The sequence below is a fragment of the Pseudomonas sp. GM48 genome, assembly GCF_000282335.1.
In the GTDB taxonomy this organism is placed as follows: domain Bacteria; phylum Pseudomonadota; class Gammaproteobacteria; order Pseudomonadales; family Pseudomonadaceae; genus Aquipseudomonas.
Window position 1 is genome coordinate 1 of record NZ_AKJM01000105.1, and the last position, 57,671, is coordinate 57,671.

Annotated in this window: 44 protein-coding genes, 2 tRNA genes and 5 pseudogenes; 27 read left to right on the forward strand and 24 right to left on the reverse strand. The window is 56.3% G+C overall.

All coding sequences use genetic code 11. From position 1 onward, the window contains the following. The 4 genes and pseudogenes from PMI28_RS31160 to PMI28_RS11110 all read left to right on the forward strand — a co-directional run. Positions 1-188: pseudogene (locus PMI28_RS31160) on the forward strand (hypothetical protein); the annotation flags it as partial. A 132-nt stretch (positions 189-320) separates the two neighbouring features. Beyond that, complete coding sequence (locus PMI28_RS11120) at positions 321-1,163, forward strand: DUF6502 family protein (RefSeq protein ID WP_007988418.1); 843 nt, start codon at positions 321-323, stop codon at positions 1,161-1,163. After that, the gene (locus tag PMI28_RS30555; RefSeq protein WP_007988420.1) at positions 1,160-2,749 is read left to right on the forward strand and encodes a DUF5666 domain-containing protein; all 1,590 of its coding nucleotides are present in this window, start codon (positions 1,160-1,162) and stop codon (positions 2,747-2,749) included. Before PMI28_RS11120 ends, PMI28_RS30555 begins: the two co-directional genes overlap by 4 nt. Before the next feature lie 102 nt (positions 2,750-2,851). Continuing rightward, entirely contained in the window at positions 2,852-3,601 is a 750-nt protein-coding gene (locus PMI28_RS11110) for a hypothetical protein (protein ID WP_007988421.1), read from the forward strand. Between the two features lie 180 nt (positions 3,602-3,781). On the opposite strand, the gene PMI28_RS0128675 is transcribed toward PMI28_RS11110, so the two are convergent. Next, positions 3,782-4,069: a hypothetical protein gene (locus tag PMI28_RS0128675; protein WP_157395770.1), complete on the reverse strand. Its 288-nt coding sequence runs from the start codon at positions 4,067-4,069 to the stop codon at positions 3,782-3,784. A 92-nt stretch (positions 4,070-4,161) separates the two neighbouring features. Here PMI28_RS0128675 and PMI28_RS30370 point away from each other — a divergent pair. From PMI28_RS30370 to PMI28_RS11100, 3 genes and pseudogenes are all read left to right on the forward strand, one after another. After that, positions 4,162-4,248 (forward strand): annotated as a pseudogene (locus PMI28_RS30370) (tautomerase family protein); the annotation flags it as partial. 615 nt (positions 4,249-4,863) lie between these two features. Continuing rightward, on the forward strand, positions 4,864-5,508 hold the full coding sequence (locus tag PMI28_RS11105; RefSeq protein ID WP_007988424.1) for a hypothetical protein: 645 nt from the start codon (positions 4,864-4,866) through the stop codon (positions 5,506-5,508). Between the two features lie 507 nt (positions 5,509-6,015). Further along, a tRNA-Cys gene (locus PMI28_RS11100) sits at positions 6,016-6,089 on the forward strand. Between the two features lie 528 nt (positions 6,090-6,617). On the opposite strand, the gene PMI28_RS11095 is transcribed toward PMI28_RS11100, so the two are convergent. Beyond that, positions 6,618-7,421 carry a 2OG-Fe(II) oxygenase gene (locus PMI28_RS11095; RefSeq protein ID WP_007988428.1) on the reverse strand — a complete coding sequence of 268 codons (804 nt, stop codon included), beginning with the start codon at positions 7,419-7,421 and terminating at the stop codon, positions 6,618-6,620. A gap of 83 nt (positions 7,422-7,504) precedes the next feature. Next, positions 7,505-8,314, reverse strand: coding sequence for a glycosyltransferase (locus tag PMI28_RS11090; RefSeq protein WP_007988430.1), 810 nt, complete (start codon positions 8,312-8,314; stop codon positions 7,505-7,507). 1,253 nt (positions 8,315-9,567) lie between these two features. Here PMI28_RS11090 and PMI28_RS11085 point away from each other — a divergent pair. Then, positions 9,568-9,654, forward strand: a tRNA-Leu gene (locus PMI28_RS11085). 80 nt (positions 9,655-9,734) lie between these two features. Here PMI28_RS11085 and PMI28_RS0128680 read toward each other — a convergent pair. Both PMI28_RS0128680 and PMI28_RS0128685 read right to left on the reverse strand, forming a co-directional pair. Further along, positions 9,735-9,878: pseudogene (locus PMI28_RS0128680) on the reverse strand (integrase); the annotation flags it as partial. Between the two features lie 418 nt (positions 9,879-10,296). Then, the gene (locus PMI28_RS0128685; protein WP_033063455.1) at positions 10,297-10,527 is read right to left on the reverse strand and encodes a hypothetical protein; all 231 of its coding nucleotides are present in this window, start codon (positions 10,525-10,527) and stop codon (positions 10,297-10,299) included. A gap of 175 nt (positions 10,528-10,702) precedes the next feature. Here PMI28_RS0128685 and PMI28_RS11080 point away from each other — a divergent pair, with 175 nt between their 5' ends. Beyond that, positions 10,703-12,364 (forward strand): SulP family inorganic anion transporter, encoded by a 1,662-nt coding sequence (locus PMI28_RS11080; RefSeq protein WP_007988434.1) that lies wholly within the window; start codon positions 10,703-10,705, stop codon positions 12,362-12,364. A 21-nt stretch (positions 12,365-12,385) separates the two neighbouring features. Here PMI28_RS11080 and PMI28_RS11075 read toward each other — a convergent pair whose 3' ends face one another. Continuing rightward, positions 12,386-12,574 carry a ribbon-helix-helix protein, CopG family gene (locus PMI28_RS11075; RefSeq protein WP_007988436.1) on the reverse strand — a complete coding sequence of 63 codons (189 nt, stop codon included), beginning with the start codon at positions 12,572-12,574 and terminating at the stop codon, positions 12,386-12,388. 307 nt (positions 12,575-12,881) lie between these two features. Between PMI28_RS11075 and PMI28_RS31605 the strand changes: the two are divergent. After that, positions 12,882-13,046: pseudogene (locus tag PMI28_RS31605) on the forward strand (transposase); the annotation flags it as partial. 27 nt (positions 13,047-13,073) lie between these two features. Here PMI28_RS31605 and fabI read toward each other — a convergent pair. The 8 genes from fabI to gloB all read right to left on the reverse strand — a co-directional run bounded on the left by fabI (position 13,074) and on the right by gloB (position 23,857). After that, positions 13,074-13,868, reverse strand: a complete 795-nt coding sequence (gene fabI / locus PMI28_RS11070) for an enoyl-ACP reductase FabI (RefSeq protein WP_007988438.1) — start codon at positions 13,866-13,868, stop codon at positions 13,074-13,076. 19 nt (positions 13,869-13,887) lie between these two features. Continuing rightward, complete coding sequence (locus tag PMI28_RS11065) at positions 13,888-15,498, reverse strand: ABC transporter ATP-binding protein (RefSeq protein WP_007988440.1); 1,611 nt, start codon at positions 15,496-15,498, stop codon at positions 13,888-13,890. A 1-nt stretch (position 15,499) separates the two neighbouring features. Beyond that, positions 15,500-16,519: an ABC transporter permease gene (locus tag PMI28_RS11060; protein ID WP_007988441.1), complete on the reverse strand. Its 1,020-nt coding sequence runs from the start codon at positions 16,517-16,519 to the stop codon at positions 15,500-15,502. A 1-nt stretch (position 16,520) separates the two neighbouring features. Further along, the gene (locus PMI28_RS11055; RefSeq protein ID WP_007988443.1) at positions 16,521-17,594 is read right to left on the reverse strand and encodes a microcin C ABC transporter permease YejB; all 1,074 of its coding nucleotides are present in this window, start codon (positions 17,592-17,594) and stop codon (positions 16,521-16,523) included. A 4-nt stretch (positions 17,595-17,598) separates the two neighbouring features. Beyond that, entirely contained in the window at positions 17,599-19,440 is a 1,842-nt protein-coding gene (locus PMI28_RS11050) for an extracellular solute-binding protein (protein WP_007988445.1), read from the reverse strand. Beyond that, positions 19,437-21,257 carry an extracellular solute-binding protein gene (locus PMI28_RS11045; protein WP_443200729.1) on the reverse strand — a complete coding sequence of 607 codons (1,821 nt, stop codon included), beginning with the start codon at positions 21,255-21,257 and terminating at the stop codon, positions 19,437-19,439. Before PMI28_RS11045 ends, PMI28_RS11050 begins: the two co-directional genes overlap by 4 nt. A gap of 302 nt (positions 21,258-21,559) precedes the next feature. Continuing rightward, on the reverse strand, positions 21,560-22,990 hold the full coding sequence (locus tag PMI28_RS11040) for a transglycosylase SLT domain-containing protein (RefSeq protein WP_007988449.1): 1,431 nt from the start codon (positions 22,988-22,990) through the stop codon (positions 21,560-21,562). Positions 22,991-23,089: 99 nt separating this feature from the next. Then, positions 23,090-23,857, reverse strand: coding sequence for a hydroxyacylglutathione hydrolase (gloB, locus tag PMI28_RS11035; protein WP_007988451.1), 768 nt, complete (start codon positions 23,855-23,857; stop codon positions 23,090-23,092). Positions 23,858-23,922: 65 nt separating this feature from the next. Here gloB and PMI28_RS11030 point away from each other — a divergent pair, with 65 nt between their 5' ends. The 3 genes from PMI28_RS11030 to PMI28_RS0128695 all read left to right on the forward strand — a co-directional run bounded on the left by PMI28_RS11030 (position 23,923) and on the right by PMI28_RS0128695 (position 26,693). After that, positions 23,923-24,681 (forward strand): class I SAM-dependent methyltransferase, encoded by a 759-nt coding sequence (locus PMI28_RS11030; RefSeq protein WP_007988453.1) that lies wholly within the window; start codon positions 23,923-23,925, stop codon positions 24,679-24,681. Positions 24,682-24,774: 93 nt separating this feature from the next. Continuing rightward, positions 24,775-25,227, forward strand: coding sequence for a ribonuclease HI (rnhA, locus tag PMI28_RS11025; RefSeq protein WP_007988455.1), 453 nt, complete (start codon positions 24,775-24,777; stop codon positions 25,225-25,227). Between the two features lie 1,163 nt (positions 25,228-26,390). Beyond that, positions 26,391-26,693: a hypothetical protein gene (locus tag PMI28_RS0128695; RefSeq protein ID WP_033063447.1), complete on the forward strand. Its 303-nt coding sequence runs from the start codon at positions 26,391-26,393 to the stop codon at positions 26,691-26,693. A 228-nt stretch (positions 26,694-26,921) separates the two neighbouring features. On the opposite strand, the gene PMI28_RS0128700 is transcribed toward PMI28_RS0128695, so the two are convergent. The 3 genes and pseudogenes from PMI28_RS0128700 to PMI28_RS11020 form a co-directional block, all read right to left on the reverse strand. Next, positions 26,922-30,908 carry an ATP-binding protein gene (locus tag PMI28_RS0128700; RefSeq protein WP_007988457.1) on the reverse strand — a complete coding sequence of 1,329 codons (3,987 nt, stop codon included), beginning with the start codon at positions 30,906-30,908 and terminating at the stop codon, positions 26,922-26,924. A 216-nt stretch (positions 30,909-31,124) separates the two neighbouring features. Next, a pseudogene (locus PMI28_RS29775) lies at positions 31,125-31,319 on the reverse strand (tyrosine-type recombinase/integrase); the annotation flags it as partial. A 20-nt stretch (positions 31,320-31,339) separates the two neighbouring features. Further along, positions 31,340-32,254 (reverse strand): LysR family transcriptional regulator, encoded by a 915-nt coding sequence (locus PMI28_RS11020; RefSeq protein ID WP_007988461.1) that lies wholly within the window; start codon positions 32,252-32,254, stop codon positions 31,340-31,342. 178 nt (positions 32,255-32,432) lie between these two features. On the opposite strand from PMI28_RS11020, the gene PMI28_RS11015 reads away from it, so the two are divergent. Then, a complete protein-coding gene (locus tag PMI28_RS11015; RefSeq protein ID WP_007988463.1) occupies positions 32,433-33,443 on the forward strand; it encodes a zinc-dependent alcohol dehydrogenase family protein in 1,011 nt (336 codons plus the stop codon). 299 nt (positions 33,444-33,742) lie between these two features. On the opposite strand, the gene PMI28_RS11010 is transcribed toward PMI28_RS11015, so the two are convergent. The 5 genes from PMI28_RS11010 to glcD are packed head-to-tail and all read right to left on the reverse strand — an operon-like array spanning position 33,743 to position 40,191. Next, positions 33,743-35,929 carry a malate synthase G gene (locus PMI28_RS11010; RefSeq protein ID WP_007988465.1) on the reverse strand — a complete coding sequence of 729 codons (2,187 nt, stop codon included), beginning with the start codon at positions 35,927-35,929 and terminating at the stop codon, positions 33,743-33,745. Between the two features lie 55 nt (positions 35,930-35,984). Next, positions 35,985-36,386, reverse strand: coding sequence for a heme-binding protein (locus PMI28_RS11005; protein WP_007988467.1), 402 nt, complete (start codon positions 36,384-36,386; stop codon positions 35,985-35,987). Continuing rightward, positions 36,383-37,624, reverse strand: a complete 1,242-nt coding sequence (glcF, locus tag PMI28_RS11000; protein WP_007988469.1) for a glycolate oxidase subunit GlcF — start codon at positions 37,622-37,624, stop codon at positions 36,383-36,385. The genes PMI28_RS11005 and glcF overlap by 4 nt, the downstream gene beginning before the upstream one ends. A gap of 3 nt (positions 37,625-37,627) precedes the next feature. After that, positions 37,628-38,692: a glycolate oxidase subunit GlcE gene (gene glcE, locus PMI28_RS10995; RefSeq protein ID WP_007988471.1), complete on the reverse strand. Its 1,065-nt coding sequence runs from the start codon at positions 38,690-38,692 to the stop codon at positions 37,628-37,630. Further along, the gene (gene glcD, locus PMI28_RS10990; protein WP_007988472.1) at positions 38,692-40,191 is read right to left on the reverse strand and encodes a glycolate oxidase subunit GlcD; all 1,500 of its coding nucleotides are present in this window, start codon (positions 40,189-40,191) and stop codon (positions 38,692-38,694) included. Before glcD ends, glcE begins: the two co-directional genes overlap by 1 nt. Positions 40,192-40,395: 204 nt before the next feature. Between glcD and glcC the strand changes: the two genes are divergently transcribed. The 9 genes from glcC to hmgA all read left to right on the forward strand — a co-directional run bounded on the left by glcC (position 40,396) and on the right by hmgA (position 50,299). Further along, the gene (glcC, locus tag PMI28_RS10985) at positions 40,396-41,166 is read left to right on the forward strand and encodes a transcriptional regulator GlcC (RefSeq protein WP_007988474.1); all 771 of its coding nucleotides are present in this window, start codon (positions 40,396-40,398) and stop codon (positions 41,164-41,166) included. Continuing rightward, on the forward strand, positions 41,166-42,077 hold the full coding sequence (locus PMI28_RS10980) for a LysR substrate-binding domain-containing protein (protein WP_033063458.1): 912 nt from the start codon (positions 41,166-41,168) through the stop codon (positions 42,075-42,077). The genes glcC and PMI28_RS10980 overlap by 1 nt, the downstream gene beginning before the upstream one ends. Positions 42,078-42,183: 106 nt before the next feature. Beyond that, positions 42,184-43,113, forward strand: coding sequence for a hydroxymethylglutaryl-CoA lyase (locus PMI28_RS10975; RefSeq protein ID WP_007988479.1), 930 nt, complete (start codon positions 42,184-42,186; stop codon positions 43,111-43,113). 24 nt (positions 43,114-43,137) lie between these two features. Then, on the forward strand, positions 43,138-44,328 hold the full coding sequence (locus PMI28_RS10970; protein ID WP_007988481.1) for a CaiB/BaiF CoA transferase family protein: 1,191 nt from the start codon (positions 43,138-43,140) through the stop codon (positions 44,326-44,328). 12 nt (positions 44,329-44,340) lie between these two features. Further along, positions 44,341-44,865 (forward strand): gamma carbonic anhydrase family protein, encoded by a 525-nt coding sequence (locus PMI28_RS10965; protein ID WP_007988482.1) that lies wholly within the window; start codon positions 44,341-44,343, stop codon positions 44,863-44,865. A 67-nt stretch (positions 44,866-44,932) separates the two neighbouring features. Then, a complete protein-coding gene (locus PMI28_RS10960) occupies positions 44,933-46,249 on the forward strand; it encodes an MFS transporter (protein WP_007988484.1) in 1,317 nt (438 codons plus the stop codon). 54 nt (positions 46,250-46,303) lie between these two features. Beyond that, complete coding sequence (locus tag PMI28_RS10955) at positions 46,304-47,590, forward strand: OprD family porin (protein WP_007988486.1); 1,287 nt, start codon at positions 46,304-46,306, stop codon at positions 47,588-47,590. 155 nt (positions 47,591-47,745) lie between these two features. After that, the gene (gene hppD / locus PMI28_RS10950; protein ID WP_007988488.1) at positions 47,746-48,822 is read left to right on the forward strand and encodes a 4-hydroxyphenylpyruvate dioxygenase; all 1,077 of its coding nucleotides are present in this window, start codon (positions 47,746-47,748) and stop codon (positions 48,820-48,822) included. Positions 48,823-48,904: 82 nt separating this feature from the next. Beyond that, positions 48,905-50,299: a homogentisate 1,2-dioxygenase gene (gene hmgA, locus PMI28_RS10945; protein WP_007988490.1), complete on the forward strand. Its 1,395-nt coding sequence runs from the start codon at positions 48,905-48,907 to the stop codon at positions 50,297-50,299. A 283-nt stretch (positions 50,300-50,582) separates the two neighbouring features. Here the strand turns inward: hmgA and PMI28_RS10940 are convergent, their stop codons facing one another. Beyond that, positions 50,583-51,635, reverse strand: coding sequence for an NAD(P)-dependent alcohol dehydrogenase (locus PMI28_RS10940; RefSeq protein ID WP_007988492.1), 1,053 nt, complete (start codon positions 51,633-51,635; stop codon positions 50,583-50,585). Positions 51,636-51,743: 108 nt separating this feature from the next. Then, positions 51,744-52,397 (reverse strand): SDR family NAD(P)-dependent oxidoreductase, encoded by a 654-nt coding sequence (locus PMI28_RS10935; RefSeq protein WP_007988494.1) that lies wholly within the window; start codon positions 52,395-52,397, stop codon positions 51,744-51,746. Positions 52,398-52,483: 86 nt separating this feature from the next. Here PMI28_RS10935 and PMI28_RS10930 point away from each other — a divergent pair, with 86 nt between their 5' ends. The 4 genes from PMI28_RS10930 (at position 52,484) to ggt (ending at position 57,358) form a co-directional block, all read left to right on the forward strand. Next, complete coding sequence (locus tag PMI28_RS10930) at positions 52,484-53,410, forward strand: LysR family transcriptional regulator (RefSeq protein WP_007988496.1); 927 nt, start codon at positions 52,484-52,486, stop codon at positions 53,408-53,410. A 228-nt stretch (positions 53,411-53,638) separates the two neighbouring features. Then, complete coding sequence (locus tag PMI28_RS10925; protein WP_007988498.1) at positions 53,639-54,064, forward strand: VOC family protein; 426 nt, start codon at positions 53,639-53,641, stop codon at positions 54,062-54,064. Positions 54,065-54,176: 112 nt separating this feature from the next. Then, positions 54,177-55,436: a cation:dicarboxylate symporter family transporter gene (locus PMI28_RS10920; RefSeq protein WP_007988500.1), complete on the forward strand. Its 1,260-nt coding sequence runs from the start codon at positions 54,177-54,179 to the stop codon at positions 55,434-55,436. 185 nt (positions 55,437-55,621) lie between these two features. After that, on the forward strand, positions 55,622-57,358 hold the full coding sequence (ggt, locus tag PMI28_RS10915; protein ID WP_007988501.1) for a gamma-glutamyltransferase: 1,737 nt from the start codon (positions 55,622-55,624) through the stop codon (positions 57,356-57,358). The last annotated feature ends 313 nt before the right edge of the window (positions 57,359-57,671 follow it).

Below are 57,671 nucleotides of genomic sequence, written 5' to 3' on the forward strand. Positions count from 1 at the left end.
TCCACGTCGGCGGCGAGCCTGGAGATGACCGCGGCGTCCATGTCGGCGGCGAGCCTGGTGACGACCACGGCGTCCACGTCGGCGGCGAGCCTGGTGACGACCACGGCGTCCACGTCGGCGGCGAGCCTGATGACGACAATGGCAACCATGCTGGTGGTGAACCCGGCGACGACAATAGCCGGATCTGACGCGGCTTGATGAGCTCATACAAAACCTTTGGGGCCGGTTTTGTATGAGACACGGCAAAAAATATGCGCTTGCATTCATGGGATTTTTTCCCACGTGACTATACTAGGGTTAACTGTCCAGGAATGCGCTGAATGCAATCATCTACCTTGCCTGCCTCCCTCCTTAAAGCCCTGCGGCATGTCATGCGGCCGCTGGTACGCCTGATGCTGCGCAAGGGCGTCACCTATCTGGTATTCGCCGACCTGCTCAAGGAGGTTTTCGTCGATGTGGCGGACCGTGAGTTCCGTCTGAATGACAAAGCACCGACCGACAGCCGCATCAGCCTGCTCACTGGCGTGCATCGCAAGGATGTAAGGCGCTTGCGCAACACCAGCGACCCTGCTGCTTCCACGCTTCCGGAAAACATCACCTTCGGAGCGCAACTGATCAACGCCTGGACCAACGCACCCTTTTGCAACAACGCCGGCCAGCCACTGCCACTGCCTCGATTGGCCAGTGCCGGCGGCGAGTGCTCCTTTGACGCCTTGGTGGCGAAGGTCAGTACGGATATCAGGGCACGCGTGGTGTTGGACGAGTGGCTGCGCCTGGGCATCGTCCGCCTTGACGAACAAGAGCGCGTGCATCTCGAAGTCCAGGCCTTCGTGCCGCAAAAGGGCTTCGATGAGAAAACTGCTTACCTGGGGCACAACCTGCACGATCATGCCTGCGCTGCGGTACACAATCTGTGCAGCGATGGACCGGCCTTTTTTGAACGCAGTGTTCACTATGACGCGCTCGCCCCGATGAGCGTCGATGCGTTGCGCGAGGCCGTAGCCAGCGAGGGGATGCAGGCTCTATTGAGTTTCAACCGACTCGCCGGCGAACTGGAATTTCGGGACTTGCCCAGTCTTGAACCACGCCAGCGCATCACGGTCGGCTTGTACTTCTATACTGAAGCTTCCGATTCCAATTCGCCGACGGCCCCCAAGCCATGACCGTCAATTCGAGCCTGATTCGTGCAATCGCCCTCGCTCTGGGCCTCGCGCTTCCCATTGTGCTGCAAGCCGCCCCGGCCTGTGTCAGCCAGAATGACGCGGGCATAAGTGACGTGCCGGTCATCCAGGCTCCGGGTGGCACCGGCGGCACGGGCGCGGCACCTGGTGGCATGGGTGGCACCGGTATCAGCACCGACAACGGCGGAATCGGCGGTACCGGCGCACCGCTCAAAAAACGTAGCGGCGGTAGTGGCGGTATCGGCGGCACTGGTGCCGTTGCAGGCGGAGTGGGTGGTACAGGCATCAGCAATGACAACGGCGGGATCGGTGGCACCGGCATTGTCGGCACTATCACCGAGTTCGCCTCGATATGCGTCAATGGCGTGGAAGTGCACTTCAGCAATAACGTTCCGGTCAGCGAGAACGGCATTGCTAGCACCAGTACCCAGCTGGCGGTAGGCCAGGTGGTTGCTGTGGAGGCGTTCAAATCCAAGCGGGGTCTGGAGGCCGGGCGTATTTCTATCCTGCATGTTTACGAAGGCCCTTTGACAGCCCTGCCTAGAGACGCCATGCCCATGCGTGTCATGGGGCAACCGGTACGCCTGGCCATCGGTGCTCAGGTCGCTACCGGTTTGCACCTGGGTGATCCCGTACGGGTCAGCGGGCTGCGCGATGCTCGTGGTGAAGTGTTGGCCAGCCGCATCGACCGGGCGCCCGGCCTCAAGGAGGCCAGTGCCATCGGTCCGGTGGATCGCAGCGGCTATCTCCAGGGGCTCAAGCTCAGCAATCACCCAGGGCCGGCCCAGGAAATGCTGGTGCGCGGTCAGTGGTCCGGCCGCGAGTTGGACGTGACCCAAAGCCGCCTCGACCCGAGCCTGCCCTTCATTGGCCGGGTACACAATGCGGTGATCGAGGGCCTGGTACAGAGCCGGCACGACCGCCATTTGGTGGTGGGCGGCTTTAATGTGACGTTGGCGCACGACACCGTGTTTGTCGGTGTGCAGCCATCGGAGCTGGCACTGGATCGACGTCTGCGGGTCAGTGGCGTGTTCAGCGGCGCACGGGACGTGCAGGCAACGCGTATCGAGTTGCCCCGCGAGCGTTCCGATGCGCCAGCCAGCAACCAGCATGGACGACTCCGAACCAGCGAGCAAAACACGGACGACTCAAGTGGCTCGAGCAACTCGAGCGGCTCGAATAGCTCCGGCAACTCCGGCAACTCCGGCAACTCCGGCAACTCTGGCAGTTCGGGGAACTCGGGCAGTGACAGGAGCGGCCGCTCCGAGAGCGACGGCAGTGTCATCGACGATACTCGCCAAGGGGGCAGTGACAGTCATAGCGGTGGCGGCAAGCAGGAACGCGTGGACAAGTCCGGCAAGTCAGAACGTGTCGAGAGGGTTGAGCAACCCGACAAAGTCGAGAAAGTGGAGAGGGCAGAGAAAGTCGAACGTCTGGAGAAAGTCGAGAAAGTTGAACGACCAGAAAAAGTCGAGAAAGTAGAAAAAGTCGAGAAGGTAGAGAAAGTTGAAAAGGGCGAGAGGGTCGAGCAGGTTGAAAAAGTCGATCACTCTGGCAGGTCGGGTTAAACAGTGCAGTCATCATGCACTATCGTCATAAGTAACTAGGCTGGATAAGTCACGCAACAAAGCATGCGTGTGAACTTCGCTGACGGAACACACGAGGTGATCATGGGCCCCAAGCGCATCCTGCTCGTCTGTTTGTTTGCCAGCCTGGCCTTGCCAGCCCCGGCCGATACCTTCACGACCTCGATCGGCACCGACTACTCTCGGGGCGACTATGGCACCGGTACGACTTCCGAAACCTGGTACGTTCCGCTGGTAGGCAAATACGAAACCGGTCCCATGACCTACAAGCTCACAGTGCCCTGGCTGCGCATTACCAATCCTTCGGTCGGTCCCGACGGCGAGCCGTTGCCCGGTGGTTGCGGCAAAGTGGAAAGCGGTTTGGGCGATACTGTCGCCGGTGCCGACTATGCCGTGCTTGACGGCAGCGTTGACGGGTTGTTCGTGGACCTGATTGGCAAGGTCAAGTTGCCCACCGCCGACGAAGACAAGTGCCTGGGCACCGGAAAAACCGACTATTCCGCCCAGGTCGATGTCGCCAAAGCCTTGGGCTCTGTGACCGGGTTCGCTACCCTGGGCTGGAAAAAGTTCGGCGACCCGTCAGGCTCCGATTTCAACAACCCGATATTCGCCGGTCTGGGCTTCGCCATACCCGTGTTCGCGCGCACCACGGCGGGCGCGTCCTACGACTGGCGGCAGAAGGTCGTTTCTACAGGCGACCAGATCAAGGAGCTCACTCTCTTTCTCACGCACAAGCTCAACCAGAACTGGAAGTTTCAGTTGTATGCCGTCAAGGGGTTTTCCGACGCCAGTCCGGATGGCGAGGCTGGACTGTTGTTCAGTCACACCTACTGAAACGTATTGGGTACGGTGGTGGCCCCTACATTGGGGTTTTTTACATAAAATCGGTCGGAGTGACGGGGGCGAGAGCCGATTGAGAGACTGCTTTTGTACTGAGTAGAATGCCTTTTCCAGGGTGAAAACTTGATTGAATTGAGCTCAAGACCCGATGCTCATCATCCCTCGACATATCTTCTATAGCGTGGCAAAGATCAACATCAGGTTTATGTCCAACATAAACTCGGTTGTCGACGCCAGACTCCCTGCCTGCAAGATAATCACAATTATTACTGGCGTTGGAGTTGATGCCAAAACCGCTAGCAAAGGGTCATCCGGAGGCACGCCCTCTGCGATGCCTAAAGCACGGATCGTCACCAGGGCGGCCAATGCTCCCGCGGCAAGCGCCGTCATAATCACTACTGTCGCTGCCAATGTAACCATAAACAGTGCCACCGCTGCTTCGACCACGTTGAATACCTCCAATACCGGCTCTGCTATCACGGTGTATTGCAAGTAGGGCTAAAGCAAGGCGTGGGCCAACAGCCAGCACGTTTGGGAGGAAGGATGAAAAACCTCCAGACTACCTGGGCGGGCCACGTAGCCATGACTTTGTGCTGATCGCGATTACGGCTGGCCGCCCTCGAAACGTCGAAACGAAACAGCTGCAATTGCGTTTGGTTGCCGTTGGTGTCGACGATCAAAACCAAAACTGAGATTGAGGGTTTTTTAATATAAATAGTATGATTGTTTTAGTTGGGCTGATTCCAAATGAGAGTCGCTATCTATTGTGTGTGTTGCGGGCTGGATAACGATTGGTGGATCCAATGACGACAACTAATGGATCCAATAATAAATACTGAAGTTTATCTAATGAAGCAACCCGGTTGTCATGGGCGTTAGCGGCGGAGTTGGCTCGTTAGTGTCGCTTCAGGCGTTCTCGCTCTATCCGCCGTTTGTCGGGCGCGTGCTCAAAAAATGAACATTTTCGCTACTTTGGCCTCTGATCCTTCAGCATGTCATCGATGACCTGTCCCAGTAGTCGCAGAAAAGAAGATGGAATTGAACTTCATGCGCATTTAATGCAAGTGATTTTTTACCTGAGACCCGGGAGGCAACAAACAAACCGATCATTGATTTGCCAGGCAAATCAATCGGGTTAATAGTGCCAAGTCTATGATTTGGCTTATCTTGTATAAGTAGGGTTGGACAGGTTTTTTGATAGATAAACAACCTGTTAGTAGTCGGCCTGTACTGTCAAATAAGGTGGAGAATATACCGTGGCAATAAATATAATTATGAGCCTGCTCGAAAATAAAGAAGTAATGGAATTTGTGCGCTTGGGCGTTATTTACGCGCATTTGGTGGCGTGCTGTGTAGCCATTGGTTTGGTGTTGACCAGTGATGTCGCGATGGTTAGAGACCTGTTAAAGCGAAAAGTGTTAACTGAGCATGATAATGCTCATATGGAAAGTCTTCAAAAATCAGTCGTCGTTGCACTGATAGCTCTGTGGATAACGGGTATCGCAGTCATAGGTATTGACTACATGGAGAAAGGTGTCGATTACTTTATGAATCCCAAGCTCCAGGCCAAAGTGATTATTGTCGCGCTACTGAGTTACAACGGCGTTCTGTTGCATCGCCTGGTACTGCCAGCACTACAGAAGGCAGGCTCCTTGCTCGATCTCGGATTCAGCGCGCGGATGCTGGCGTTGGCCTGCGGTTCGCTGTCGGCAGTGTCCTGGATGTATGCCGCCATGTTGGGTGTAGGGCGCCCTCTGGCCTGGAAATACTCCCTTTCAGAACTGTTGATGGCCTATCCGGTACTGATTGTGCTCGGTTTCCTGGCGATGCTGGCGTTGACTCAGCGAGCGAAGCAACAGAGCAACTCTGGTGCGCCTCAGCGGACACTCGCAAGCGCCTAAGTCAGTTCTGCGTGTAAACCTGCGGGCTCGTCCAGAGTCCGCCAGGAGGCGACCTATTTGTGCCGGTGACAACACATGCCTGCACAGGGAGGTCGCCTTTGTTTTTAAGGCGTAATTTTCGGGAGGCGCCTCACAGAAGCACCTCCAATCGAGGAGGCGGTGGTGGCGTACATGATGCGTGCCGCGGAGAATCCCCGAGTCCAGGGTTCGGAGTGCGGCGTACTGTTTCAAATCCGCCTAAGCTTGATTCGAGCTTCGAATTGGGTTGAACACACAGATGCACAGGGGATTGCCCCCCCATGGAGTAATGAAACCAGGCGGCAGAATTTTTTTTGAAATCAAGGGGTTGCCAGTCTCAAGAAATGAGTACATAATTCACGCCATCGAAAGCACTGACAGCCTAAAAAGCTCAATGTTTTCAAGGAGATAGAGGGCGAGCAAGATCTCGTTTCTCACTTCAAGTTTGTACACATCTGGTGTTGACGCTACAAGACACCCGATGTTTGAGGCCGAGTAGCAAAATGGTTATGCAGCGGATTGCAAATCCGCCTACGCCGGTTCGATTCCGACCTCGGCCTCCACTATTAAAAGCCCTGCAGGTTTACGCTTGCAGGGCTTTTCTCGTTTTCGGCCGGAGGATCTCTCATGAGCACGATGACTCTTCCCGGTATCGACAACCTGCATGGGCGGAATGCCAAACGCCATCAGGTATGGCGTAAGAAAGCCAGCCGCAGTCAGTCATCGAGGGCCGAGCGTTGTTGGGGCAGCGTTCACATCGCGCCGGAATACATTAGCGCAAGCCAGCTTTACCGAAAACAGCCCGTGAGGTTGCAGAGGCTCGAAGCTACCCGGCAGGTGTGCCCATGAGTCGAGCAGATCAACACGCATTGGCGTGTTCCTCTCGCTCTTGGCAACAGGTTTCGCCGGCACCTCTACCTTAAATTTGGCTCCGGCGAACTCTTCCATACTCACCTTTGAACTAGTCCCTCGATTCTGAGGGGGCGAGGAGTTCAAAAAACTATTTCATAGATGCGACTGAGCATGGGTGCACATCCAGCTTGGCAAGATAACGCTTGAAAAGTACGAACTCGATCGTCTGGCGATATGGTTTAGTTTTTCTTCTTGATTAGTTTATTGATGTAGTACTTGAGGCTTAAACGATCTTTTGGTCTAGGTTTGTAGTGGGTTTTGTTCCTTTGTGTGGGATCGATCGCCATGGTTCCGGCGGTGTAGTAATAGAGCGCGATAGACCTGCGTGTGATGTGCTCTGGCGTCGTTAATGGTTCGGGGTGTCCATGATTGCTGTCTTTGTCGGTGTTGAAAATGACACAGCGGTTGTAAATGGGCAGGACTTTTTTAAGGCAAGTCTTCATGTCGACATCCCAAAGCTCCAGGTTGCCGCCGTATTCCTCTTGCCAGTCTTCATTCAAATAAATTATGACGTTCAGTCTGCGCTCAATCTTAAGCTTTTTGTTGAGCCTGAAGTCTGAGTGCACCCCCAGGAAGCCACCATTTTTCGTCTCATGCAACCCGCCGCCGGTAAAGTAGGGGTCGGGTATCAAACCTTCGATGCCTGTAAGCTTCTCGAGAAATTGCAACATGGGGGCTGAGTTAAAGGCGTTGAAGATACTCTTCAAAAAGGGAGTGCATTCGTTGGGGCTGATTTGACGTTTGCGTTGACCTTTGTAGCCGCGTTCGTAGAGCATTTCGTTGTTGGTTGGCTCGACTGGGAAGTGCGAGCAGATACTCGAAATCAGGTCTTCGTGCAGGAAGTTATCGATGACTATGTGTGGAAAAGGCGTAGCTTGAACATAGCGACTGGCCAATGAGTGACCATAGGCACTGGCGGCGTTCTGGTCGAAATCAAGCTCCGGGGAGAGAGTGATAGGTAAGGCTTGAGTGATGGGTGTCATTATCGCTCCAATAACTTAACTTAAAAACCGAAAGGTGACTTCAAACAGACCAGGGTGCACTACTTGCTGCATGTCTTTGAAGCTTAATTTTTGCTGTCACTTTTGTTCAGGCGCTTAAGGATGTTGTTGTACATTTTGGTTCGTCTATGGGTGGTTTCATAGCCGCCAGCCGCTGCGACAGTCCCGGCCTGGATGTGATCTAAATAACTGAAAATTTTACGTGGTGATAACATTTCAACAGAATAGCCAAGCTCGGTCATGCGGTCTTGGAGGGTGTAGCCTGGAACACGGTCATCCATCGAAAAATGCAGGCTGTGTTGCTTGATGAGTTTGCAGTTCCACAAAGTGCAGAAACTTTTCAAGTAGACTTCTTTGTACGGTTTTGGTTCTCTGGAACGTAATCCCATGGAGATTTTCAGACGTCTGAAATGGTGTTTGAAGAGTCGTGAGCTAAAGCGCCAAATAGTTCTGGTAGTGCCGCGATTTAATTGCTCTACACAACCGACCGCTACGATTTTTGGGTTGTTCAGGCATTTATTTAGCATCATCGGAAAAACATTTTTATCGAAAATAAATGTATCAGTGTGCATTAGGAATAAATAATCGGTTTCAACTCGCTCCAAAACCATGTCAAGTGCTTTGCCGTGCGCGATATGGCCCGGTTCTGGCTCAGAAACAGAGCGCTCGATTAAATTGATCCAGTCAAGCGTTCGTAAATACTCGGTGCTTTCATCGGCAGAATAGTTATCGACTACCCATATCGGGGTGCTCTTGGTGTCCAAATGCTGGTGTAACAGGTCCAGGCATATCTTGGTGATTTCTGGTGTCTTGTAATTTACAATGACTATGCTGAAATTTTTAGGGGGTTCAGCTGAAATACCAGTGTTATTCATCTTTCAGGTGCTCGAGATTTTATATATAAGTGTAAAGAATTATTGGGGCTATGTGCGGCTTTCGCTTGATTGTTTTCGCGAAGTATTGCGTGACTATAGCCCAAAGATTTCTAAGTCGATTTGTCTTGCACAGAACAACCATAGTTTGCTCGGGTCTAGTGGAGAGCAGTAGATGTGGGCTTCATCGTATAAGGATCTGCTCTATAGGTAAACATCCGTGAATTAATTCGTTACATCAGGGGGCTGGTTAGGCAAGCTTCATGGGGGGTGAGCTTGGCATACAGGTGCTTTGGTTCGTCATGCGGTGTGTCAACACCTACAGAGCTTTCCCAGGCACCGCGCACATGTGCCGATTGAGCGAGTGTGGATGCATGCGATTCATTTTTAGTGTACGACCACATCAGTATGGAGCTTTGCTTGTAGACGCAAGCAGGATCGGCTCTTGGCCGGTTTCTGTCCTTCACGAGTGACGGCTCATAGCCATTACCGCTGTCTGGTGCAGATGCAGTTCGCCATAGCGAAAAGGTGGGTTAAGAGGGCTTGGCGGCACAGAATTGGTGCGATCTTTTGCCTTTAAGGGTCTTAGGAATAGTTGTTCCAATCCATCGTCAATATTAATAACCAAAGCATTTTGGCATGCTCAACATGCATCAGATTGAAGATCTCCTCTCGGGCTTTGCGCCGTTGCAGTGTCATTTCCTGGTCGTCGTACCTGTGATTGGATAAAAAAGAAGTGGCAGGTTTCAAGTTTAGTCGGGGAGCCGAGGAATTCGCTGGCGTTTGAAATTTCGTATGGCTCATGAGCGCACTTTGGCGAAGCTGTTTTTATGTACAGTGGTTGAGGTGTGTTCGTCTGTAGACCTTGAGCCGACCAACCGTGGGCTTTGCTTTCCAAAATGCTTTCGCGACTCAAAGAGTGGCCCTTGGCAGTAGCGGGTTTGAGTCCCTTGCAAATCAGTAGCTTGCGGAATGCACGTCGTGCTAAGCTACTGATCTGCTTAGCTTTGTTAGTGGATTGCAAATCCGCCTACGCCGGTTCGATTCCGACGTCGGCCGCCACTAATAAAAAGCTCCGTAGATCTATGATTTACGGGGCTTTTTTATTTGCAGTAGCCTGCAAGATTTAGTCTTGAAAAGGGTATTTGCGAACTTGCTTCAGCGGGTGGGTATGTATATATTTCCACCTCTGCTGCACGAGCGTCAGATCTGCCAGATCGTTATTTGACAGAACCTGGACGGCTCACCGCGCTACCGCCCGAATGGCGAAACTGGTAGACGCATGGGACTTAAAATCCCCCGCTCGTAAGGGCGTGCCGGTTCGATTCCGGCTTCGGGCACCATATAAATCAAGGGTTTGCGGGCGAAAGCTGAGCAAGCCCTTGTTCGTTTCTGGTCCGCAATTATTGATTTGGTCCGCAATTCACTTAGTTGGCGAGACCTTTTTGCCCTTTCGGTTGCGGATGTACTGCTCGGTCATTACGACGGTCGTATGCCCAAGTTGATCCCTGGCCTGCAAAATGTCGCCGCTTGATTCTGCCTTATCAATACCTGACTTGGCGCAAAGCCGCACCGGCGGATCGTCGAAAAATGACATCAGGTTTTTAGGTTCCCTGACGTTGTCCTTCTGTGTAGCTGGTTTTTTCGTTGGGACGATCTCGACCAGGTACTTCTCGGCCAAGTAACGGAAGGTAGGCGATACGGAATACCTCCTGGAGCAATTGGGATGGTGGCGTATGGATGGAAGGGGAATCCCCAGCTATGCCTCGCCCAGGCTGTGTGAAAACGCAGGGATTGTTTTGAAGTCGTGTTGCTACGTGAAGTTTGCAAACGTTTGGGTAGTCAGCAGACCTGTATTTGCGTAGGAGCGCGATGTTCGTTCCGTTACTGACCGTCAAACCTGTTCTGAATTGTTTGCACATAGCCTCGACCCATGGCTGTCCATCATTTGTGTATACAAAATTGGTGGCAATTCAATCCAAGGGTTAAAAATGGATTTCAGCGGTCTTGAGGCCCAGGTCTCGAAGCTCGGCGATCAAGTCATCCAGATGCCCGAAAGACTCGACCTCCTCGTTGTCATCAACCAAGAAATAACTTCTCCCGGCGTCCTTCTTGAAGAACACAATCCACTCCTTGGGGTTGGTCGGGTTTGCGATCACATGGGTGTCAAAGGTCACGCCTTCGGCATGTTTGTTTTTCACAGCTTTACGATTCATGTCAGTCACCACGCTACGCGCGCTCTCAAAATTCTCTATTTGCAGTGCATGCCCGCTCAGCTCCATCTGAGCTTTCACTATCAACATCTCCAGCCGCACGAAGCAGTGGATCAAGGGCATTCCAATTATCACTGTATGTTAATATTATGCACATGCATCCACTTAGGAGCTAGCCATGATTGCGATAGGTGAGGCATGGAAGGCGGGGTTGTTGGGGCGAGTACACTGGCTTCGCAATATCGTGTCTGGCGTGATCGTCGGGGTCGTGGCGCTCCCCCTGGCAATGGCGTTTGCCATTGCGTCTGGCGTCAAACCCGAGCAAGGCATCTACACCGCAATCATCGGTGGTCTGCTGGTTTCACTCTTTGGGGGAAGCCGCTTGCAGATTGCCGGGCCGACAGGTGCGTTCATCGTGATTCTGGCGGGAGTCACGGCCAAGCATGGAGTTGACGGCCTGCAAATCGCCACGATGATGGCGGGGGCCATATTGTTATTGCTGGGAATTGCCCGGCTCGGTGCAATCATCAAGTTTATCCCCGACCCGGTGATTGTCGGATTCACCGCGGGCATCGGCGTGATCATCTGGGTCGGGCAGTGGCAAGACTTTTTCGGTTTACCGAAGTTCAGTGGAGAGCACTTCCATGAAAAGCTCTGGCATCTGCTCCAGGCGCTCCCGCATCTTCATATAGCCACAACCCTGCTGGCGGTACTTAGCCTTTTCCTGGTCATAACCGCTTCCAAAATTCCCGGACTCAAACGGGTACCTGGCCCGCTAATCGCAATGGCAGTAGCTACAGCGATACAGTCAACCTTTCATTTCGAGGGAGTAGCCACAATTGGCAGTGCATTTGGGGGCATACCTCAAGGCCTTCCAGCGTTGAGCCTGCCTGAAGTCACGCTGTCTCGCGTCATCGATTTGATTGGTCCGGCATTCACTATCGCCATGCTTGGAGCAATCGAATCGCTGCTGTCCGCCATGGTGGCCGATGGCATGGCGGGCACCAAGCACGATTCCAATCAGGAACTGATCGGTCAGGGAGTGGCTAACCTGGTCACGCCATTGTTTGGCGGCTTCGCAGCTACCGGAGCCATTGCCCGTACTGCAACCAATATCCGTAATGGCGGCACGAGCCCGCTGGCCGGCGTTACGCACGCGGTCACCTTGGTGCTTATTATTCTGTGCCTGGCACCTCTAGCCTCAAACATCCCACTGTGCGCCCTGGCCGCCATTCTGTTCGTGGTCGCGTACAACATGAGCGAGTTGAAGCACTTCAAGCGCATGGTTCAGCGAGCCCCACGTGCAGACGTATCTATCCTGCTCATCACCTTCAGCCTCACAGTGTTCAGTGACTTGGTGATCGCCGTGAATATCGGCGTCATTCTTGCGATGCTGCAATTTATGCGCCGCATGGCCTCATCTGTAGAGGTGCAACAGGTAGTCGAGCACGAGCTTGAAGAAGAGCTGAGGGCCAATGGGCATACTCGCCTGCCGCCAGGCACATTGATTTATACGATTGAAGGGCCATTGTTCTTTGGCGCGGCTGAGACCTTCGAGCGCGTCTTGGCTCAGACCCATACCGACCCACGCCTGCTGATTATTCGCTTGAAGCGCGTACCGTTTATGGATATCACTGGCCTGCAGGTGCTGGAGGAGGTCATTCAGCAACTGCACAAGCGGAATATCGTCGTGAAACTCTGCGAAGCGAACACGAAGGTACTCAACAAGCTCGATAGGGTAGGTATCTTGCAAGAAATCGGCACGGAGCATTACCACGCCGACTTCAACACCGCGCTGGCTAACGCTGTCAGTCTCGCAGAGGGTACGTCGACCCTCTAGAGGCTAACTGCCTGTGTTGGGTTATGACTTGGTGCTGGTGGCATGCTTACTCTTGGTCGAATAGCTGGCACCGTGGGTGTCCAGATAGTCACGAATCAGTTGACGGACAACCTGCGAAGGCGTCAGGTCTTGTGCTGCACAGAGTTCCTCGAAAGCTTTTTTCTTGACGGGATCAATGAGCACAGTGAGGCGCGCAGTCTTGCTTTCCATGGGGTATACAATCGCTCAAGTCGCTAGATGTTAATCAAATTGTAATTGCCTTGTCCGGTGCTGTCACTGTGCTGCTCGCTACCTGGACTTTACTCATAAGAAAAGATTTGGCTCTCACGGTGGGCGATGAGTCGGATCCATTAGTATCTCGGCGCCAGGTGATTGATCCGATCCGCGTCGATGAAGCCAATCGACTGCAGCATGACAAACTGACACGAAAGATCATCAAGCAGGTGCGGTGGCTGCTCCTGCGTAATCTGCAGAGCGCTGAAAGCGCGGGAGCATCCAGTTCGCCAAACGGCTACAGGCTTATTGGCGAGGCATCGCCAGTCGGGTTCGGCGGCCGATGCATACGGGGTAGTTGGAAGGAACAAACAACCGAAAAAAGGCCATCAAGCGGATGGCGTACGGTTACCGGGATAGCAAATTCTTTTTCGTGAAGATCAAGAGCGTCTTTCCCGGTAATCCGTGATGAGCCTTTTTTATGGCGGAGCGAAGATTACTCTTCGAGGCTGCCCATGGCCGTGGTGTTGAAGCCACCGTCCACGTACATGATTTCACCGCTGATGCCGGACGCCAGGTCCGAGCACAGGAAGGCGCCGGCGTTGCCGACTTCTTCGATGGTGACGTTGCGGCGCAGCGGAGTTTGCGCTTCGTTGGCGGCCAGCATCTTGCGGAAGTTCTTGATGCCGGAAGCGGCGAGGGTGCGGATCGGGCCAGCCGATACGCAGTTGACGCGAGTACCGTCCGGGCCCAGGGAGCCGGCCAGGTAACGTACGCCAGCTTCCAGGGACGCCTTAGCCATGCCCATTACGTTGTAGTTCGGCATGGTGCGCTCTGCACCCAGGTACGACAGGGTCAGCAGGCTGCCATTGCGGCCTTTCATCATTTCGCGACCGGCCTTGGCCAGGGCCACGAAGCTGTAGGCGCTGATGTCGTGAGCGATGCGGAAACCTTCACGGGTGGTGGCTTCGGTGAAGTCGCCGTCCAGTTGGTCGCCCGGGGCGAAGCCTACGGAATGCACGATGCAGTCCAGGCCGTCCCACTTCTTGCTCAGTTCTTCGAAGACCTTGGCGATTTCTTCATCGCTGGCCACGTCGCACGGGAAGCACAGCTCAGGGCTCGAACCCCAGCCTTGTGCGAACTCTTCGACACGACCCTTGAGTTTGTCGTTCTGATAAGTGAAGGCAAGCTCAGCGCCCTCGCGATGCATGGCGGCAGCGATGCCGGATGCGATGGACAGCTTGCTGGCGACACCGACGATCAGTACGCGCTTACCGGCGAGAAAACCCATGTGTTGCTCCTCTTTCAGGTTATTGCGCAGTGGCTGGAGCCAAAAAAGCGGCTTCCAGCAACTGCTGTGTATAAGGATGTTGGGGGGCGGCAAAAATGCTTTGCGCGTCTCCCTGTTCGACCACTTGGCCATGCTTGACCACCATCAACTGGTGGCTCAGCGCTTTCACCACAGCCAGGTCATGGCTGATAAACAGATACGTCAGGTTGTACTTGGTTTGCAGCGAACGCAAAAGCTCCACTACTTGGCGCTGCACGGTGCGGTCGAGGGCCGAAGTCGGCTCGTCCAGCAAAATCAGCGCCGGTTTTAACACCAATGCCCGGGCAATGGCGATTCTCTGCCGTTGCCCACCGGAAAATTCGTGGGGGTAGCGGTGCCGGGTTTCCGGATCCAGACCTACCTCCCTGAGTGCTGCAATGATCGCTTGTTCCTGTTCCGCCGCGGTGCCCATCTTGTGGATCCGCAGGCCTTCGCCAACGATGTCATTCACGCACATCCGCGGGCTCAGGCTGCCGTACGGGTCCTGAAACACCACTTGCATCTCCCGCCGCAGTGGCCTGACTTGTTGCTGCGTCAGGCAGTCTAGCTGCTGGCCTTCAAAGCGAATGGCGCCTTTGCTGGCAATCAACCGCAAAATCGCCAGGCCCAGCGTCGATTTGCCGGAACCGCTTTCACCCACAATCCCCAATGTCTGACCCTGGGGCAGGCTGAAGTTGATGCCGTCGACCGCTTTGACGTAATCCACCGTGCGCTTGAGCAGGCCTTTCTTGATCGGAAACCAGACTTTCAAGTCTTCGACCGCCAGCAATGGCGGGCCGATCAGGTTGCTTGCAGGCTTGCCTTCGGGCTCCGCTGCCAGCAGTTCCCGAGTGTACGGATGCTGTGGCGCGCGGAACAACTCTTCGCACGATGCCTGTTCGACGATGCAACCTTGCTGCATGACACATACGCGGTGCGCAATTCTTCGCACAAGGTTCAAATCATGGCTGATCAGCAGCAGCGCCATGCCCAATCGGGTTTGCAATTCCTTGAGCAATTCGAGGATTTTCAGCTGAACGGTCACGTCCAGCGCGGTGGTGGGTTCGTCGGCGATCAGCAGTTCCGGCTCGTTGGCCAGGGCCATGGCGATCATCACCCGTTGGCGCTGGCCACCAGACAATTCGTGGGGCAGGGCCTTGAGTCGCTTGTGCGGTTCGGGGATGCCGACCATCTCCAGCAGTTCCAGCGTACGTTTGGTCGCGACCTTGCCGGTCAGGCCCTTGTGGATGCCCAGCACTTCATTGATTTGCTTCTCGATCGAGTGCAGCGGATTGAGCGAGGTCATCGGCTCCTGGAAGATCATCGCAATCCGGTTGCCGCGAATGTGGCGGATGGTTTTTTCTTTCAGGTCCAGCAGGTTTTGCCCGGAATACTCGATGGTGCCGGAGGGGTGTCGGGCGAGCGGGTAGGGCAGCAGGCGCAGGATCGAGTGCGCCGTTACCGATTTGCCGGAACCGCTCTCGCCGACCAGGGCCAGGGTTTCTCCGCGCCTGATGTCGAAGCTGATGCCTTCGACCGCCCGTTGGCAGCGATTGCCGACGACAAAATCGACGGACAGGTCGCGCACTTCGATCAGATTGTTCTGATTCATCTCACTTCCTCGGGTCGAAGGCATCGCGAGCGGACTCGCCGATAAATACCAGCAAACTCAACATCAAGGCCAGCACGGCAAAGGCGCTGATGCCAAGCCAGGGCGCTTGCAGGTTGGATTTACCCTGGGCCACCAGTTCACCCAGGGACGGGCTGCCCGCCGGCAAACCGAAGCCGAGGAAGTCCAGGGCGGTCAGGGTGCCGATGGCGCCGGTGAGGATAAATGGCATGAAGGTCATGGTCGAGACCATCGCGTTGGGCAGGATATGGCGGAACATGATCGCGCCGTTTTGCATGCCCAGGGCACGGGCGGCGCGCACGTATTCCAGGTTGCGCCCGCGCAGGAACTCGGCGCGTACCACGTCCACCAGGGCCATCCAGGAGAACAGCAGCATGATCCCCAGCAGCCACCAGAAGTTGGGCTGCACGAAACTGGCGAGGATGATCAGCAGGTACAGCACCGGTAATCCGGACCAGATCTCCAGAAACCGCTGCCCGGCCAAATCCACCCAGCCACCGTAGAAACCCTGCAAGGCCCCGGCGATCACGCCGATGATCGAGCTCAGCACGGTCAGGGTCAGGGCGAACAGCACCGAAATGCGGAAGCCGTAGATTACCCGGGCCAACACATCGCGGCCCTGATCGTCGGTGCCCAGCAGGTTGTCCGTCGAGGGCGGTGCCGGTGCCGGGACTTTCAGGTCGTAGTTGATGCTCTGGTAGCTGTAGGGAATCGGCGCCCACAGCACCCAGGCGTCCTTGGCCTTGAGCAGTTCGCGGATGTACGGACTCTTGTAATTGGCTTCCAGCGGAAATTCGCCGCCGAAGGTGGTTTCCGGGTAGCGCTTGAGCGCCGGGAAGTACCAGGTGTTGTCGTAATGCACCGCCAGCGGCTTGTCGTTGGCGATCAACTCGGCGCCGAGGCTGGCGCCGAACAGGATCAGGAACAGCCACAGCGACCACCAGCCACGCTTGTTGGACTTGAACAGTTCGAAGCGTCGACGATTGAGAGGGGACAGGTTCATCTCAATGCTCCCGGCTTTCGAAGTCGATGCGCGGATCGACAAAGGTGTAGGTCAGGTCGCCGATCAGTTTCACCACCAGCCCCAGCAAGGTGAAGATGAACAGCGTGCCGAACACCACCGGGTAATCGCGGTTGATTGCGGCCTCGAAACTCATCAGGCCGAGGCCGTCGAGGGAGAAAATCACCTCCACCAGCAACGAGCCGGTGAAGAAGATGCCGATAAGGGCTGAGGGGAAACCCGCGATCACCAGCAACATGGCGTTGCGGAACACATGGCCGTACAGCACGCGGTGGTTGGTCAGGCCTTTGGCCTTGGCGGTGATCACGTACTGTTTGTTGATTTCGTCGAGGAAGCTGTTTTTGGTCAGCAGGGTCATGGTCGCGAAGTTGCCGATCACCAGTGCAGTCACCGGCAGCGCCAGGTGCCAGAAGTAATCGAGGATCTTGCCAGTCATGCTCAGTTCATCGAAGTTGTTCGAAGTCAGCCCGCGCAAGGGGAACCAGTCGAGGTAACTGCCGCCGGCGAACACTACGATCAACAGGATGGCGAACAGGAACGCCGGGATCGCGTAGCCGACGATGATCGCCGAACTGGTCCAGACGTCGAAGTGGCTGCCGTGCCGCTTGGCCTTGGCGATCCCCAGCGGGATCGACACCAGGTACATGATCAGCGTGCTCCACAGTCCGAGGGAGATCGAGACGGGCATCTTTTCCTTGATCAGGTCGATGACCTTGGCGTCACGGAAGAAGCTGTCGCCGAAATCCAGGGACGCATAGTTCTTCACCATGATCCACAAGCGTTCCGGCGCCGACTTGTCGAAGCCATACATGTGCTCGATTTCCTTGATCAACGCCGGGTCCAGGCCCTGGGCGCCGCGATAGGCCGAGCCTGCCACCGAGACTTCGGCGCCGCCGCCAGCGATGCGGCTGGTGGCGCCTTCGAAGCCTTCGAGCTTGGCGATCATCTGTTCCACCGGCCCGCCCGGGGCGGCCTGGATGATCACGAAGTTAATCAGCAAAATGCCGAACAAGGTCGGAATGATCAGCAGCAGTCGCCGAAAAATATACGCCAGCATCTGATTACTCCGTGCCCGCAGGACCAGCCTGCAGAGTGGTTTCGACTTCTATCGCCGGCTTGATGTCGGGCTTGACCCACCAGGTGGCGGTGCCGATGTCGTATTTAGGCGAGACCTTTGGATGGCCGATGTGGTTCCAGTACGCCACGCGCCAGGTTTTGATGTGCCAGTTGGGTATTACGTAATAGCCCCATTGCAGAACGCGGTCCAGCGCGCGGGCGTGGGCTACCAGGCTTTTGCGCGAATCGGCGTTGATCAGTTGCTCGACCAGTTGATCGACCACCGGATCCTTCAGGCCCATGGAATTACGGCTGCCGGATTTGTCGGCAGCGGCCGACATCCAGAATTCCCGTTGTTCGTTACCCGGTGAGTTGGACTGCGGGAAGCTGCCGACGATCATATCGAAGTCCCGGGAACGCACGCGGTTGATGTATTGCGAGACGTCGACCCGGCGGATCACCAGATCGATGCCCAGGTCACTCAGGTTGCGCTTGAATGGCAGCAGCACTCGTTCGAATTCGGTCTGGGCCAACAGAAACTCGATGACGACAGGTTTGCCGGTGGCATCGACCATTTTGTCATCGACGATACGCCAGCCGGCCTCCTGCAGCAGTTGATAGGCTTCCCGTTGCTGGGCGCGGATCATGCCGCTGCCGTCAGTGGTCGGGTTCTGGAACGCTTCGCTGAACACCTGCGGCGGCAGCTTGCTGCGTAACGGCTCAAGGATTGCCACCTGATCGGCATCGGGCAGGCCGGTGGCGGCCATTTCCGAGTTCTCGAAGTAACTGCGGGTACGCACGTAGGCGCCGTTGAACAGTTGCTTGTTGGTCCACTCGAAGTCCAGCAGCAGCGACAACGCCTGGCGCACGCGCACATCGTGGAACACCGGGCGACGCAAATTGAACACGAACCCTTGCATGCCAGTCGGATTGCCGTTGGGAATCTGTTCCTTGACCAGCCGGCCTTCGGTAACCGCCGGAACATTGTAGGCGTTGGCCCAGTTCTTCGCGGTCATTTCCAGCCAGTAGTCGAACTGCCCGGCCTTGAGCGCTTCCAGGGCCACGGTGTTGTCGCGGTAGTAATCGGTGGTCATCACATCGAAGTTATAGAAACCCCGATTGACCGGCAGGTCCTTGCCCCAGTAATCCTTGACCCGCTCGTAACGAACCGAGCGTCCGGCCTTCACTTCACTGACCTTGTACGGGCCACTGCCCAGCGGGATTTCCAGGTTGCCCTTGTTGAAATCGCGGTCGGCCCACCAATGCTTGGGCAGCACCGGCAACTGGCCGAGAATCAGCGGCAGCTCGCGATTGTTGGTGTGCTTGAACTTGAACAGTACGGTGAGCGGGTCTTCGGCAACCACTTCCGCCACATCGTTGTAGTAGCCACGGTACATCGGCGCGCCGTCCTTGGTCAGCATCTGGAAGCTGAACACCACGTCCTCGGCGCGTACCGGATGGCCGTCATGGAAGCGTGCTTCCGGACGCAGGTAGAAACGCACCCAGGCGTTGTCCGGGGCTTTTTCGATCAGCCGGGCGATCAGGCCGTATTCGGTGAACGGCTCATCGAGGCCTTGCTTGGCCAAGGTGTCGTAAATGTTGCCGATATCATCCGCCGGCACGCCTTTGCTGATGAACGGGTTAAGGCTGTCGAAGCCGCCGAAACCGGCCTGGCGGAAGATCCCGCCCTTGGGCGCATCCGGATTGACGTAGTCGAAGTGCTTGAAGTCGGCCGGGTATTTCGGCGGCTCGTTGTACAGGGTCACGGCATGTTGCGGGGCGGCACAGGCCAGCCCGGCAAACAGCAGACCGCTGGCCTGCAGGAGCAGGGCACGGATGGGGTTCATTGATCTTTCTCCGAAGATTTCAGCCACCACGCATTCAGGCCCAGGGTGTAGGGCGGTGTGGTGACGAAGGCGAGCCGGTTGCGGTACGCCAGACGGTGATAATTAAGGTACCAGTTGGGAATGATGTAGTGCTGCCATAGCAGCACTCGATCGAGGGCCTTGCCGGCGGCGACTTGCTCATCGCGGGTCCGGGCGGCGAGCAACTGTTCGAGCAAATGGTCGACCACCGGGTTGGCAATGCCGGCGTAGTTCTTGCTGCCCTTGACCGCAGCCTGGCTGGAGTGAAAGTACTGCCATTGTTCCAGGCCGGGGCTGAGCGTCTGGTTGAGGGTCATCAGAATCATGTCGAAATCGAACTGGTCGAGGCGCTGCTTGTATTGTGCGCGATCGACCGTGCGCAGCAGCGCATCAATGCCGATGCTGGCAAGGTTCTCGACATAAGGCTGGAGGATGCGCTCCAGGTTCGGGTTGACCAGCAGGAGTTCCAGTCGCAATGGCTGCCCGGCGGCGTTTTGCAGACGCTGGCCATTGAGTTTCCAGCCGGCTTCGGCGAGCAGGCCGAGGGCCTTGCGCAGGGTCTCACGGGGGATGCCGCGCCCATCAGTCTGCGGCAGACTGAACGGCTCGGTAAAGAGCCTGGCCGGTAGCTGCTCGCGATAGGACTTGAGCAAAAGCCATTCATGCCCGACCGGCAAACCGGTGGCCGAGAATTCACTGTTGGGGTAATAGCTCATGGCGCGTTGGTAGGCGCCGCCGAACAGCGTGCGGTTGGTCCACTCGAAGTCGAACATCAGCCCCAGCGCTTCACGGACCTTGGCGTCCGAAAACGTCGGGCGACGGCTGTTCATGAACAGGCCCTGACTCTGGGTCGGGATTTGATGCGCAATTTGCGCCTTGATCACGTCACCACGACGTATGGCCGGGAAGTTGTAGCCGGTGTCCCAGTTTTTCGCCTGATGCTCGATATAAATGTCGAACTCACCGGCCTTGAACGCCTCGAACGCCACGTCGCTGTCGCGGTAGAACTCCACTTCCATGCGATCGAAGTTGTACTTGCCGCGATTGACCGGCAGGTCCTTGCCCCAGTAGTCCTTTACCCGTTCGAAGACGATCTGCCGTCCAGGTGTGACCGACGTGATGCGATACGGTCCGCTGCCCAGTGGCGGCTCGAAGGTGGTGGCCTTGAAGTCGCGACCTTTCCAGTAGTGCTGCGCCAGCACCGGCATTTCGCCCAGGCGCAGGATCAGCAGCGGATTGCCGGCGCGCTTGAACACGAAACGGATGCGCTGCGGGTTGAGGATGTCGACCCGCAGCACTTCCTGGAGGCTGGTGCGGTACAGCGGATGGCCTTCCTTGAGCAGCAGGCGGTAGGAGAACGCGACGTCGTAAGCGGTGATCGGCGTGCCGTCATGGAAGCGTGCTTCGGGACGCAGGTTGAACACCACCCAGCTGCGGTCCTCGTTGTATTCCACCGACTGGGCGATCAGACCGTAGCTGGACGCTGGCTCATCACCGGACGGCGCGTACTGCCCGGTGCCGACCATCAGCGGTTCGTTGAGCTCGTTGATGCCGTACTGCAGGAAGTTCGGTGTGGTGACAGGGCTGGTGCCCTTGAAAGTGTAAGGGTTGAGCGTGTCGAAGGTGCCAAACGCCATGACCCGCAACGTACCGCCCTTGGGCGCTTGCGGGTTGACCCAGTCGAAGTGGGTAAATCGGGCCGGGTACTTGAGCGTGCCGAACTGCGCATAACCATGGCTTTCGCTGATCGTCGCGCTTGCGGTGGAGCTCAAGGCCAGGCTGATCAGGAGCAGGAGCAGGGGGCGCTTCAAATAGGGGATCCGATCCAGGCGGCTTGGGCTTTGTGGACGGTACAGTAACAGCTTGTATGGACAGGAAAAAGACGGGGGGTAAATGCGTGGTTAATAGTGGCGGATATGTTTTGTCGAGCTCGAAACCTGTGGCGAGGGAGCTTGCTCCCGTTGGGTCGCGCAGCGGCCCCAAAAGCTGATATCTGATGCTTTCTGATATCTCGCGTGTTTGGATTTTACGACCGCTTCGCAGCCGAGCGGGAGCAAGCTCCCTCGCCACAAAAAAAGCCCCTGAAATCAGGGGCTCTTTTTTAATGCGGATTGGCCACCGTCAACATCTGGCCGGGCTTCAGCGCCTGCCCGACACGCGGGTTCCAGCGCTTGAGGTGCTGCATTTCAACGTTAAAGCGCTTGGCCACGATGTACAGCGAGTCGCCTTGCTGGACCTTGTACTTGGTCTGCTGCTTCTTGGTGTTGGCTGCAATCACGGTGTTGACGCGCCCGGAGCTGCGTTTGCTGTTGTCCTGCATGACCAGGGTCTGGCCGGGCTTGAGGTTCTTGCCGGTCAGATTGTTCCAGCGTTGCAGGTCCTTCACGTCAACGTCGTTGGCCTTGGCGATGGAGCCGAGGTTGTCACCCCGTTTGACCCGGTAGGAGCGCTTGGCGCTGGCGACCTGGGTATCGTCGGCGCCTTCGAAGACCGGCTTGAGCGACTTCTTGCTGATCAACTCTTCAGGACGCATGGTCTGCAGGCTGCTGGTCAGCAGTTGCGCCTTGGAGGTCGGGACCAGCAGATGCTGCGGGCCGTCGATGGTGGTGCGCTGCTTGAAGGCCGGGTTGAGCTGGAACAGTTCGTCTTCGTCGATGTTGGCGACTTCAGCGACCTTGGACAGGTCCATGCGCTGGTTGATTTCGACGACCTGGAAGTAGGGCTCGTTGGCGATCGGGTTGAGGTTCACGCCGTAGGCTTCCGGCGCCATCACCACTTGCGACAGCGCCAGCAGCTTCGGCACGTAGGCCTGGGTTTCGGAGGGCAGCGGCAGGTTCCAGTAGTCGGTCGGCAGGCCGAGACGCTCGTTGCGTTCGATGGCCCGGCTGACGGTGCCTTCGCCGGCATTGTAGGCCGCCAGGGCCAGCAACCAGTCGCCGTTGAACATGTCGTGCAGGCGGGTCAGGTAATCCATCGCGGCAGTGGTCGACGCGGTGATATCGCGACGGCCATCATAGAATCGGGTTTGACGCAGGTTGAAGTAACGCCCGGTGGATGGGATGAATTGCCAAAGACCCACCGCGTCGGCCCGGGAATAGGCCATCGGGTTGTAGGCACTTTCAATCACTGGCAGCAGTGCCAGTTCCAGCGGCATGTTGCGTTCTTCAAGGCGTTCGACGATGTAGTGAATGTAGAGGCTGCCACGCTCGCCGGCGTTTTCGAGGAAGGAGGGATTGCTGGCGAACCATAGGCGCTGTTGCTCGATGCGCGGGTTCACGCCCAGCCCGTCCTGCAACTGGAAGCCCTGGCGCATGCGCTCCCAGACGTCCTGTGGAATTTGCGGGCTGGGTTTTTCGCTGAGCCAGATCGGCTTCTGCTTGGCGCGCGCGGCGATGTTCGGCGTGTGCGCCGCATCGGTCTGCGGCGCATGACTGGAACAGCCCGCCAGGGTGGCGGACACAGCCACCGCAATGGCTTGAGCCAAGCGGGTCAATGCGTCTGAACTGATGGCTTTGCGAATAGGTGACGACATTGGCTGGAAGTAAGTTCCGGGCAAAAATGTCGGGCGATTCTAGAAAGCACACCCTGCGCGGTCAACCTTTCAGAATTGTTGCAACCTTGAGCGATCCCTTTAGAACTTGTCTTTCCAGGCTCGAAGCGCAGCAAAAACCATATCGGGCGCCGAGTTATCGGTGCCGGTCCGTTCGTCCGCTTTTTCTTTAACGGATGTTTCGGCGGCGCGCAAGAACGGGTTTGTGAGCTTTTCCAGCGCCAGTGTCGACGGCAGCGTCATGATTGCGGATTCGCGTTGGCGGGTGACTTTGGCCAGACGCTCGGCGGTGTGCGGATTGTCCGGTTCGACGGCCGCCGCAAACTTCAGGTTGCCGAGGGTGTATTCGTGGGTGCAGTAGACCAGCGTGTCTTCCGGCAATGCAGCGAGGCGTGTCAGCGAGTTGTACATTTGCTGTGGCGTGCCTTCAAACAACCGTCCGCAGCCGGCGGCAAACAGTGTGTCACCGCAGAACAGCAACCCGTGGTGGTAATAAGCGATATGCCCCAGGGTGTGGCCAGGGACCGCAAGGATGTCGAAGTCCCAGCCGAGCACACTGATCTTGTCGTTGTCCTTGAGCGCAACGTCCCGCGCCGGGATCGTTTCGCTGGCCGGGCCATAGACCTTTGCGTCCGTCGCTTTTTTCAGCTGTTCGACGCCGCCGACATGGTCATGATGGTGATGAGTGATCAAAATATCACTCAGTACCCAGCCCGGATTGGCCGCAAGCCAGGCTTGTACGGGGGCGGCATCACCCGGGTCGACGACCGCGCAGCGCTTGCTGCCGTGGTCTTGTAACAACCAGATGTAGTTGTCGGTGAAGGCGGGCAGGGCAGTGATCTGTATCATCGTCGGATTCGCCAAACGGAAATCAATGGCGCATCTTAGAACTTCCTGGCGTGTTGGAGAATGCAATGACTGATAAAGCGTTCGCACAGGCTGATCCTGACTGGCTGGCGTTGATCAGCGCGGCCCGCGAGTGGCTCGCCGGTCCCCTCGGGCAATTTTTGCTGGACGAAGAGCGGCGCATGCTCGAAGACGAGCTCGGGCGGTTCTTTGGTGGCTATCTGGTGCATTACGGTCCGTCGGCGCAGACACCGCCGTCAGCGCCGCAGGTGCAGCGCAACGTACGCCTAGGCGCGCCATTGCCGGGGGTCGAGATCGTTTGTGAGGAACAGGCCTGGCCGTTGAGCGAGCATGCTGCCGATGTGGTGGTGCTGCAACATGGCCTGGATTTCTGCCTGTCGCCCCACGGCTTGCTCCGTGAAGCGGCCAGCAGCGTTCGCCCCGGCGGGCATCTGCTGATCATTGGCATCAATCCCTGGAGCAGTTGGGGCCTGCGGCATGTGTTTGCCCAGGATGCGCTGCGCAAGGCGCGCTGCATTTCGCCGTCGCGGGTCGCGGACTGGTTGAACCTGCTGGGCTTCGCGCTGGAGAAACGCCGCTTCGGGTGCTATCGTCCGCCGCTCGCGTCACCGGCGTGGCAGACCCGCCTGGCCGGTTGGGAGCGCAAGGCCGGTGACTGGCAGTTGTCGGGCGGCGGCTTCTATTTATTGGTGGCGCGCAAGATCGTGGTGGGTTTGCGGCCAGTCCGTCAGGAACGTCGCGAGCCGATGGGCAAGTTGATCCCTTTGCCGATGGCCAAGGTCAACCGTCGCAATATCGAACCGTAATACACACTTTTTATTTGCGGCCGGGCCTGTCCCGGCTTCGGGCGTCGTCGATCAGCGATCGGCGAGCCAGCGCATTTTTCTGGATAGATTGGCATGAGCGATAGCGTAGAACTGTTCACCGACGGCGCCTGCAAAGGCAACCCTGGCCCTGGCGGCTGGGGCGCATTGCTGGTGTGCAAGGGCGTCGAAAAGGAACTCTGGGGCGGCGAAGCCAATACCACCAACAACCGCATGGAACTGATGGGCGCGATCCGTGGCCTGGAAGAGCTCAAGCGTCCCTGCGACGTGCTGCTGGTGACCGATTCCCAGTACGTGATGAAAGGCATCAACGAGTGGATGGACAACTGGAAGAAGCGCGGCTGGAAAACCGCGGCGAAAGAGCCGGTGAAAAACGCTGACCTGTGGAAGTTGCTCGACGAGCAGGTCAACCGTCACAAGGTCACCTGGAAATGGGTGCGCGGGCACATTGGCCATCACGGCAACGAACGGGCCGACCAGTTGGCCAACCGCGGCGTCGATGAAGTGCGCGGGTACAAGCAGGACTGATTCGGGTTCAAGCGATGGACCGAGTCATGGCCTTCGCGAGCAAGCCCGCTCCCACATTGATCTCCATACGCCACAGATCCCTTGTGGGAGCGGGCTTGCTCGCGAAGGTGGCGACTCGGTGTATCTGAAAGACCCCGGCGGGCGTGTTAACATCGCCGCTTTTGCACGATTGACCGATTGAGAGCTGAGCACTGATGGCCACCAGATCCGTTGAGTTCTTCTAGCTACTTGTCAACCCTGTAATCAGCCTAGTTAGCGCGCCATTTGGCATGTTTAAAGTATTGAAATTATGAGACATACAGCCAATCTTATTGATTCTGATGGGGTGAGTTTGCAGTCTGAATGAGCCAAAAATGTAAACGATGAGCTACATTGGATCTCCATCGTTTACATTTTGAAAAAAGGCATTTTGACACTGTTTCAGTGCAGAATCAGCCAGCGCATTAAAGTTTGCCCTTCCTCCGACGACGTCCCACCCACTTACATTAACCGCATTTTCTCCGCGAATGCGGCGGGGTGTAGATGCGAAATTGCGCTCCAGTTGACAGTCTGGCTGCGTTCGACTTAATCAGGTACTTGCATTCGGTCTAGCCGCTGGCGGCAATAGACTTGACGAACCAGTTTTCTTGCCATGAAAGGCGGTTAACGGTCGATTGTGTTGAAAAAGTCGACCCGGCCTGGCGACCCATGCATTGAGCGGTGAAAGCGCCTATTTTGCGCGCTGCTACGTCAAATCTGAGCCCTGAACCTTCTGCGCAAAACACAGATTTCTATCTCAGACGCGTACTTTTCTGCCGTGGAAACTGAAGCTGACTTTTTCAACACAATCGGCCAAAAGCAGATGTTCATACCGTGTCTGAACTGATTGATGCTGTTACTCAAAGCCGCCTCAAATGAGTGGTAGATTCACGTAGGGCTTGGCTGGGCCGCCTATCCAAATGCCAATGACCCAAGGGCGAGAGCTGGCGCAATTAGTGGCTGAGCTACACGAGTCAAGCAATCATCCTGGGCTCGACTCAGTCTTCTAAGAAATACAGCACGAGCTGAATTCGTCGAAAGAGTTCGTTGAGAGGAACAGCTCCGTGGCGAGCGTGGGTTCGGCCGGCGGCCACACTGACATTTCAGGCTCCAACTGCAAACACGCGTGTACTGGAGCAACCCCCATGACTGCAGATGAAGATCTGGTCTATCGTGAGATTGCTCGACGAAAAGCGCTCTGGACACTTGCTCACCTGATATCAGGCGATTCACGTGCAGCTGGCATCGTGGATGTCCTTGATGAAATCGACGCGTCATTGCCAGAACCTGTAGCCAGCGCCGAAAAGCTGTTTGTTTCGGTACCCCTCACGGTGCTCGCCGCTCGGATTAGCATTGTCTGTGAATCTGCGATCTTCGACTCCACTCCTTCTGGAGCTCTGCTAACTGTTAAATCTGGTTTGTCTTCCATAAATCAGATACTTACCTAATCTAACTATTTTTCGGATTTTTCCTGCGAGAAAGTTAGTGGCTGTCAATCTGAAAAAACGGCAACTGCACGGTAACTCCCTCTTTTTGAGCGACCGTCGGGAGGAGACCTGTTCCGTTCGGATGGCTCTGGGAGGTGGCTCACCATTGAGTGAGCCCTTCAGGTCCCTGCGGCCTAGCTCCAGACCTTCGAGCGATCGTTTGGGCGATGCAAATTACAAATTAGCAAATCAATCAGAAATACCACGCAGCACCCCTCGAACGCGCCACGCATCCATCAATTGCAGCATGTGGGAGGATGCTTGGGCTTTGCAGGTTATGGCTATTGCGTCTCCGAAGGTGCCTACGCTGTCGAAGATTCGCAGCTCTCCGCTAACGGGCATTCCTACTCGCTTCAAATAAGCTTTGCGGTCCCCGTCACGGCTGGCTACCAACGTTACTAGCTCACCACGCAGTGCCTCTAAGTCCTCCGAACAGGAAATCTGTAGGGGTTCCAACAGCACCCAGTCGCGATGACGAATTAATGGGTAGCCGCTGTGGTCAACAATACGAGCGATTACCAACGGCGCTCCAAAAACTTTGCTGTTGTCGATATATCTGGCCTCACCTGCACCGACTTGCGCAATTGAGTCGTAGAGGACACCGACGATGGGCATTAGACGGACTTTATTTCGCGGCAATGCCAATGCAGGCGCAACCTTCTCGCTAACGGATTGCTCACAAGCCAGCATCAATTTGCTGATATCAGTTTTATCTGAGTGGTAACGTCTGGCGAACGTCTTATCGCTATATAGAGCGATGACTGGATCGCCGCATTTTGCTGCCTTTTCAAGAGAGACAATCACCACTTGTCCCTGTCTTGCGAGGGCGCCAAGTGAATCACCATGGATCGCATACAGTGCCACATTCCCCAGCGAGTCCAATGAGACCGCACTTGGGGGCTCAGCGGGTGAAGCGACCTCTGTCTGTGTTTGAGCGCTAAAGTCACCAAGTACACGAAATTTCTGCTCGTTATGAGCTAATACAGTGGGTGCTTCTGGTGCTGTCGCAAAGAAAAGTTCTTCATCGTCTCGAGTCAACCGTCCCATGAACCTTGCATAAGCTGCTGCGCAGCTTCTTATCAGCCGGTCAACCTCTGAAAAGCCTTCATCAACGGCTGCGGCATCATGGGGCGTAATTTTTCGAAGGTCATGATGGGCTTGGTTGATCGTTGTGTAAAAGTGGGTGCCAGGTTTCAACGAGTTACAACTCAGCAGCTTTTCGAACGGAGGCTCTTGGAAAGGTAATTCTCCAGCATTGCGTGCACTGGCTATGTGAGCGATCAGGTCCGCTAGGGTTGGTTTGTAGAGCAGCATAGGGTCAGCTGCGAGCAAGTCCCACAAGCGGTTCTCGATATGCAGCCTAACGCGTTCCACAAACTCTTGGCTCGCCGCAACGTCATTGGAGTCGTTACACCATGCTTGGCGACGTTCATTTACCTCTTCGAGCGTGGGAGTCAGAGCAATTGTCAACCTGGACGCAGACAAAGGGCTAATCTGCAACATGGTCCATGATGGAGTCGTGGAGGAGCTTCTCGGTAACTTGTCTTTTACTGCGGCGATGAACCGATTGTCGTTGGACGTGATGATGATCGCCATACCCGCTTTTACTAGAGCTGGTACTGCTGCGGCAAGATTCTCGGTATTAATAGGATCAAAGAAGGTCTGTGGATCATCCAGCTGTAACACCTCCAACGCGCCAGAGCGTTCTCGAATGCGCTCCCATAGGCTGAAAACGAACGCCCATACACAAGCTCGCAGATGAGATGAGTTCATTATTTCGTGAGCTTGGACGCGTACTGCACCTAGCCCGGCGTATAGCCCTACCCCTTGAGTGCGAGCAGGATCTAGTCCGAGATACCGTGGTCCACCATTGTAATGAGGACGATAAATCAGATCGAGCCAAGCGGTTGTACGAGTCTCTAGTAACTGAATCAGGCCTTGGACTTGATATTCAACCAATTGTGGTAAAAGTGTCAGTTGCTGTATCGCTGCGGCTGCGCGTTTGATCAGCCTAAGTCGTTGACTCGCGGCCACCCAGCGCTTACGAGCCTCCTCTATGACGTCAATCTGCCGCGTTAAGGCAATTAACGGCTCTGAAGTGGTAATCGCCTGGTGCAGTGCTGACAACTGGTGCCTGATTGGCAGGTTGATCAAATCGGGGACGTCGTCGACTTTCTCGCCCCGGGAAAATGATCCGACTCCCAGGTAGTTTGCCAAAAGCGTCTGCATTGCTGCCTTGACCGCTATACGCTGCGTACTCAACGTTACTACGTGCTGTAAATTGGCAAATCGGCTGGCCAGCACCCCCGACGAAAGCTCTTGAGGCAAGCTGATAAAATCGGCTTGTTCGGCAGAAAGCGAATGCGCTTTGATCAAGTGGTCCCAAAGCTTCCGTGCATTCCTTTGGATTGGTTGAAGGTCCGCTGCGAAAGATTGGTCCTTGAGTGCCTCGTTGACATAAGCATTTTTATAAAGATCGAGAACGGTACCGCGCCCCTTGTATTCGGCAAAGATTTTCAGGGTCTCCGGTAGCGACTCCAGCAGCTCACTCGCAGCGCCCTGTTGCCAATCCGCAAGTGATTTTGTTGCGTCCTGGTGCGCCTGAAGCCCTGCTTGAAGAGCGCTAGCGACGTCGGAGTCTAAGAGGGCGTCAGGTGGCACTTTGACCAGATCTGAACCGCAGACTGGGCAGTCAGAGATCGGTTTATCTGGGTGTTGCCGCCGGTGCCACAGCGCAACCATTGTGTATAACTGCTGGCGTGCTGCTTGTTCCTTGTTCTGCTGACGCTTGACCTGATCTGCAGCTCGTTGTGCAAGCTCTTCCAGTTTAGCGAGGACGACGATTCGATCCGCGTCGCTGATTTCCTCGATCTGTTGGATGGTTCGAAGTGAGGGAAGTCCTTTCAGAGCTGCGCCGGTTAATTGCTCTCTTGCCGAGGCGAGCTGGCCAAGGAGGGTTTGACTGCGCTCTGGCGTTGACAACGAGGTCGTGCTGCCAAGAATCGTCTCAATATCGCTCAGACCACTTGCTTGGTGCTGGACGAGCTTCTCGCGAACGGTTGCGATCGAGCCGCTACAACTTTGTTCAGGGCTTACCTTTTCAGGTGTCAGTAAATCGGGCTCAGGACCAAGCGTCTCAGCCTGTGCGCGCCAAGCGTCGAGAAACGAAGCCTTGCTGTCTATGAAATGAATACGAGCAGCATCCTTGGCATCTATGGCAGTGTCGGTGTCGTCCTTCTCCAAGCGTCGGACAAGGCGTGGTAAACGCATGCCCAGATCCTGCAATGGCCGCAAACCTGTTAGCTGAGCGATTGCCTCGGCAAAGCTTGTCTTTTCATCGAAGCGCATATTTGCAGCGATAGCAGGCATCAACGTACCAGCTTCGATGGCCCACTGTGGCAGCCGTAAGTCGTCTAAGCCACTTACGCTCACAGAGACAGTTCCTCTGATATTTCGCGTCAGCTCGCGTCTGACGGTTACATCGTTTCCATCTTGGTCCCGCAGATCCAGCTCCACCCATGTGTCACACTCGGGACGGTCGCCTAGCAGCGAGAGATCTGACGCTGAAGGCAATGGGACGATCACGGGTAATGTGAAACTGGTATTAGTATCGCTCTCGCCATTCGTTGACATTACGTCGACGGTGATTGGATTGTGTACCTCCGATGGCTTGTGTTGAGAACGATGTGCCTTACCGGTTAGGCACCACATGATCGCACTCTGCAATGCGGATTTACCGGCGCCGTTGAACCCCCAGATGCAGGTAACGTTACGATCAAGTCGAATGGTTAGAGTCTCAGGTGCTTTTCCGGCTGAATCGCAGTGACGCTGAAGCCCAGCAAAACGATGGGCTCGAAACTCTTGGAGTCGCCAACAAGGACGCGAAGCTGCGGAACTCGCTACATGGCTGCGAGGCACATGTGGCTGCGGCTTGCCAATGGCACCGAGTAGTTGATCAACCTCGCTGCTTGAAACGGGTTTTGCCTGTGCCCAGAGATCCCGCCGTCCTGCATAAAATCCCATCGCGAGGCGAGCATCTTCAAGGTCTAGGGAAAATTGGCCCGCGCCCTGAGGAAGGCTGATCGGTTGACCGGCACAAAGCACATCAACGATTTGATCTAGCGTGCAGTTCTCCAGATCCAGAGTTTCGGCTTGCGTCGGAGGGGCAGCTTGCATGAGGACATCCTTGGCATCATCTATGGGATACAGGCTAACGCTTTGGAGACGAAAAAACTTGGCCTTCGGCTAACTACTTAATTCAGGCCTACTGGCCAGGTCACTTTCCGAACTCCAGCACTATGCTCGCGATTTATTGTGGCGAATGGAAGCAACTCAGAGATCGTTTCTGACCATCCACTGCGATGGTCTAACCTCGACCGTCGCAGTGGATGGTCAGACCTTTGTCTGTTCCGACATTTCCAGGGCATCATCGACCTCGATGCCCAGGTATCTGACGGTGCTTCCAAGCTTCGTATGACCAAGCAGGTGTTGGACTACTCTCAGATTCTTCGTCCTGCGATACATCAGTGATGCTTTGGTTCGCCGTAACGTGTGAGGGCCATACATGGTTGGGTCCAGGCCAATGGCTGCATCGGCTTTTCAGTCGCCTATTGTTCCAGCCAGCCAGGATGAAGTTGTGGAAAACGCTCTTGTAACCATTCGATAAACACTTGCACTTGTGGTGCGATATGCGCCCGACTTGGATGCAGGACGGTGACAGGTCGAGGGGTAGGGCGATAGGGTATTAAAATCTCTATCAAGGCGCCGCTACTCAGATATTGGCCTACAGCAATTCCTGGCGCTTGTATGATACCGAAGCCTGCCACACCACATTGAACATAGGCATTTGACTCTGTAACGGTGATTCCTGCATCGCTGATATAGGCTCTGTCCTGGCCGTCAACTGAGAAATGCCAAGGTAAAATCCTGTTGTTTTGTCCGGACAGGAAGTTAACGCCTCTATGATCCACGAGATCCTCCAAGTGTTTTGGTTCGTTACGCTCGTGTAGATATTTTGGGGCTGCGCACGTCACCATTGTCGCCATTCCAACCGAGCGCGCGATCAAGGTTGAGTCCGGCAATTCACCTATGCGCAGAGCACAATCAATCCCTTCACCCACCAGATCAACTGTCCTGTCAGTCACTCCCAGAATCATTGTGATTCCCGGAAACTCTGTGGTGAAATCTTTCAAGCCTTCCATGAATTCAGCTTGAGCGAATGCGGTCGGTATATCGATTCGAAGTCGCCCCCCAATTGTTGCTCCGGATCGGTCAAACATTGAAGTCGCGGCAGAAATGCTTCCGAGAATATCCTGCACTCGTTCGTAGAATCGCTCGCCCTCTGCAGTGAGCGCCACCTTTCTAGTGGTGCGCTGGAACAAACGCACACCTAACGAAGATTCCAGCTCCTTAATGTAGCGAGTGACTTGCGGACGCCCAATATCCAATGACTCGGCTGCCTTGGTGAAGCTGCCGAGCTCGGCGAGTCTGGCGAATAATTTCATCGATTGAAGCAGTTCCATGATCGTTCCTATGCGGACTTTGACGCCTTGTCTCATTCAGAAAGTTATTGTTGCCTGTGAGTAGAACAATTATGTCCTTTTATACGCATTTATTGCGCTCCACATAAAGCGAAAGATACGTCCAAGGCAGTGCCGAGCTTTGGCCATGCCGCCACAGACAACGTGTTGGAGATTCGCAATGAAGGCTTGGTTGCTAAAAGATTTCGGGCTCAATAATTTGGAGATGGGTGAGGTCCGGACCCCTGAGCCGAGGGATGGCGAGTTACTTGTAAAAGTAGGGGCCGTTTCGCTCAACTTTCGCGACAAGGCCATCGTGGATGGCATCTATGAGCCTCACATGGTACCGAAACCCCTGATTCCTGTTAGTGACGCTGCCGGCACTGTGGTTGCGGTCGGTGACAGCGTCACGCGCTTTGAAGTGGGTGATCGAGTCAATTCGCACCTCTATTCCCGATGGCTGGATGGTGAACCGGGCCCGGATGAACCGGATTACTGCTTCGGCTCCCCACTTCCGGGCGGGTTGGCGGAGTACATGATCATCCATGAAGATAGTGCAGTGCGAGCGCCAGAGAACATGAGCGACGAAGAAGCGGCAACTTTGCCCATAGCGGCGCTGACTGCCTGGTACTCGCTTGTAGATTTCGGGCAGATTCAACCAGGGCAAACTGTGTTGGTTCAGGGAACCGGCGGCGTTTCCATTTTTGCGGTGCAGATCGCCATTGCGCTTGGCGCGAAAGTCATCGCAACCTCCAGTAGCGACCAGAACTTGCAAACCGTGATGAATTTGGGGGCCGTGGCGGGTATCAACTACCGGAGCACGCCGAATTGGGAGGATGAAGTGCTCAAACTCACCGGCGGTAAAGGCGTTGACCTGCTGCTGGATGTGGCTGGCGGAAGCGGTATCAACCAGTCTATTGCGGCCACTAAGGCAGCCGGCCGCATTGCGCAGATTGGATTTTTGGCGGGGCAGACCGTCCATCTCAATCTGATGCCACTCATTTTTCGCCAGACGACCATACGTGGTATTGCCGTAGCCCCGCGCTCATCGTTTGACCGAATGAACCTGTTCTTGAACAAACACAAGATTCGACCGGTCATTGATCGGGTCTATCCGTTTGAAAAGGCACGTGAAGCCTATGAGCATCTCGCCAAGGGGGCATTTGGAAAAGTGGTCATCAAGATCGCCTGATAATTTTGAAGGCGCCGGAATGGCGCCTTTTTTCATCACGAAGCATAGTAAAAGTCCTGTCGCAGAATGTCTGCTTCAGCTGCAAGCAGCCAGACATTCCTTTCTACCTTTAGATTTTGGCTGAGCGAGAAATCGTGCTCTACCTCAGAATGCGGTGTTGCAAAAAACTATACGTCACTGAACTTCAATGGCTGGACTCCCAGTTCGACACGGGCGAGCAATTCCGACCGTATCGCTGTCCCGGATAGCAAAACGCCCTATGCAGGACATAGGGCGTAAGGGAAAAAAGCGAGTTCATACTAAAGTTGGAACCCGTTCCTTTTGAATTTCAGTCGAAACTTGTGCAACAGCGGTTCGGTATAGCCATTAGGTTGTGCGCATCCCTCGAACACCAGTGCGCAGGCCGCTTGAAATGCAACCGACTGCTCGAAGTCCGGAGCCATAGGCCTGTAGATCGGATCACCGGCGTTCTGCTCATCGACGACCCGCGCCATGCGCTGCAAAATCTCGACGGTCTGGTCCTTGGTTATGACTCCGTGTCGTAGCCAGTTGGCCATGTGCTGACTGGAAATGCGCAGGGTCGCGCGATCTTCCATCAACCCCACGTTATGGATGTCGGGCACCTTGGAGCAGCCAATACCTTGTTCGACCCAACGCACCACATACCCCAGCAAACCTTGCGCATTGTTTTCGACTTCCTGACGAATCTCGTCCGCCGACCATGGTTTGTCGGTCACCACGGGCACGCTGAGCAAACCCTCCAGCAGTGTCTGGCTGACGCTGCTGAAATCTGTCTTTTCAAGTGACGCTTGCACGCTTCGTACGTTGACCTGGTGGTAATGCAGCGCGTGCAAGGTAGCGGCGGTCGGAGAGGGCACCCATGCCGTGTTCGCGCCTGCTTTCGGGTGGCCGGCTTTCTGTTTGAGCATATCGGCCATCCGGTCCGGCATGGCCCACATGCCTTTTCCGATTTGGGCCCGGCCGCGCAATCCACAGTCCAGGCCCACTAGCACGTTGTTGTGCTCGTAGGCCTCGATCCACGGGGTATTTTTCATGTCGCCCTTGCGCAGCATCGCGCCCCCTTCCATGGCGGTATGCATCTCGTCACCGGTGCGATCCAGGAAACCGGTGTTGATGAATGCGACTCGTGAGGAGGCTGCCGCGATGCAGGCCTTGAGGTTGACGCTGGTGCGCCGCTCCTCGTCCATGATGCCCATTTTCAGGGTATGACGTTCGAGCTGGAGCAGGTCTTCGATGCGGCTGAACAATTGCTCGGCGAAGGCGACTTCGGTGGGGCCGTGCATTTTCGGTTTGACGATGTAGACGCTACCGGTCCGGGAGTTACCGTGGCATTGCAGGTCATGCAGGGCAATCAGGCTGGTGATGACGCCATCGAGAATGCCCTCCGGGATTTCCAGTCCGTCTTTGTCGAGAATCGCGGGGCTGGTCATCAGGTGCCCGACGTTGCGAATGAACAGCAGCGACCGCCCGTGCAGCGACAGCGAGCTGCCATTGGCGGCGGTGTACTCACGGTCTGGATTCAGCCGTCGCGTGATGGTTTTACCGTTTTTCTGCAGGTCCTCTTTCAGGTCGCCCTTCATCAACCCCAGCCAGTTGCGGTACACCTGCACCTTGTCATTTGCGTCGACCGCGGCCACCGAGTCTTCACAATCAATGATAGTCGAGAGCGCTGCTTCGATTAGCAGGTCCTTGATGCCGGCAGTGTCAACCTGACCGATGACACTCTGGCGATCGATCTGGATCTCGACGTGCAGATCGTTGTTTTTCAGCAAAATGGCCGTGGGATCAGTGAGCGAACCCTGGTAGCCGATGTACTGCGCGAAGTTCGATAAGCCGGCTTGGCTGCCGTCTTTCAAGGTGGCTTCCAGTGTGCCGTTGTCGATTCGGTAACGCGCCACCTCGGCATGGAAGCCGCTGCTCAAGGGGAATGCCTGATCCAGGAAGGCGCGGGCAAAAGAGATGACTTTCGCCCCGCGCACCGGGTTGTAAGTCCGGCCCGGTTCGGCGCCGCCGTCATTGGAAATCACATCGGTGCCGTAGAGCGCGTCGTACAGCGATCCCCAACGGGCATTGGCGGCATTCAACGCATAACGCGCGTTGACGGCCGGGACAACCAGTTGAGGTCCGGCCTGCACACTGATCTCCGTATCGACGTTGGCGGTGCTGACCTTGACGTCTACGGGTTTCGGTTGCAGGTAACCGATACCGCTCAGGAAGCTGCGATAAGCCGGCATGTCCGTCACTGGTCCCGGATGGGCGCGGTGCCAAGTGTCCAGTTCGGCTTGCAGGCGATCACGCTCAGCCAGCAGCGCGCGGTTGATAGGTGCCAGTTCATGCACCAGTGCGGCGAAACCACTCCAGAACGCTTGAGGGGCCAGGCCGGTTCCCGGCAGCACGTCCAGATCAACGAAACGTTGCAAGACAGGCGCGACCTTGAGGCCTTGGCAGTTCACGAAATCGGTCACTTTTTGCATCTCCATCACACAGTGTTATCGAGCGCTAATCCGCGCCCGGCTCAATTCAGTTCAGGCATTGCGCGCCGGCTTTGGCTACTTGTGCGTCCTGCTCGGCTTTGACCCCGGACACCCCGACCGCGCCGACCACCTGGCCGTCGACGATGATCGGCACGCCGCCCTCAAGGGACGTCAGCAATGGCGCCGACAAAAAGGCGTGGCGCCCGCCATTGACCATCTCTTCATAACCTCTGGATTCGCGCCGACCGAGGGCCGAAGTGCGGGCCTTTTCTGTGGCGATGTAGGCGCCAATCGGAGCGCAACCGTCCAGGCGCTCGAGAGCAAGAGGATGGCCGCCGTCATCGACAACCACGATGGTCACGGCCCATTGGTTGTTCTGCGCTTCGGTGCGTGCAGCCGCGAGGATTTGGCTGACTTCGGTCTGGCTCAGTACGGCTTTGCTTTTCATGGGGATTCTCCAGTACTCGGTGAGGGCAAGGCGGCTTCGACCAGTTCGATCCAGTGCCTGACAGGGGTTCGGCCCGCACCGTCGAGGTGGGACTGACAGCCGATATTGGCCGTGACAATGACTTCGGGATGTCCGCTTTCCAGCGCATTGAGCTTGTTGTCGCGCAGTTGTTGGGACAGTTCGGGTTGGGTCAGCGAATAGGTGCCCGCCGAGCCGCAGCACAGGTGACTGTCGGGGACCGGTGAGAGGTTGAAGCCCAGATTCGTCAGAATCGCTTCAATCGCGCCACCCAGTTTTTGCGCGTGCTGCAAGGTGCAGGGGCAATGGAATGCAAGGCGCTGGTTGCTGTGGATACCGAGCTTTTCCAGCGGCTCGTCGCGCAGCACTTCGACCAGATCCTTGGCCAGGGCACTGACCTTTTTAGCTTTTTCGGCATAGACCGGGTCGGTGCTGAGCAGGTGACCATAGTCTTTGATGAAAGCGCCGCAACCGCTGGCGGTTTGCACGATGGCTTCGGCACCGTTTTCAATGCTCGGCCACCAAGCATCGATGTTGCGGCGGGCGCGATCCAGGCCAGCCGCCTGAGCGTCCAGGTGATAATCCACGGCACCGCAGCAACCGGCTTCGCGGGTTGCGGTGACGCTGATCCCCAGTCGATCCAACACTCGGGCGGCGGCTGCGTTGGTATTGGGTGACAGACTCGGTTGTACGCAACCTTCGAGCATCAGTACCTGCCGGGCGTGGCGAGTGACCGGGCGCGGCTTGGCCGGATAGACGCGGCGAGGCAACTTTATCTGCCAGGTGTTGGGCAACAGCGCCCGGAACACCTGGCCACTGCTGACCAGCCCTTTGAACAGCACCGGATTGGGGACGACGCTGCGCAAACCCTCGCGCAACAACCGCTGACCAAGTGGGCGTGGCACCGCCGCATCGACCACCGCCCGGCCGATATCCAGCAAGTTGTGGTAGTCGACGCCGGAAGGGCAGGTGGTTTCGCAGTTACGGCACGACAGGCAGCGATCCAAGTGTTGTTGGGTCTTTTGCGTGACTTCGTTACCTTCCAGAACCTGCTTGATCAGATAGATGCGGCCTCGCGGTCCATCCAGTTCATCGCCGAGCAATTGATAGGTCGGGCAAGTGGCATTGCAGAAACCGCAGTGCACGCAGGTGCGCAGGATGCTTTCGGCTTCTTCGGCGCGGGGCAGTTGGCGGGCGTGTTCGCTCAGGGTGGTCTGCATGGTTCAAAGCTCCGCGTACAGGCGTCCGGGGTTGAAGATGCCCCGGGGATCGAGTTGTTGCTTCAAGTTCCGGTGGTAGCGCATCAATGCGTCAGGCAACGGTTGGAACGGGCTTTCGATCAGGCCATGGCTGAAGCAGGTGGCATGGCCGCCGACCTCTTCGACGACCTGGCGAATGAACGACGCCTCCGCGTCAGATTTGAGCCAGCGCTGGGCGCCGCCCCAGTCGATCAGTTGTCGGCCCGGCAGGGAAAGCCGAGGCGTGCTGTGAGGGACGGACAGGCGCCAAAGTGCCTGGTCCTCATCGAAGAAGCTCAATCGATGTTCGTTGAGATCATCCCAGTACGAGGCGTCGAGCAACTCGCCGCCCAATCGGTCATGGGCTGCTGCCACCGAGCTTTCGCCACCCTCAAGCCGCAGGTGCAGGCGCTGCCCATCGTGGCACGCAGCACTGATCGGCAACGGTTGCTGGCCCCATTCGGCGAGGCGCAGCAAGGCGCGGTCACTGTCCATTTCCAGGCTGATGTTTAAGGTTTGACGCGGCTTGGGCAGGACCTTGAGTGAGACTTCGGTGACCGCGCCCAGCGAGCCATAACTGCCGGCCATCAAGCGCGACAGGTCGTAGCCGGCAACGTTTTTCATGACTTCGCCACCGAAGCGTAAAAGCTTGCCATGACCGGTGATGACCCGCGTGCCGAGGACAAAGTCCCTGACGGATCCAGACCAGGGGCGCCGTGGTCCCGACAGCCCGCTGGCGATCATGCCGCCGACGGTGGCGCCGTCGCCGAAGGAAGGCGGTTCGCAGGGCAACATCTGCTGCGCGGCGTCCAACACTTCAGCCAGTTCTGCCAGTGGGGTGCCGCAGCGGGCGGTGATCACCAGTTCGGTCGGGTCGTAGCTGACGATGCCTCGGTGGCTGCGCGTGTCGAGCACTTCACCCGCCACGATGCGTCCAAGAAACGCCTTGCTGTTGGAGCCTTGAATACGCAACGGCGTGGCGTTTTGCAGCGCCTGGTTGACCTGCTCCAGCAGCGAGGCGCTGTCGTCGAAATCGTGTTCGCTGCGCATCAGAAACGCTCCAATTCAGGGAAAGGCATCTGACCCAAATGAACGTGCATGGCGCCAAACTCGGCGCATCGGTGCAGCGTCGGAATGTTCTTGCCGGGGTTGAGCAAGCCACTCGGATCGAAGGCGGCTTTGACGGCATGGAACACGGTCAGCTCATCGCTGTTGAACTGCGCGCACATTTGATTGATTTTCTCCCGGCCCACGCCGTGTTCACCGGTAATGCTGCCACCGACCTTCACGCACAATTCGAGGATCTTGCCGCCCAGGGCTTCAGCGCGATCGAGTTCACCCGGTTGATTGGCATCGAACAGAATCAGCGGATGCATGTTGCCGTCGCCAGCGTGAAACACGTTGGCCACCCGCAAGCCATACTCGGCCGACAGCTCGGCGATGGCCTTGAGCACACCGGGCAATTCACGGCGCGGGATGGTGCCGTCCATGCAGTAATAATCCGGCGAAAGGCGACCCACCGCCGGAAAGGCATTCTTGCGCCCGGCCCAGAAACGCACACGCTCGGTCTCGTCTCTGGCCAGGCGCACTTCGGTGGCACCGGCCTGTTCCAGCACCTGACGGACCCGATCGCAGTCGTCGTGAACGTCGGCTTCTACACCGTCGAGTTCACACAGCAGTATGGCTTCGGCGTCGACCGGGTAGCCGGCGTGGATGAAATCCTCGGCGGCTCGGATGGCCAGGTTGTCCATCATCTCCAGACCGCCGGGGATGATGCCGGCGGCGATGATGTCACCGACCGCTCTGCCAGCCTTTTCCACGGAATCGAATGCCGCCAGCAGCACCTTGGCCGACTGCGGTTTGGGCAGCAACTTGACCGTGACCTCGGTGATTACCCCGAGCATGCCTTCGGAGCCGGTGAACAGCGCGAGAAGATCAAAACCAGGCGAGTCGAGGGCGTCAGAACCCAAAGTCAGGCGTTCGCCATCGACCGTAAGCATTTCCACCTTCAGCAAGTTGTGCACGGTCAGGCCATATTTCAGGCAGTGCACGCCGCCGGCGTTTTCCGCGACGTTGCCGCCGATGGAGCAGGCGATTTGCGAGGAGGGGTCTGGTGCGTAATACAAGCCATGGGACGCCGCTGCCTGAGAGATGGCCAGGTTGCGAACCCCCGGTTGTACTCGGGCAAACCGCCCATTGGGGTCGATTTCGAGAATCCTGTTGAAACGCGCCATGACCAACAGCACACCTTTCTCCAGGGGCAGTGCGCCGCCGGACAGGCCAGTACCGGCTCCGCGAGGAACCACAGGAATACGCAGTTGATGGCAGATCTTCAGCAGTTTCTCGGCTTGCTCGATCTCATGGGGCAAAACCACCAGCATGGGCGTGGTGCGGTAGGCAGACAGGCCATCACACTCATAAGGCTTGAGTTCTTCCTGGCTGTGAAGGACTTCCAGGTCTGGCATCTGCTCAAGCAATGCTTGCAGAAGCACATGTTGATCGGTGGCCGGAAGAGCTCCGTCAACGCGTTCGTCGTAGAGAATATTCATAGAGGCACAGGCAACCCTTGCTTATTGTTATGACGGGCCAGCGCTATGGGGCGCGCTTGCATCATTGGTCGCAGGGGTAATACTGTCTACGTTTGTGAATACTGGTCGAACCAGTTTTTTATGCGTTGTTTTCTGATGTATTAAAAAAAAATAAATAAAAACAATAGCTTGTGAAGTTTGTTCAAGCGGCAGGAGTGAAGGGTTATGGCTGGTCATACCAGTGAGGTGCGCGCCGTACAAGTGGCTGACGTGGTCTGTGAGCGGATTGAGAGACTGATCGTCGATGGCGTATTGAAGACCGGCCAGCTGTTGCCCTCTGAACGACGTCTGACGGAAAAGCTCGGCGTCTCCCGCACCGCACTTCGCGAAGGGCTGAAGCTGCTGCGTGCTCGCGGGATCATCAAGACGGAGCAGGGCAAGGGCTCGTTTGTCGCCGATCTTTCGGGGCAAGGTGCCGCGTCACCGCTGATGCACCTGTTCAGCTCTCAGCCACGCACGCTTTACGATTTGTTTGAGGTCCGTAGCCTGCTGGAAGGCGAGTCAGCACGCCTGGCAGCCCTGCGTGGCACCGATGCAGATTTCGTCCTGATCACCCGCAGCTACGAGGCCTTGCTCGATGCCCATACGCGTTCGCTGGAGGCCTCAGAACACGCCCGACTCGATCATGCGTTTCACCTGGCGATTTGCGAGGCTTCGCACAACCCGGTGCTGGTGCAAACCTTGCGCTCGCTGACGGACCTACTGCTCAACACTGTGTTTGCCTCGGTCAACAACCTCTACCACCGCGAACCGCAAAAGCGTCAAATCGATCGTCACCATGCACGGCTCTACAACGCAGTGACCGGGCGGATGCCGGAGCAAGCGCGCAAGGCGGCCATTGCGCACATCCAGAGTATCTGCGAGAACCTCAAGGAAATTGAAAACGAAGAGCAACGTCTGGTTAGGGCCACGATGCGACTTGAGGGGTGGACATGATGCAGCACCTGGATCATTTTTCCTTGCGCCTGTTCATTCTGGTCTGTGAGGAAGGCACTATTGCGCGCGCCAGCGAACGGGCATTCATCGCGCCATCGGCGGTCAGTAAACGGATTTCCGACATCGAAGCGCGATTTGGTACACCGCTGCTCAAACGCAGCAAACGCGGGGTTGAACCGACGCCGGCGGGGTTGGCGCTATTGCGGCATGCTCGGTCTCTGACGCGAGCGATGGAACGGCTCGACAGCGAGCTCAGCGAATACGCCGAGGGCGCTCGAGGACATGTTCGGGTGTTGGCAAACATCTCGTCGATCATGGAGTTTCTGCCGGAAGAACTGTCTGACTTCATGTTGGAGCATCCAAGAATCCAGGCCGACATCGAAGAGCGTTTCAGTCCCGATGTAGTGCGAGGCGTGGCTGAGGGCAACGCCGACTTGGGCATTTGTCGACGATCGATGGCGGTAGGTGATCTGGAGTTTCTGCCCTATCGACAGGACCATCTGGCCGTCGTCGTGGGCGCCAATCATCCCTTGGCCGATCGCACCAGCATTGCGTTTGGAGAGACCCTTGCCTTTGACCATTTAGGGTTGTCGGCTTTCGCCACGCTCAATAACTTTATGCGCAATGAAGCGGAGCAACACGGCCATGAGCTGCGGTTTCGCTCCTATGTGTCGTCGTTTGACGCAGCCTTCCGTCTGGCGCAATTCGGCTTGGGTCTGGCGGTGTTCCCGCTGGAAGCGGTTGCGCGATACGCCCCGTTGTTTGACTTGAACATCATTCCTTTGACCGACGATTGGGCATTGGGGGAGTTTGTCATATGTGTGCGTGATCGCGATGCGCTATCGCTGTCGGCACGACGGTTGCTGGATCACCTGCTTTTACGCGCTCCACCGCGTCAATCCCGGCCTTGATCGCATCCATCGCGGTTGACGATGGATCAACCCGTAAATGACGTCTTTTCGCTACTTCCATGGCTCTCTAATCTGAAATCACGCTTCAGCCTGTGAGAGCCTTTTGATGACAACAATAACAATCAACGAAGTCGGTATGCGCGATGGTTTGCAAAGCCTTCAAGCCATCATGCCTACTTCAGCCAAACGCCACTGGATCGATGCCGCCTATGCCGCCGGCGTGCGTTACATGGAAGTTGCATCCTTCGTGCCCGCCAAACTGCTACCGCAGATGGCCGATGCCAAAGAAGTCGTGGCCCACGCCTTGAGTTATCCGGATCTGGTTGTCTCGGTGCTGGCGCCCAACCTGCGCGGCAGCCGCGATGCGCTTGAGTCCGGTGCCCACCGCATCATTGCACCCGTTTCCGTGAGCGCCGCCCATAGCCTGGCCAATGTGCGCCGTACACCGCTGGAGATGGTCGAAGAGTTGGCGCGGATGTGCCAGCTGCGGACCGAAATGGGTTTGTACAACGTTCAAATAATCGCCGGGATGTCCGTGGCCTTCGGCTGCACCCGCCAGGGTGATGTGCCGCTGAGCGACCTGTGCGAATTGACCGGCCGCGTGCTTGAAGTCGGTTGCGATCTGGTTTCGCTCGGCGACACCACAGGCTATGCCAATCCCGGCCAAGTGGCGATCACCTTGCAGGCGGTTCGCGCCATTGCCGGTGACAAACTCAGGGCCGCGCATTTCCATGACACCCGCGGTCTGGCGCTCGCCAATAGCCTGGTGGCCGTGCAGCAAGGCATCACCGAGCTCGACTCCTCTCTGGCCGGGTTGGGCGGCTGCCCGTTCGCACCGGGCGCGTCCGGCAACACCGTCACTGAAGACCTGGTGTTCATGCTGCAAAGCATGGGTTACGACACCGGTATCGACCTGGCTGCACTGATCGCATCACGGGACGTGCTGCGCGATGCGTTGCCGGACGAAACCCTCTACGGCTGCATTGCCCGTGCCGGTCTGCCACTCAATTACCCGCCAGTTGCCAGTCGCGCCTGAGCCTGCCGATCGAGGAAAACGCTAATGTCCAGACTTCCATTGGACGGCATTCGTGTCGTTGAAATTTCTCATATGGTGATGGGGCCGACCTGCGGGATGATCCTGGGTGACCTCGGTGCCGAGGTGATCAAGATCGAGCCGACCCGGGGCGACGGCACGCGCCGCCTGCTGGGTGCCGGTGCCGGGTTCTTTCGCACCTTCAACCGCAACAAACAGTGCATTGCCATCGACGTCAACACCCCCCAGGGGCGCGACGCCGTGCTGGAGCTCATCGACACCGCCGACGTGTTCATCGAGAACTTCAAACCCGGCCGCATGCAGGAACTCGGCTTCGGCTACGTCGCGATTCGTGAGCGCAACCCGCGCATCATTTATGCCTCGCACAAAGGCTTTCTCAACGGTCCTTACGACAATCGCCTGGCTTTGGATGAGGTGGTGCAGATGATGGCCGGTCTGGCCTACATGACCGGCCCCGTCGGCAGGCCGCTGCGTGCCGGCAGTTCAGTGAACGACATCATGGGCGGGATGTTCGGTGCCATCGGCGTGCTTGCCGCGCTCAACGACCGCAACGTCACCGGCGTCGGTCGTGAGGTGCAGAGCGCGCTCTACGAAAACTGCGTATTGCTCGCCGCCCAACATATGCAGCAATACGCCGTGACCGGGCAGGCGGCCGCGCCGATGCCGAACCGCATCAGTGCCTGGGCGATCTATGACGTGTTCGAGTTCGCTGGCGGTGAGCAGATGTTCGTCGCTGCCACCGGCGAAGGTCAGTGGAACGCCTTGTGTCAGTTGCTGGGCCAGACCGCGCTGCTCGACGACCAGACCCTCGCCACCAACAACGACCGGGTGCTGCAACGCCCACGGCTGCTGGCTCACCTGGCTGAAGTCTTCGCGACCATGGATGCTCAGGCACTGGCGCTACAGCTCGAAGCCCACAGTATTCCATTCGCACCGATTCGTCGCCCGGAAGAGTTGTTTGAAGATCCTCACCTGCTGCAAAGCGGTGGGCTGGCGAATCTGGAACTTGAAGACGGATCGTTCACTGCCATGCCATTGCTGCCGTTGTCCCTGGATGGCGAACGTCTGCAACCCCGTCGATCGATTCCACGCATCGGCGAGCACACACACAAGGTTATGCGCGAACTGGGCTACAGCGACGAACACATTGCCGAACTGTGTGCCGCCGGTGTTCTGAAAACTGATGCTCAGGCCTGAGGAGGAGCTGCCATGGCTATCTATCGATACGACACGCTTATCCCCGCCATCCACGCCGAAACCTTCGTCGCTGAAGATGCCACTGTCATCGGCAATGTCACGCTGGAGCAGGGCGTCAGTGTCTGGCCCCAGGCTGTTCTGCGTGGAGACAACGAGCCGATCCGAATTGGTCAGCACAGCAACGTGCAGGAAGGTGCGGTGTTGCACGCCGACCCCGGATTTGCGCTGACGGTGGGCGAGGGCGTCACCATCGGCCACCAGGCCATGCTGCATGGCTGCACTATCGGCGATGGAGCGCTGATCGGGATTCAGGCGGTTGTCCTCAATGGTGCGGTCATCGGCAAGAACTGCCTGGTCGGTGCCGGCGCGATTGTCACCGAAGGCAAGGTGTTCCCGGACAACTCCCTGGTCCTGGGCGCACCAGCCAAGGTCGTGCGAGAGCTCACACCTGAAGCCATCGCCGGCATGCACAGTAATGCCCGGGAATATGTGGTCAAGGGTCAGATTTACAGGGACAAATTGGTTCGAATCAGCTAAACCCGTCGGGCCGGGTCCTTGACGGACGTGGCCTCTCTCCAATAATTACAACAATGGAGAAACACTCATGGTTGCCATGACTGGTGATATCGCGCTTGCGCGCAACGAAGAAACGATCAACGAGCTGTTGCTGTATCGGCGCGTGGCTTGGCGCATCATGCCACTGGCCATTATCTGTTTTCTGTTCTCCTATTTTGACCGGATCAACATCAGCTTCGCCAAGACCCAGATGCAACATGAACTGGGTTTGACCGACGCTGCGTATGGTCTGGCCGCGAGCATGTTTTTCTTTGGCTACGTGCTGTTCGAAGTGCCCAGCAGCCTGGGTCTCAAGCGCTACGGGGCGCCGGCCTGGATCTGCCGGATCATGATCTCCTGGGGGCTGGCGACGGCGGCATTGATGTTTGCCTACACCCAGTACACCCTGTATTTCCTGCGTTTTCTGATCGGCGTCATGGAAGCCGGTTTCGGCCCGGCGATCCTGTTTTACCTGGCGTGCTGGTTCCCCAAGAAGCACCTGGCGAAGATGAATGGCCTGTGGTTCCTCGCGGTACCCCTGGCGGGGGCCGTCGGTGGGCCGGCGGCGGGAATCCTGTTGGGCACGATGGATGGGGTGTTCGGCCTTGCCGGCTGGCACTGGTTGTTCCTGATGTCCGGGTTGCCCTGTGTGGTGCTGGGCCTGCTGGTGCTGTGGAAACTGGACCGGGACATTGAATCGGCCAAATGGTTGAGTCGTGGCGAGAAGGACCTGCTGGCGGCCAATCTGGCCCATGACAAAGTCAACCAGAAGCCGGTGTTGGGATCGTTGTGGCGGGTGTTGTTGACCCGGGAGGTCGCGATCATGGCGTTCATCTACTTCGTCATCAAGACCGCTTCCTATGGTCTCAACTTCTGGATGCCGCACCTGATCAAATCCTCCGGCGTGCAAAGTCTGTTCTGGGTCGGGATGCTTTCGGCGCTGCCGTACATCGTGGCGTGCATTGGCATGATCTGGCTGACCCGGCGCTCCGATCGTACCGGCGAACGTAAAACCTATCTTGTGTTGTGCTTGATGGCCGCCGCCGTCGGTTATCTGTTGGCCTGTCTGTTCTCCGATTCGTCCTGGGCCATGATGGCTGCGCTGGTACTAGCAACCGCTGGCACGTTCATCGCCATTCCGATCTTCTGGACGATTCCCCAATCAACCTTCTCGGGCCTGGCGATTGCTACCGGGACGGCTGCGATCAACTCCATCGGTCAACTGAGTGGCATGGTCGCTCCGGTGATGGTGGGCAAGATCAACGATGTAACCGGGAGCACCTACATGGGAATGCTCTCTATTGCACCGCTGATTGTGATCGCCTGTGTCATCGTCATGCGCTACGTCAAGAACCCAAAATCCTGACGCAACGGCTCAGCGCTTTTCACTCCTGACAACAAGAATAAGACAGGCACAAACATGACTTTTTTGACCACCTGGCGGGCATCGCTGATGCTCGCGACGCTTTGCTGCGCTTCTCATTCGGCGGTTTATGCAGGTTTACTCGATGATGGAAAAGGCAGTCTGGAACTGCGTAACTTCTACTTTGATCGTGATTTCCATGGTGATTCCGCCACCCAGTCCCGGCGTGACGAATGGGCCCAAGGCTTTATGTTGAAGTTGCAATCCGGTTTTACACCAGGCCCGGTGGGTTTTGGTCTGGATGCTGTTGGAATGCTGGGGATCAAGCTCGACTCCAGTCCGGATCGCTCCGGTACCGGGCTGTTGCCACGCGGTGCGGACAAGCGCGCTGTCGATGAGTATTCGAAGGCCGTTGGCACAATCAAGGCCAGGTTCTCGCAGACGGAGGGTCGAGTGGGTGGCCTCAGTCCTCTGCTCCCATTGCTGGCTTCCAACTACAGCCGGTTGTTCCCGCAGTGGTTCAACGGCGCCCAAGTGGTGAGCAAGGATCTGAACGATTTTACCTTCACGTTCCTGGAGGTCGATTCCACCAAACTACGTGACTCTACTGATTTCGAAGACCTAACGGCGATGGCACAGCAGGGTGCTTACTCGACAACCGTCACCAGTGATCGGTTGTATTACGCGGGGGTTGACTATCAGCCGCTGAAGAACCTGACGTTGAGCTTGCACACCAGCCAGCTTGAGGACCTGTTTCAGCGTAATTTCGCCGGATTCAAATACAAGACCGGGGTGGGGCCGGGTGAAGCGTTCACTGAGTGGCGTTACTTCTCCGCCAAGGAACAAGGCCGAGACTTACTTGGCAAGGTCGATAACCGAACCTTGAGCACCAACTTCGGTTATTCGATCAAGGGACACACCTTCAGTGGTGGCTACCAGAAAGTAAGCGGAGATACCGCTTACGCCTATGTGGGGGGCACTGACACCTATCTGTTCAGCGAGCAGCAGATCAGTACATTCGCATTGGCAAATGAACGCGCCTGGATGTTGCGCTATGACTACGATTTTGCCGCACTTGGAGTTCCTGGACTGACCTTCAATGTGCGTTACGTGAAGGGCGATCTGGTAGACCCGGCGAATATCAGCAGCGTCAAGGCCAGAGCCTTGCGGGCCTCGGGCGAGGAGGGTGAAGAATGGGAGCGAACGACCGACCTCAGCTACGTCATCCAGTCAGGCACTTTCAAAAACGTGTCGCTGCGTTGGCGTAACGCGACCATGCGCTCGAACTTCGCTGATGCGGCTGATGAAAACCGCGTCATCGTCGGCTACACCTTCGCGTTTTAGCCAACAAAGATTGGGGTTCTCATGCGGTTTCTTGGTCTGCAACTGATCTACGGTGATTTTCTCGCGCGCAGTGTGCGGGGAATCCCTTGCGCGCCTCCTGCGGGAAAGTGAACCCAGCGTTTCACCTCACTTTCAGCAATTGCAGGAATTTGAACATGACTGACCTCTATGAAAACCCAATGGGCCTGATGGGCTTTGAATTCATCGAATTCGCCTCCCCCACCCCGGGTGCGCTTGAACCGGTGTTCCAGATCATGGGCTTTACCAAAGTCGCTAATCACCGGTCCAAGAACGTGTCGTTGTACCGCCAGGGCGGGATCAACATCATCCTCAACAACGAACCCAATAGCGAAGCGTTGTACTTCGCGGCGGAGCACGGTCCATCGGTATGCGGCATGGCCTTTCGGGTCAAGGATTCACAGAAAGCCTACCAACGTGCCCTTGAGCAGGGGGCGCAACCGATCGAAATCGCCACTGGACCGATGGAGTTGCGGTTGCCGGCAATCAAGGGCATCGGTGGCGCACCGCTTTACCTGATCGATCGTTTTGGCGAGGGTACGTCAATCTACGATATCGACTTCCTGTTCATCGAGGGTGTAGATCGCAACCCGGTCGGTGCTGGCCTGAAATTCATCGATCACCTGACCCATAACGTCTATCGCGGTCGCATGGCTTACTGGGCAAATTTCTATGAGAAGCTGTTCAACTTCCGCGAGATTCGCTACTTCGACATCAAGGGCGAATACACCGGTCTGACCTCCAAAGCGATGACCGCACCAGATGGCATGATCCGCATTCCATTGAACGAAGAATCGTCCAAAGGGGCGGGGCAGATCGAAGAGTTCCTGATGCAGTTCAACGGCGAGGGCATCCAGCACGTTGCGTTCTTCACCGAGGATCTGATTAAAACCTGGGACGCATTGAAAGCCATGGGCATGCGGTTCATGACCGCGCCACCGGAAACCTACTACGAGATGCTGCAAGGCCGCTTGCCGGATCACGGTGAGCCTGAGCAGGAGCTACGCTCGCGAGGCATTCTGCTGGATGGCACATCAGAGGGGGGCAGTCGGCGCTTGTTGTTGCAAATCTTCTCGGAAACGCTGATGGGCCCGGTGTTCTTCGAGTTCATCCAGCGCAAAGGCGATGATGGTTTCGGTGAAGGCAACTTCAAGGCGTTGTTTGAGTCGATCGAGCGTGACCAGGTGCGACGTGGAGTATTGATGGCGGACTAACGCCTCAATCACCTGAAAGCCACTCCCATCCACGATCCCAAGAAACCTGACATGGCGTCGGGTTTCTTGCGCAGAGGTCGACATGTTTACATCTTCTTCTTCAGAAACACTCGAATATCAAAATGGTTTCGGCAACGAATTCAGTAGCGAAGCCCTGCCGTGTGCCTTGCCCATCGGCAAAAACTCACCGCAGAAACCTCCATTGGGGCTGTACGGAGAATTGTTTTCCGGTACTGCATTCACAGTTCCTCGCAGTGAGTCGCGTCGTACGTGGCTGTACCGGATAAAACCCTCAGCTACCCACCCACAGTATCAACGTTTGTCACATCAAATTACTGGTCAGACGCTCGGGCAGGTGACGCCTAACCGATTGCGTTGGGATCCACTCGAATTACCTGCGTCTTTGACAGACTTCATTGATGGTCTGGTCTTGTTCGCTGCTACAGCCGCAGCCGAGCAAGTTTCCGGGATATCCATTTATCTGTATGCCGCTAACGCTTCCATGGACCGAGCGTTCTTCAACGCTGATGGAGAGTGGCTTGTCGTTCCCCAACAAGGGCGCCTGCGTATTATCACCGAGCTCGGAGTGCTTGAGGTCGAGCCGCAGGAAATTGCAGTACTGCCACGTGGTTTGAAATTCAGCGTCCAGTTACTCGATGAAGCCGCCCGTGGTTACGTTTGTGAGAACCATGGTTGTGCCTTGCGCCTTCCTGAGCTGGGACCGATTGGTAGTAATGGTTTAGCGAATCCAAGGGATTTTCAAACACCCGTCGCCCGATTCGAAGATAGCGATCAACCGATGCTGTTGGTGCAAAAATTTCTCGGCGAGTTGTGGGTGACGCAGCTCGACCATTCGCCCTTTGATGTAGTCGCCTGGCATGGGAACAACGTGCCATACAAGTATGATCTGCGCCGTTTCAACACTATTGGAACGATCAGCTTTGATCATCCTGACCCCTCAATTTTTACTGTGCTGACCGCACCAGGGGTCGTCACTGGCCAGGCGAACGTTGATTTTGTGATTTTTCCTCCACGCTGGATGGTGGCCGAAAACACTTTTCGACCACCATGGTTTCATCGCAACCTGATGAACGAATTCATGGGCCTTATCGAGGGGGCTTACGACGCCAAGGCCGAGGGGTTCATGCCGGGGGGAGTATCCCTGCATAACTGCATGAGCGCACATGGACCGGACAATGCAACAACGCAAAACGCCATCGCCGTCGATCTTGCACCGCATAGGATTGATCAAACCATGGCTTTCATGTTCGAGGCGGGTACCGTGTTGCGGCCTTCGCGTCATGCGCTTCAGTCCCCTCAGTTGCAAGCGGACTACGACGATTGCTGGTCCGGGATGGCGAAGATGTTTTCCTCTAAATCCTCAGAGGAGGGTAGTGATACGAAGGCAATGAATCCGCTGACTCCTCCTCTGCTGACCATCGAGCGCTATTTAGAAAGCGTCAAGCGAGAAGGTTGACCTTTCAGTTAATGCTGAAACAGATCTGGTCAATGCGCTGAAGGTTGAGGATGGACGCGGTTTCACATTAGCTGAAGGCGGCCTGGACAATGTCGAGGCCACCAAGGCAGCGTTGGACATCATGGAAGGCTCGGAGGAAGCTTCCAAACGACGTCTTGATAAATACCACTTCTAACACGACTCATACTGCCACCAGGCACCGCATCGAAATGGTGCCGCAGGCGCTGGTGCGTATAACAGTGCTGCATTTGATGAGCGACCGGGTCGGCCGGTCGCCGGCGTGTCAGATGGTCGCCAGATCAATGACAAAGCGATACTTGACGTCGCTCTTCTGCATGCGTTTGAAGGCAGTTTCAATATCCTGCATTTCGATCATTTCGACTTCTGAGGTGATGCCGTGCTGCGCGCAAAAGTCGAGCATTTCCTGAGTTTCGGCAATGCCTCCAATCAGAGAGCCAGCCAACTGGCGGCGTTGGAAGATCAAGTTGGCCACCCCCGGAGATGGGTGCGGGCTATCGGGGACTCCGACCATCGTCATCGTTCCATCGCGCTTGAGCAAGGTCATGAAAGCATCGAGGTCATGGGGCGCTGCCACAGTATTGAGAATGAAATCGAAACTTTTGCTGTGAGCTGCCATTTCATCGGCGTTGCGTGAGACAACCACCTCATCAGCGCCTAACTCCAGTGCTGCTTGCACCTTGTTAGGAGAGGTAGTGAATGCAACGACATGCGCCCCCATTGCGTGGGCCAACTTCACACCCATATGGCCCAAACCACCGATGCCGACAATGCCTACCTTCTTGCCTGGACCCGCTTTCCAATGGCGTAACGGAGACCAGGTGGTAATACCGGCGCACAAGAGTGGCGCAACGGCTGCTAATTCGGATTCATGATGCGTGATCTTCAGAACAAAATGCTCATCAACCGTAATACCGTCGGCGTAGCCACCATAGGTGTTCTCGCCGCTGCCATCGAGCCACCCGTTGTAGGTCTGTTGCCAGCCATGAGGGCCTTCGCAGTATTGCTCCAGGCCATCGTCGCACGAGTCACAATGACGACAGCTTCCGACCATGCAACCAACGCCGACGATGTCGCCGATCTTGTGGTTGGAGACTGCGCCACCGATGGCACTCACCCGACCTATGATCTCGTGGCCCGGTACCAGTGGATAACGCATGCCCGGCCACTCGCCGCGAGCCGCATGTAAATCGGAGTGGCACACGCCACAGTAGAGGATGTCGATCGCTACATCACTGCTACCAACAGCGCGACGACTGATCACGGTAGGCGCGAGCGGCGTGGTGGGTGATTGCGCTGCATAGACTTTGGTTTGCATAGTGTTTTTCCGTTGAGAGCGGTGAATTGAAGTGACTTGCACGAGCGTCAGCGGGATATCGCCGCGCCGTAACGGGCATGGAGGAGGTGCCACACCCGGTTTCATCAATCAGCCGGCATACGTCACTTCTGCGGTCCAAGACTCTTTTGGCTGGCTGTGCAGCGTCCAGAATGCTTCAGCAACGCCCACAGCTTCCGCTGAGTTGGGTTCGACGAACGTGGCCACCGTAACGCTGGCTACATGTACGCCACGGGCTTTACTCGGTTCGAACAGCGCCATGGATAAGGCTCGTATTCCCGCTTTGCCCAGGCTCAGGGATAGGTAATCAGGATGAGGTGCAACCCCAAACCCACCGCCGGTCAACAAGATGGTGCCGTTGCCACGGGTGATCATTTGAGGCATGGCGGCCTTCGCCGCAGCCAGTGCGCCACCAATGTTTACTGCGAGGTCACTGGAGAAGGTGTCGGACGGTTGGTCGGCGAGAGTCGCCTGACGGATGTTGGCGGCGTTGTAGTGCAGCACGTCCAGAGGGCCATGCTCTGATTCGACGTCCGCAATTAACTCGGCAATGTTTGTCGCATTGCTGGCGTCCACTGCGCGGACTTGCGCCACGTAGCCCATTGCGTTCAGGAGACCGGCGAGCTTGTGGGTCTTTTCCAGGTTCCGCGCGCTGAGGATCACACGAAAGCCTTCGCGGGCGAAACGCTGGGCAGTGGCGAAGCCAATGCCTGGGCCGGTACCAATGCTAAGGAAGGTTTTCATCTGTTTGTCCTATTCGGGAGGTCTATTTCCGAAAAAGGCTAACAGATGCAAAATGAGAGATAATTATGAAAAGATGAAGAACTATCATGCATAAAATGCAGGAATTCTTGGGGCGTGTAACTCTCGACGAGCTTTCGGCTTTCGTGGCGGTCGTGGAGGCGCACAGCTTCACAGGTGCCGCAAAGGTCATTGGACGTGATGCCACGATCATCTCAAGGCGTATCGGCCAGTTGGAGGAGCGACTCGGGGTTCGTTTGTTGTCTCGCACGACTCGACGCGTCGCGTTGACCGAGGTTGGGACGCTTTTTTATCAACGTATTCGGACACTTTTAGACGAACTCGATAGCGCCAGCCTGGAAGCAAGCAACTTCGCCGCCAGCCCGCAAGGGCTGTTGCGGGTATCTCTTCCCGTCACATTTGGCCGCAGATGGGTGGCGCCATTGTTACCCGCGTTCATTGCCCAACATCCGAAGATCCGAGTGGACGCACGTTTTGCCGATCGCTACGTGGATGTCGTGGCTGAGGGATTCGATGTGGCGATCCGCGTGGGGGTTTTGCGTGACAGTACCCTTGTCGCGAAACAGATCGCGCCTTTTCGCAACCTGTTGTATGCAGCCCCGAGCTATATCGCTTTGCACGGTCAGCCAGAGACACCTGAGGCGCTATTGGATCATGCCTGCTTAGGATTCAGCAGTCACTCCAGCTGGCCAGACTGGGTGTTGAAGAAGGGTGGGCAACACAAGACTGTCCGGCCTACGGGACCATTGATCTCAGACAATTCGGAGTCGTTGCTTCAAGCGGCCACTGAGGGTGTGGGCATCATTCTTACACCAGATTGGCTGGCAAGCTCAGCGGTGCGCAATGGCGAGCTCGTACCGGTCCTGCCGCAATGGCAGAGCTCGGAGGTGGGGGGGATTTACGCAGTGATGCCACCAGGTCGACTCGTTCCGACGAAAGCACGTGTTTTTGTCGACGAAATTACGCGGGCGATTCAGGCGGGCTGGGAGCAATAGCGAAGGGGCTGTAGGCGTTTAACCCCGATTTAGACACCTTGCGTGTAATGCCAACAACTCACTTCAGCGCGGCAGGACATACAAATATTATTGTTGTTTATGGAAAAAATATATTGATTTTTTTTAGATCGATACGGCTTTAGCATAAATCCATCTTCAAAAAAGCCATCGGGCAGCGAAGACGTTGTCTGATTTCCTAAACCAATAAAAACTGTCATTGGAGTTCTGATGAGCCTTTCTCCTTTCCACCTCGCAATCCCTGTGTATGACCTGGCCGCCACTCGTACGTTTTACGGCGAAGTGTTTGGACTAGCCGAGGGGCGTTCCAGCACCCAATGGGTGGACTTTGATTTTTATGGCCATCAACTGGTCATTCACGAGCACCCAAAGACCGCTTCTCAAGAGAGTGTCCATAGCAACCCTGTCGATGGTCACGACGTACCGGTTCCTCACTTCGGCATCATTTTGGAGTGGGCACAATGGGAAGCGCTGGCCGAGCGCCTGAAGTCCTTTGGTACCAAGTTTGTAATTGAACCTTACATTCGATTCAAAGGGCAGGTCGGTGAGCAAGCCACAATGTTTTTGTTTGACCCTTGTGGCAACGCGCTCGAATTCAAAGCCTTCAAGGATATGAGCCAGCTCTTCGCTAAATAACTAATTACCTGGCGCAAAATTTTTTGCGCCAGGAATTCTCAAATGAGCTGGAAGCTCATGAATCTAGCTACTGCGCTTAAGCAGTCCTTTCATTCCAACAAAAAGGCTAGACATGAAACGTATCCCATTAGTTTGGCGGATTGTTGCTGGGCTGTTGCTCGGCGTGCTCGTCGGTTGGTACTTCAACACCCATCCGCAAAATCAGGTCTGGGTCAGTACCGAAATTCTTAAACCCCTTGGCGACATTTTCATCAAGATGATGAAGATGGTTGTTGTTCCCATTGTATTCTGCTGCATGATCCTCGGTATTGCCGGTGGCGGCGATAACAAGTCGTTCGGGCGCATGGGGGCCAAATCGCTGATTTACTTCTTCGCGATCACCAGTCTGGCTATTGTCCTCGGCCTGTGCTTCGCCAACTTGTTCGAACCGGGTAAAGGCACCGAAATTGCTGGCATCTCGCACAGTACATCGACGGTCAACATGGAGCCTTCAAAAGGCGCGCTGATTATCCTGCAGAACATTGTTCCCGATAACGTGATAGTGGCGATGTCGGAAGGGAAGTTGCTGTCCGTGCTGTTTTTTGCCGTGCTCCTGGGAATGGCATTGAACACACTGCCAAAAGAGAAAAGCGCACCGGTCATTGCTGTTGTCAAAGGCTTGTCTGACGCGATGTTCAAGGTGGTCTCGTTTGTCATGGCTTATGCGCCTATTGGCGTATTCGGCATGATCGGTGCGACCGTCGCGACCTTTGGTTTTGCCTCGTTGTTGCCGTTGCTCAAGTTGATTGGTGTGGTTTACCTCGCGCTGATTGCCTTTGCCTTGATTTTCCTTGGGGGCATTTGCTATCTGATTGGCGAAAACGTCTTCAAGTTGATCAAGTACTTCAGGGATGAGCTGATTCTGGCGTTTTCTAGTGCGGCGTCTGCGGCGGTAATGCCGCAGTTGATGAAAAAGTTGGAAAACTACGGGGTCCCGCAACGAATCGTCAGCTTTGTGGTTCCGGTGGGATATGCGTTCAACCTGGATGGTGCGTCCATCTTCCTCGGCGTAGCGACGATCTTTATCGCTCAGTTGTATGGCATCGATCTGTCGCTGACACAGCAAATTCTGCTGGTGGTCACGATGGTGTTGACGTCAAAGGGCGCCGCTGGTGTGCCTGGCTTTGCCATCATCATTCTGTCTGCCACCCTGGCATCTGCAGGGCTTCCTCTGGAAGGGGTCGCGTTGATCGCTGGTATCTTCAGGATTATCGATAGCGGGACCACAACGTTGAACGTACTGGGTAATGCAATCGCCCCCTTGGTTATTGCCAAGTGGGAGAAGGCCAGTCTCGAACCTTCACGTGTCGAGCGAGTAGGGGAGCAAGCTTAACCTCCCTTTAAAAGAGTCTTCGGCGTGATCCACGCCGAGGGCTCTTTTTCTTAACGCAGTACAGATAATAACTATTCCGCTTTTGCTGTTCTTCAGGCGCCCAGTCGTGCGGCTGTAATAGCCCAATCGCACACATGGACTTGCCAAACGTTGCTGCCAATTATTAATAAAAAAACAGGTGGTTTATGTGCAATAACTCTTTGTTCGACTTGGCACGTAGGTGTGCGCTGTTGAGCGCGCTGTGTGTGTCGTTCCTCACCGCTGGCGTTCCTCAGCTGGCGTCAGCAAGACCTCTTTCTCAGTTGGATGCTTCTGCAGTCGCCGTACCTGACCGCTTTGCCGCAGAGACGGCCAATGCCATCTTCGCCAAAGGCGGCAATGCCATCGATGCGGCAGTCGCCATTGCGTTTTCGCTGGCGGTGACATACCCCGAGGCTGGAAACATCGGCGGTGGCGGGTTCATGACTGTTTATCACGAGGGCAAACCTTACTTCCTGGATTACCGCGAGCGTGCGCCGCACAAGGCTACCCGGGACATGTTTGTCGACAGCAAAGGCCGAGTGATTGCTGCGGACAACCCTGACGGAAGTGTCATTGGCCACCGCGCGGTGGGCGTGCCTGGCACGGTATCCGGCATGTGGGAAGCTCATCAACGTTTTGGCAAACTCAAGTGGGCGGAGCTGATCGCCCCGGCGATTCACTATGCGCATGAGGGTTTTGTCGTCGATGAGACGTTAGCCAATCTGGCAGCGACCGAAAATGAAAAGCGATTCTCCGGTAAAACCAATTTCGCAGAGTACTTCGGCAAGTTGCACGCGGGGTCAACATTCAAGCAACCCGAGTTGGAGACGGTGCTGAAGCGAGTCGCCGCAACGGGGCCGGACGGCTTTTATACCGGCAAGACTGCCGAACTCATCGTCAGCGATATGGATGCCCACGGTGGCTTGATCAGTGAAGCGGATCTCAAAGGCTACAAGGCCGTCTGGCGAGAGCCGATACAGGCGAACTGGAATGGCTTTCAGATCGTCACGGCTCCACCTCCAAGCTCCGGCGGTATTGCCTTGGTGCAGCTGTTAAAGATGAAGGAAGTGCGCCAAAAGGATTTCCAGGGCGTTCCGCTCAATTCTGTCAGCTACATGCACCTGGTCGCTGAAATCGAGAAGCGCGTGTTTGCGGATCGCGCTCAATACTTGGGCGATCCTGATTTCTACAAGGTGCCCATGGAGCAGTTGCTGGATGAAAAGTACTTGGCCAGCCGTGCAGCGCAGGTCAATGTTTCAGTGCCCTCGGACACCGGTAAAGTGGTCGCTGGTCTGAACATCGCATCCCCGGAAAAGCCGCAAACCACTCACTTTTCAATCGTGGACAAATGGGGGAATGCGGTCTCTAACACCTATACGCTCAACGGATTCTTCGGCTCCGGTGTGGTTGCCAGCAAGACTGGCATTCTGCTCAACGACGAAATGGATGACTTCTCTGCCCTTGCGGGTGTGCCGAATCAGATGGGTGTTGTTGGCAATGACACCAACGCGATTGAGCCGGGAAAGCGTCCCTTGTCTTCGATGACTCCGACAATTTTCCTGAAGGACGGAAAAGTCGCTCTGGTCATTGGTACACCTGGTGGGTCGCGGATTTTTACCTCGATCTTTCAGGTGGTCAGCAACACCTATGACTTCCAGCTTCCATTGAAGGATGCCGTTGCAACGATGCGCTTCCATCACCAGTTGCTGCCGGCGAACACCATTTTTTGGGAGCCTTATGCCCCTATCTCCGGGCAGTTGGCAACCGACCTTGAAGCCAGGGGCTATAACCTAGCTGATCAGGGGTTTAACGGTGATGTCCAGGCGATCAAGGTCCAGGGTCGAGTCCCTGAGCCCGTTTCAGACCCGAGGGGAAGGGGCGTGACGTCGCTGGCTAAGTAACCGTTTGAAGCATGCGACAGCCCGCTGTCGCATCGCCCGGCACCTAGCCTGCACCTTTGCTGTGCAGGCTTCCTCATTTCACCGCGATAACGCTTGGGTGTTTCTTCTCACCTGACCCCTCATTTATGCACCCCGCCATATCCTCCCGTCGCTCAAGTCGTCCGACCCGCTGATACTTCCTTCTTTCTGTCACGCGTGATGCGACGCGTCAGCCTGCAGCCGTGCTCGAAATTCGGCTTTGTAGCAGCACACTGGATTCATCACATACAATCAGACAATCTGTTCGGCGAAATGTATGATTCTGGGTAGCGCA

Excerpts from the sequence above, each read along its gene's own strand:
- hppD (WP_007988488.1), top strand. The coding sequence starts at position 47,746 with ATGACTGACCTCTATGAAAACCCAATGGGCCTGATGGGCTTTGAATTC.
- glcD (WP_007988472.1), bottom strand. The coding sequence starts at position 40,191 with ATGAATATTCTCTACGACGAACGCGTTGACGGAGCTCTTCCGGCCACC.
- fabI (WP_007988438.1), bottom strand. The coding sequence starts at position 13,868 with ATGGGTTTTCTCGCCGGTAAGCGCGTACTGATCGTCGGTGTCGCCAGC.
- PMI28_RS10930 (WP_007988496.1), top strand. The coding sequence starts at position 52,484 with ATGCATAAAATGCAGGAATTCTTGGGGCGTGTAACTCTCGACGAGCTT.
- PMI28_RS10965 (WP_007988482.1), top strand. The coding sequence starts at position 44,341 with ATGGCTATCTATCGATACGACACGCTTATCCCCGCCATCCACGCCGAA.
- PMI28_RS0128700 (WP_007988457.1), bottom strand. The coding sequence starts at position 30,908 with ATGCAAGCTGCCCCTCCGACGCAAGCCGAAACTCTGGATCTGGAGAAC.
- PMI28_RS11090 (WP_007988430.1), bottom strand. The coding sequence starts at position 8,314 with ATGAATAACACTGGTATTTCAGCTGAACCCCCTAAAAATTTCAGCATA.
- PMI28_RS11075 (WP_007988436.1), bottom strand. The coding sequence starts at position 12,574 with ATGGAAAGCAAGACTGCGCGCCTCACTGTGCTCATTGATCCCGTCAAG.
- PMI28_RS10970 (WP_007988481.1), top strand. The coding sequence starts at position 43,138 with ATGTCCAGACTTCCATTGGACGGCATTCGTGTCGTTGAAATTTCTCAT.
- PMI28_RS11015 (WP_007988463.1), top strand. The coding sequence starts at position 32,433 with ATGAAGGCTTGGTTGCTAAAAGATTTCGGGCTCAATAATTTGGAGATG.
- PMI28_RS10955 (WP_007988486.1), top strand. The coding sequence starts at position 46,304 with ATGACTTTTTTGACCACCTGGCGGGCATCGCTGATGCTCGCGACGCTT.
- gloB (WP_007988451.1), bottom strand. The coding sequence starts at position 23,857 with ATGATACAGATCACTGCCCTGCCCGCCTTCACCGACAACTACATCTGG.
- PMI28_RS11050 (WP_007988445.1), bottom strand. The coding sequence starts at position 19,440 with ATGAACCCCATCCGTGCCCTGCTCCTGCAGGCCAGCGGTCTGCTGTTT.
- PMI28_RS11005 (WP_007988467.1), bottom strand. The coding sequence starts at position 36,386 with ATGAAAAGCAAAGCCGTACTGAGCCAGACCGAAGTCAGCCAAATCCTC.
- PMI28_RS0128695 (WP_033063447.1), top strand. The coding sequence starts at position 26,391 with ATGACTGCAGATGAAGATCTGGTCTATCGTGAGATTGCTCGACGAAAA.
- PMI28_RS10975 (WP_007988479.1), top strand. The coding sequence starts at position 42,184 with ATGACAACAATAACAATCAACGAAGTCGGTATGCGCGATGGTTTGCAA.
- PMI28_RS11110 (WP_007988421.1), top strand. The coding sequence starts at position 2,852 with ATGGGCCCCAAGCGCATCCTGCTCGTCTGTTTGTTTGCCAGCCTGGCC.
- PMI28_RS0128685 (WP_033063455.1), bottom strand. The coding sequence starts at position 10,527 with ATGAATCGTAAAGCTGTGAAAAACAAACATGCCGAAGGCGTGACCTTT.
- PMI28_RS10940 (WP_007988492.1), bottom strand. The coding sequence starts at position 51,635 with ATGCAAACCAAAGTCTATGCAGCGCAATCACCCACCACGCCGCTCGCG.
- glcF (WP_007988469.1), bottom strand. The coding sequence starts at position 37,624 with ATGCAGACCACCCTGAGCGAACACGCCCGCCAACTGCCCCGCGCCGAA.
- PMI28_RS10920 (WP_007988500.1), top strand. The coding sequence starts at position 54,177 with ATGAAACGTATCCCATTAGTTTGGCGGATTGTTGCTGGGCTGTTGCTC.
- rnhA (WP_007988455.1), top strand. The coding sequence starts at position 24,775 with ATGAGCGATAGCGTAGAACTGTTCACCGACGGCGCCTGCAAAGGCAAC.
- PMI28_RS10925 (WP_007988498.1), top strand. The coding sequence starts at position 53,639 with ATGAGCCTTTCTCCTTTCCACCTCGCAATCCCTGTGTATGACCTGGCC.
- PMI28_RS11040 (WP_007988449.1), bottom strand. The coding sequence starts at position 22,990 with ATGTCGTCACCTATTCGCAAAGCCATCAGTTCAGACGCATTGACCCGC.
- PMI28_RS30555 (WP_007988420.1), top strand. The coding sequence starts at position 1,160 with ATGACCGTCAATTCGAGCCTGATTCGTGCAATCGCCCTCGCTCTGGGC.
- PMI28_RS11065 (WP_007988440.1), bottom strand. The coding sequence starts at position 15,498 with ATGAATCAGAACAATCTGATCGAAGTGCGCGACCTGTCCGTCGATTTT.
- PMI28_RS11030 (WP_007988453.1), top strand. The coding sequence starts at position 23,923 with ATGACTGATAAAGCGTTCGCACAGGCTGATCCTGACTGGCTGGCGTTG.
- PMI28_RS11095 (WP_007988428.1), bottom strand. The coding sequence starts at position 7,421 with ATGACACCCATCACTCAAGCCTTACCTATCACTCTCTCCCCGGAGCTT.
- PMI28_RS10980 (WP_033063458.1), top strand. The coding sequence starts at position 41,166 with ATGCAGCACCTGGATCATTTTTCCTTGCGCCTGTTCATTCTGGTCTGT.
- glcE (WP_007988471.1), bottom strand. The coding sequence starts at position 38,692 with ATGCGCAGCGAACACGATTTCGACGACAGCGCCTCGCTGCTGGAGCAG.
- PMI28_RS11055 (WP_007988443.1), bottom strand. The coding sequence starts at position 17,594 with ATGCTGGCGTATATTTTTCGGCGACTGCTGCTGATCATTCCGACCTTG.
- PMI28_RS11060 (WP_007988441.1), bottom strand. The coding sequence starts at position 16,519 with ATGAACCTGTCCCCTCTCAATCGTCGACGCTTCGAACTGTTCAAGTCC.
- glcC (WP_007988474.1), top strand. The coding sequence starts at position 40,396 with ATGGCTGGTCATACCAGTGAGGTGCGCGCCGTACAAGTGGCTGACGTG.
- ggt (WP_007988501.1), top strand. The coding sequence starts at position 55,622 with ATGTGCAATAACTCTTTGTTCGACTTGGCACGTAGGTGTGCGCTGTTG.
- PMI28_RS11080 (WP_007988434.1), top strand. The coding sequence starts at position 10,703 with ATGATTGCGATAGGTGAGGCATGGAAGGCGGGGTTGTTGGGGCGAGTA.
- PMI28_RS11020 (WP_007988461.1), bottom strand. The coding sequence starts at position 32,254 with ATGGAACTGCTTCAATCGATGAAATTATTCGCCAGACTCGCCGAGCTC.
- PMI28_RS10960 (WP_007988484.1), top strand. The coding sequence starts at position 44,933 with ATGGTTGCCATGACTGGTGATATCGCGCTTGCGCGCAACGAAGAAACG.
- PMI28_RS10935 (WP_007988494.1), bottom strand. The coding sequence starts at position 52,397 with ATGAAAACCTTCCTTAGCATTGGTACCGGCCCAGGCATTGGCTTCGCC.
- hmgA (WP_007988490.1), top strand. The coding sequence starts at position 48,905 with ATGTTTACATCTTCTTCTTCAGAAACACTCGAATATCAAAATGGTTTC.
- PMI28_RS11120 (WP_007988418.1), top strand. The coding sequence starts at position 321 with ATGCAATCATCTACCTTGCCTGCCTCCCTCCTTAAAGCCCTGCGGCAT.